A 54689-nucleotide genomic window follows, 5' to 3' on the forward strand; every position below is an offset into this window, starting at 1 on the left:
CCCCACCACAACACACAACAACACACCGCCGCTTGACAACCAAAACCCAGGGATGTCTTCACGGACATCGAGCGCCGGAGAGGCCCGCAGCAGGCCTGGTCACCTCGACCTCACCAACTGTCCGAAAAGTGCCTTCTTGGCACCAAGATCATCGCCGCTTACGGTTCCGGAAGCACCACCGCCAACCCCGCCGGGAGTCACCCGTGAACCACTTCGTCATCACCGGCGCCCGCGTCTTCGACAGCGAGAACTCGCTCGGCATCGTCGACGTCGAAGTCGCCGACGGCCGGATCGCGAGCGTCGGCGGCGACCGCCCCGCCGGAGCCGACCTGATCGACGGCACCGGCGCCACCCTGCTGCCCGGTCTCCTCGACGCGCACACGCACACCGACGCCGAGTCGCTCCGCCAGTCGCTGACCTTCGGAGTCACCACCGAATTCGACATGCTCTCCATGCCTGACCAGATGATTCCGCTGCGCCGCCGGACCGCCGCGGCGAATGACCTCGCCGACGTACGCTCCCCCTCCTTCGGGCTCACCCCCGCCGACGGGCACCCGCATCAGCTCCGGAAGGGCGAGGGCGACCCGCCGTGGCCGACCGCCACCCGCCCGGAGGACATCCCTGCCTTCGTCGAGGCCAGAATCGCCGAGGGTGCCGACTACCTCAAGGTCCTGGTCGAGGACGGCCAGCTGTTCGCCACGAACCTCCCGCGTCTCGCCCCCGAACTGGTCTCCGCGACCGTCCGGGAAAGCCACGCCCGCGGCAAAATGGTGCTGGCACACGCGATGACCGCCGAGACGGCCGAGCAAGTCGTCGACGCCGGCGTGGACGGGCTCACTCATCTCTTCTTCGATCAGCCGCACCGCACCGAACTGATCGAAAAGATCGCCGCCGCTGGCGTTTTCGTCGTCCCCACCTTGACCGTGATCGCGTCGATCACCGGCAACCCCGCCGGTCGCCGGCTCGCCGAGGACCCGCGCGTCCGTCCCAAACTGACCCCGGAATGGCTCGACAACCTTTCCGGCACGATCGCCACCAGCCCCCGCGCGCACTTCGACTACGCCTTGGAAACCCTGGCCGCACTGCACGAAGCCGGGGTCGACATCCTCGCCGGCACCGACGCCGCACACCTAGGCGCACCCGGAATGGCCCACGGCGCCAGCCTGCACGACGAACTGCGCCTCCTGACGACAGCAGGATTCACTCCGACGGAAGCTCTGCGAGCGGCTACATCCGTTCCCGCACAACGCTTCGGCCTCACCGACCGCGGCCGCATCAAGCCCGGCCTCCGCGCGGACCTCGTCCTCGTCACCGGCGACCCGACGGTCACCATCGGCGACACCCTCTCGGTCCAGCACGTGTGGCGCAACGGAACCTACTGCACGGCGGCGATCAGCGCCTCGAGCCCCGACGCCTGAGTCCGCCAATCCACCACGTTCGGCGCGCCGCCCGCCCACCGCTCGCCGATCCGGTTGAGCGGGTCACGGTCCCGCTGCCACAGCGAATCCGCCTGCTTCCGTGCGAACTCCCGGTACTTCCGCTCGCCGGTCGCCGCCGCGAGATCGCCGAAGTACCGCATGAAGATGCCTTTGAACTGCTTCTGATTATCGTCGCACGAACCGATATCACACGATTCTACCAGAATCCCGTCCGACGTGAGACCGGTCATCGCCGCGTCCGCCAGCCGGCGTGCAGTGTCCAAATAGGACTGATCGCCAGTCGCCCGCCACAACTCGGTGAAGCCGCCGATCGCCAGCCCTTGGTTGTATGTCCACACAGTCTGGCCGTTGTTCGCACATCCCGAGGTGAGACCGTCGTTCACCAGACCGGCAGAGTTGATCAATCCACTTCGTACATACCAATCCCCAGCTGCACGCGCGCGGGCCAGCCATTCCGTGTCACCCTCGATCCGTCCATGCAACGCAGCCGAAAGCCGCAAATACAACCCACTGGTGACCGCGTTCTTGTACGTCCTCTCGCGATCCCACCACACTCCCCCGCCGCAGGTGCCAGGATCCCAGAACCCGTGGACGTATTCGGCGATTTTCGTGGCCTCGGCGAGATACCGCGCGTCGTGCGTACGGTCGTATGCCGCGATCCACGCGAGCCCCCACCACGCACTGTCGTCGATCGCCCGGCTGATGAAGTCGCCGTCGATCGGATCCGAACTGCGCTCCCCAGCGGGAAACGCGACCCGGTTGACGTCGAACACCCGCGCCAGCACCGGATCCAGGCCGACCACCCCGGAATCCGCCAGCGCCGTCACTGCCACCGCCGAATTCCACCAACTCGACGGCCACCAGGCGCGGTAAACATCCTGCGACCACAGCAACGCGTCGGCCGCCGCAGCGATCCGCGAGTGCTGCGGACGCGCCCACGCCGTGCAAGCTCCCTCTTGGTGCGCCGCCTCCCGACCGCACGCCCGAACGGCCCCGCCATTCATCCGTCCGCGCGGATCCCTGGCAGCGAACGTCGCAGTCTGTGCCGCATCCGCACCGGCGGGGACCCTCGTACGGCCAAGCGACGACCCGTCCGGCCAGGTCGCCCCCGCGTCCCAGGACCGATCCAACCAGACCTCGTCCCCCGCGCCGCCGGAATCGATGCTGCCCCAGGCCATCCCCCGGTCGTCGAAGTGGAGCCGGACCGCCCGGCCGAAGATCGTCGCGAACGGCACCGGCTGACTGTCGCCGGGCCCCGGCACGTCACCGTCGCAAGCCGCATCGCACACGATCGGGTAGATCCAGGCGGTGCACGCGACAGCCTGCGCGTCGCCGCAAGCACGAAGCAGACCACGACGGTGGCCGACCGGGTCGGTGCGGTTGTACATGAGCGTGCGGGTGCCGGTCCAGGTGCCCGGGATGCTCGCTTTGCCGAGCAGTCCTTCCCAGGCGCCGCCGCCGTCCCAGGACCGGTCGAGCCACACGGAGTCGCCGGTGCGGCCGTTGTCGATGCTGGCCCAGGCCATCCCGTCCTGGCCGGAGACGTGCAGCCGCAGCACCCGGCCGTTGATCTCCTTGTCCGGCAAGGGAAAACTCTCCTGCGCGGCCCGCGAAGGATCAAGCCTGTCACACGAAAGCGCGCACACCCGCGGGGTCGCTCGCGGGACGGTCAAGGAGGCGAAAACAAGCAGCAGCACGAGCACGGTCCGCATGGACGCGTCCCCTCACCGGGTGGTTGTGGTGTCCAGAATAAGAACCCGCGCGGGACCCGGTGAAGCCCCGCGCGCGGTTCTGTCCCGTTCCGGACAGGCGGGTTAACCCGATCAGCCGCCGCTGCCCTGCCGCCGCCCGACCGAGCGGCCGATGAAGTAGCCGAGGATGAGCCCGACGATGAGGCCGATCGCGATGAAGAAAATGATCGTGGCGGCGGCGATCTTGCCGACCGTGCCGAGGAACCCCTTGGCCTCGAGATCGGCCGCGAGGGCCACGGACTGGGTCAATGCGTAGTGGGTCATGCTTCCCAGGATGGCACCGGCTGCGGGCGGGCGCGCGGACGACGCACGGGCGGGCCGGATGTCGTGCGCGGCTGTGCCGGTTCTGGCCGACCCCTGCGGACCGGCGCAGGCACCGGGAGGCCGCGCCGGGTCTGATGGCGATCGCCACGGACCTCGCAGATCAGGCCCCGGGGAGGTCGTGCGCGGCAACGCCGGTTCTAACCGGCATCGCCACGCACAAGCCCCAGCACTCCGCAGGCGACTCACGGCAGGCGCTGGCCTTCAGGCGTGGCAGTCGTGAGTGGCTATCCCGCTTCTAACCGCGATAGCCACTCACGACCCCCTCAGTCCCTGACCGGCTTGAGTACGAAGCCCTCGTCGTCGTCAGCCGGAGGCCGTCGGCGCGGGGCGGGCGGCTGGGCTCGGTCCGGCGTTCGCGGGGTGTCCTGTTTCGGGGCGGCGGGAGGTTCCGTCTCGGGGACGTCGCCCAGCTCCAGTGCGTCTTCGACTGCCGCCGCCACCGCTGGGACGCATCCCGCGCGGACGGCCCGCAGACCCTGGTGCAGCGCCTGCGTGCCAGCCTCGGTGCTGAGTCGCGAGATCTCCGCGGCCAGGGCGTCCGGGCCGAGTTCGAGGGCGGACTCGCCGATGTCCAGGTGAACGAGCATGCCGTGCACGTCCACCGTGACGGACAGTCCCTCGCCTCGGGCGGTCGCGCGGATTCCGGCCAAGCCCTCGGACAGGCCCAGTTGCTCCGGGATCTCCTCGGCGATCTCGATCAGCTCGTCGATCCCTCGCTCATCGCCAGGGCCGTCGCCCTCAATCTCGGGTTCGTCGCTCCCGGGCCGCCCGGCTGAATCCTCGACCGGTTCCTGCTCGCCACCGGAAACGGCAGAGCGGTTCTGGGCTACCGGTCCGGCAGCAGACCCGGCCGAACCCCCGGCCGCGTCCACGCCGCCGGACTGACCAGCCGCATCCGGCCCGCCCGCACCGCCAACCCAGCCACCATCCGTGCGGCGACCGGCAGCCTGAGCAGGCCCATCCGGCCCGCCCGCACCGCCAACCCAGCCACCATCCGTGCGGCGACCAGCGGCCTGACCGGGCCCAGCGTCCCCCCGGTGCACCTCCTCCATCACACCCTCCAGGTGTCCGGCGTGGTGTCCTCCGCGCGGTCCGCCAGGTCCTCCTCGCGGCCGAGGCCGAGGCTGCTCAGATCACCGTCGCTGAGCCCGTCCAGTCCGCCCAGCTCGGCCTCCAGCGCGCGGCGGGCGCGTTCGTTGGCCTCGGCGGCGGCCTCGCGTACTGCGCGCAGGATCGTGTCGGCCAGCCGGGGGCCGCCGCCGCGGAGGGATTCCGCGGTGAGTTCTAGAGTGCGCAGGGCGCCGCCGGGGGCGACCTCCACGGTTACCCCGGCAAGGCGTGCGGTGCCGGTGGTGGTCACTTCGGGTGCACTCCGCCGTAGAACTTGTGCAGGTCGCGCGGCAGCGTGTAGGTGAGGCGCTCGACCTGGTCGTTCGCGTTGCCCTCGATCGTGGTGATCTTGTTGCCCTCGACCTTTTCGATGATCCCGATGTGGTGGCTGTGCCCCCACGACGGACCGTCGCCGAAGAGGATGGTGTCGCCGGGGCGGGCGTTGTGCGCGAGTGCGCCGCGGTCGTAGGCCAGGTGGTGGCGCTGGCCCCACTTGTAGACGTCGCCGGTGAAGCCGTACTTCGGGATGTCCACCCCGGCCGAACGCCACATCGACGTCGCGAAGTACGCGCACCACGGCTGTCCGGTCGGGCCCCATTTGTTCCGGTTGTTCGGGCCCTCGTGGTAGCCGAGGTTGTGCCGTGCGTGGTCGAGGATCTTGCCGACCTTCTTGCTGTGGCTCGGATGCGTCGACCCGTGGTGCTGCTGGTGTTTCTTGTGCGCCTCGTGCTTTTTGTGCTGCTCGTGCTTGCGGTGGTCCCCTGCACGGCGCGTTCCGCCGGGGTCGGCGACGCCGTCGTGGTTCAGGTCCTTCTGCAGCGCGCGCAGTTTGCGTGCCGCCTCTTCCATTTCCGCGCGGGCGTTCTTCAGGTGCCCGCCGGATTCCTTGAGGTACTTGCCCGCCAGGTCGGCCACGTCGCCGATCGCCATCAGCAGTGCCGCCGGGCTTCCGTTGCGCGCCAGGACATAGCCGGCGTCGATGATCTTGCGTGCCTTCGCGACGAACTCGTCGATCAGCTTGCCGGTGGCCTGGTGCCGCCCGGCGAGCGCGTCGGTGACCTCGCTGACCACCTTCGCCCCGTGCGTGCTCGCCTGCGCGGTGACCTTGAGGTCGCGGCCGAACTTGCCGGTGTCGTGCTCGAACGCCGGGTTCGCCTTGCTGTGCCAGGTGTTCAGCAGCGCGTGCGCGGCTTTGCGCTGCACGTCGTACTGTTCGGTGATCTCGCGCGCGGCCTGCTGCAGCGCGTGCTGCGCGGCCTGCGAATCCGCGGCCTTGCCACGCAGCTTGCCGTGGTGCGTTTTCATCTCGTCCGCGAACAGTGTCGCGACCCCTGCGGTGTCCATCGTGGAATCCCCCTCAGCCCAGAATGCCCTTGATGTCGTGGTCGCTGATCGTCGCGCGGGCGTCCGCATCGGCTCCCGCGTACGCCTGCCGGGCCCGGAAGACCGAGGCGCTCAGCGTGCGCGCGTGCGCCCCGGTGGCCCGCACCTGCGATTCCAGCGAACGGCTGAAATCCCCCAGCGCGTCGGAAAACCCGGTTTCCTGGCCGACCTTCCCGAAGCTGTCCTTGGCGATCCCGGTGACCCGGTGCACCGTCTTCCGGCCGACCGACACCAGTTCGTTCGCGATGTGCTCGGTCTTGCGCTCGTAGGCGAGGAACTGTTCGAGGTCGGCTTTGAACCCGCCGTCCTTGCCCTTGCCGTGGTGCGGTTTCGCGGGTTTGTGCGGATGGTGCCCGCCCTTGCCGTGGTGGCGGGTGACGTCCTCGGCGGCCTTGCGCGCGGCGGCGAGATGGCTCTTGTACGCGCCGTTGGTGTAGGTCGACCACGGCTGGAAACTCTTGCCGTGCCCGGAAATCGCCCAGGCCGCCTTGGCGTTCTCGTCCGCGTTGAACAGTTCGTCGTTGGAGCGCAGGTGGAACTCGTGGCGGCGGGCCGGGCCCATCGAGCCGAGCATGTTGACCTGCCACAGCCCGTACGAGTTGTCCGGCGGGGTCCCGTTGTGCGCACGGGTGTTCCCGCCCGACTCCGCGAGGGCCACCGCGACCGCCGTGGTCAGCGCGTGGCCGCGGAACCCGGCCCGGTACGCGTGCTGGGCGATCTCCTCGGCCGACAACTTGCTCATGTCCTGTCCCCTCCAGCTCGGCGCTCCGCTGCTGCCCTAGGTGAGACGGAAGCCCTCGTCTTCTGGTTCCCTAGTCCCCCGAACGGACGACACTCCGCGGGCGAGTTCGTGCATCCGGTCGGCGAGCCACGCGTGATCCGCGGGCGCGACGGTGACCCACTGCGTGCCCGCGCTCTCCCGCACGACCGCGCCGTACCGGCCGGCTTCCGTGTCGTACCAAGCGACTACCGGCGAACGGCCGCCAGGGCCGTTGACCGCGAACTGTCCGTACGCGACCCGCGGGGTGGCGACGAGCGTCGAAATCGCGCGCAGGTCGCGTCCGGAGAGACCGGCCCGGCCGAGCGCCCGCTCGAACGCGGCGTGCCCGTTCTCCGCAAACGCTTGCATCGCCTCGGAAAACGCGCTGCGCGGCAGCCGCACCGGGTCGCCGGGCCCGGGGTCGGCGGCGCCCACGACACCGGCGGCGAGCTGCGGGATGTCGTCCGGGTAGCAGGGCCGCAGCGCGAGTTCGCCCGCGTCGAGCACGGCCAGCACGCCCAGTTTCCGCCCGGCCGCGGCCAGCGCGCGCAGCGGCGGATCCCGGAACACCAGCAGGTCGACCGAAAACTCCGGTTCGGCCAGCACCTCGAACACCTCGCGCAGGCGGGGATGCGGTTCGTCCTCGTCGTCGAGCAGCCCGGCCTCGGCGAGGCTTTCCGCGACCTTGGCGCCGAGCGCGTCGCGTTCGTCCATCGTCTGGCCGTGCGAGGGCACGTCCAGCGGATACGGCACGGGTCCGGTGCCGAAATCCGACCACAGCAGATCGAATTCCAGGTGCGAGAGCGCGAGCCCGTCGATCCCGGGAAGATGTCTGGCCATCAGCCCTCACTCGCCCAGCACGGGCGGGTACGCGTCGGGCAGGTCCTCGAGGAAGTCGAAAGAACTGCCCTTGGTGTAACGGTTCTGGTGGTCCTCCGCGCCTTCGCCGCCGCGCTGGCCCGCCATCGGCGGGAAGAATCCGCCGCCGGACATCGGCCCGCCGCCGCGCGCGGCCGCCGCCGCGCCAGCTGCCCCGGCCGCACCGCCAGCCGAACCGCCGCCCATCAGCCCGCCTGGCAACGCGCTTCCGCTGCCGCCGCCCGAACCGGACCCGAGCGCACCGCCCGCACCGCTGCCGAGCGAACCCGGCATTCCGGCCATTCCGCCCGAAGGGCCGCCCATTCCGGGCAGCTGCCCCGAGGCACCCGGGGCAGACGAGGCCGTGGTGACCGACGACTCGGCACCGCCAGAGCCCTCAGCCGAAGAGCCGCCCGAGCCGCGTGACCGGCCGTGCGGATCGACGTTCGTGGCCGCCGGCGCGTCGGTGAAGTGCGGCAGCTTGTCGTGCACGCCCTTGCTGGAGGTCTCATAGTCCTCCATCACGCGGACCGCCTCGGCCTTGGCCGCCGACGCCTTGCGCTTGGCGGGCAAATGGTCGTCGAGCAACTGGTCGACCATCACCGCGCCGCTGGGACCGCTGGCCGCGTTGAGGTCGTAGCCGTCGCGGAACTGGTTTTCCGCCGCGTAGAACACCGGTTCCGGCATCTTGTGCTTCGCCGTCTCGACCGCGCTCGTGTAGTGGTCGAGCTTGTCCCCGACGGCCTGCATCGTCTCGCTCGCGCCGGCTCCCCAGGAAGTCAGCTTCGAGGCCGACTGCGCCGCAGTCCCGGCCGCGCCGCCGCGCCAGGACAGCAGCAGCTTCTGCACGGTCTTGTGCACTGCGGCGGTCGACGAGTCGACGTCGTAAGCGAGCTTGCCCCACTGGTGCGCCGACGCGCCCATTTCGACGGGGTCCGCGGTCATGATCATGTCGTACAGCGTGGTGTGCGCCCAGGCGTTCCAGTTGATCTTGCCGAACGACGCGTCCTTCATATTCGCGCGCTGGGCCAGCTTGGTGCGCCGCAGGATCCGGCGCTGCGCGGCGGTGGGCTTGTGGTCCTCGCTCCACAGCCGGTGCTTGCGGTGCTTCTCGTACGGCAGTTTCTCGTAGCCGTGCGTGCGGCTCATGCCGTTCCCCCGTCCTCGGCCCGGCGGTGCAGTGCGTCCAGCGATTCCTTGGCGTCGCTTTCCTGCTGGACGTGCCCCGCGCTCGCCCGCCGGATCGCCTCGCGCAAGGCGGACAGCTCGTCGAGGTACTGCTGCAGGATCGCCTGCGCGCCGCCGTCGGCGGACCCGCGCACGCCGAACGCCTTCCGCAGGTGCGCGGCGACCGGGCTGGTGCCGTCCTTGAGCGGATGCGCGAGCTGTTTGGCCTGTTCGAGGCAGGCGGTCAACTCCTGCTGGCGTTTCTCCAGCTCCGCGTCGGCCGCCGCGATCTCGGCCGGGTCCAGCTCGATGACGCCGGTGTCGGCGACGATCTCGGCGTTGCCCGCGCCGGACGGTCCCGGCACGGAATCCGACGTTTCCGGCCGCCCCGACCGATGCGTCTCTTTTGCCTGTTTCTTGTGCAGCGCACGGACGTCTGACCAGTCCGAAACCCGGTGCGAACTCACCCCAGTCCACCTCCCGCCAGGCGTCCTCATCGGACGCGCGCACCAGTATGTCAGCCGTCCCGGCCCAGGGCATCCGGTCCGGCGAAGTCGGCGATGGGACGGTCCCGGCGCGGCCGCGGTTCCGGGAGTCACCCGGACGGCGGCGGGTGCGCGGCCCGGACGAGCAACTCGGCCACCGCGCGGGTCGCCGCCTCGACGTCCTCTCCGAGGTCCGCGGGCAGCGCGCGCTGCAGCCACAGCGTCGCGAACCCGTGCACGAGCGACCACGCCGCCGCGCCGGCCACCACCGGGTCGACGCTGCCGTCCCGGAAGCCGGCGATCGCCCAGTCCAGCGCCTGGTCGCTGCGCCGTTGCGCGGCCCGCAGGTCCGGGTCCTCCGGCCGGAGCAGTTCGGGCCGGAACATCACCTCGAAGTGCGCCCGGCGCTCGACGGCGAATGACACGTACGCGACCCCGGCCTCCAGCAGGTCCGCCGACGGCGGCAGTTCCTCGAGCGCGTCCGCGAGCAGGTCGAATCCCTGCGCGGCCACCGCGGTGAGCAGGCCGGTCCGGTCGCCGAAATGGTGTGCGGGCGCGGCGTGCGAGACGCCGACCCGGCGGGCCAGATCGCGCAGGTTGACCGCGGGCGGACCGGATTCGCGGAGCACCTCGACCGCCGCGGCCAGTACCGCCCGCCGGAGGTCGCCATGGTGGTAACGCCGGGCCATGGCATCGAGTATGCCCACTTGTCAGTGCCTAGATTCCGGCCTTGGATTCCGGCCGCGCCCGGCCGCCGGGCCGGTTCACACGGTCGCCACCCCGCTGACCGGCGAGCCCACCGCCCCCGGCAGGCGGAGCGGGGGCGCGGTCAGCAGGAACCGGGTCCGCCCGTGCTCCCGCAACCACTGGTTGAGGTCGTTCAGGTACCACAGCTCGCCGAGCGGAATCCCTTGCTTGAAAAGGCAATGCGCGTGGAGCGGGAGCACGTTGCCCGATGCCTGCCCCGGGTCGAGGCTGAACGATTCGACCGCGTGGTTGTCAGCGGCAATCGCGGAAACGCCGCTGTCGGTTATCCACTGAAGCAGGCGGTCGTCACGGGAATCGAGCACGGCGCAGCTCGTGGCCATGAGCTCCTGGGTCAGGTTCTCCCCGGCCTCGAGCATGATCTTCGTCAGACCGGTGTGCAGGCAGAGAATGTCGCCGGGCTCGACCGTGACGTCTTGCTGCTCCATGATCTCGACCAACTGCTCGTAGCCCACCTCGACCCGGTCATGGCCGACCGCGCGGGCCAGGTCGACCATCACGCCACGGCCTTGCACCGACGTCTGCGCGATGGTCTCGATGCCGAGGGCGTCAGCGTGGGGCGGAACCGAACCCGACGGATCGCCGAGGATGTCGACATCGGCCCGGAAGCCGTTGTAGTAACAGACGACGGGCTCGCCCGTGCCGTCGAGATCGAACAGGGAACCGCTGTGGGCGAAGGAATCCCACTGCGTCGAGTACTGCAGGTAGAGCACCGCGTAGTCGTCGCAGACGACGTCCGGGAAACCGGGCAGGACCTGCTGGTTGTGCCCGAGGGGAGTGCTGGAAAGCTGCGGCGGCTTCCGGGGCCCGGCGGCGTATTCGCCTTTCGGGAAATCCAGCGGAATGCTCAGCGGGAAAGCGATTCCTTCGCGGACTTCCGCGACGGCGGCGAGGCGGCGTTCGGCCGTGATCAGGTTGAGCCTGCCGATCTGGTCGTCGTCGCCGAAGTCGCCCCAATTCGAGCCTTCGGGTCGCCGCGTCCAGCGTTTCATGGGGTTCCTCCGGAATCGGTCTGGTGATCACCAGCCTGCAAGGTCCGGTATCGGTTGTAAAGAAGGCACCGATTGGATATATAGGTACCCGATGGATACCTGCCCGCCCCTCCCCGCCTTCCGCGCGGACTGCCCGTCCCGCGTCGTGGTCGACGTTCTCGCCAACAAGTGGGTGCTCTACGTACTGGCGCTCCTGCAGAAGTCCGGCAACCCCTTGCGCTTCAACGAATTGCGGCACTTGGTCGACGGAGTGACCCAGAAGTCGCTGACCAAGACGTTGCGCACGCTCGAGCGCAACGGCCTCGTCGACCGCCGCGTCTACGCGGCCGTTCCGCCGCGCGTCGAATACCGGCTCACCGATCTCGGGCGCGAGGCCGCGCCCCTGCTCGCCGCGATCGACTCCTGGGCGGCACAGAACACCCCGGCGATAGTCGAGGCGCGCGCATCCTTCGACACCGCTTCCGGCCGCGCCTGAGCTTGGGTAAGAGGCGGTGACCGTCACCGATCCGGGCGCGAAGCCGCGCTGAAATCCTGGGCGATCCCAGCCGCGAAGGGCACGGTGCCTGCTAGCTCGCCGGCTTCGCGGACGCCTGCGGTGCGCGCTGGCGGGTGAACATCGCTGCCCCCTTGTCCGAGACGAATTGTCGGCAGCCCGCGTCACCGGCCTTGAGCCGCCCTTGGGCCGCTCAGCGGACGAACTCGAAGATCTGCTTCTGGATCCCGTTCGAGTAGCTCTCGCTCTCGACCAGCTTCAGCGGCTGCTTCTCCTTGTCCGTCTCGCTGAACAGCCGCTTGCCCGCGCCGAGGAGGACCGGGAAGACCAGCAGGTGCAGCCGGTCGACCAGGCCCGCGTCGGTGAGGTCGCGGATCAGGGCGGCGCTGCCGTGGACGCTGATCGGGCCGCCTTCGGTCTCCTTCAGCGCGGCGACGTCCTCGAGCGAGCGGAGGATGGTCGTTTCGCCCCAATTGGTGACGAGGTCTTCCTCGCGCAGCGTGGTCGACACGACGTACTTCGGCATCGCGTTGTAGCGCGGGAATTCCTCGGTCATGTCCGGCCACACCGGAGAGAACGCCTGGTAGCTGACCCGGCCGAGCAGCAGCGCGGTCGCTTCCTCCTGCTCCGCCCCCTTCAGCGCGTAGGCGGCCGGGTCGAACTCGATGTCCTTGAACGTCCAGCCGGCATTCCGGTAGCCGTCCTCGCCGCCGGGGGCTTCGACGACGCCGTCGAGGGACACGAACGCGGTGGCGATGAGGGTGCGCATGGGATCAGCTCCTGGTTCGGGTTGGTGCCTGTTCACCTACGCGTCGAACGGCCGCCTGCCGATCAGACACGCCCCGAAGGTGACGCCGATCACACTGAAGTGTGCCAAGCGTCGTACCCGTAAATCGCGTCCGCCGCAGCCGAACTCGTCCCGCTCTGTTTGAGCCAGCTGTTGTTCCGCGAAGCCAGCTGCACCTCGCGCGTCCGGTCCAGCCGGGCCGCCTGGTAGGCCTTCAGCGCGACCTCCGTATTGGGATACGCCGCCAGCGCCCGTGCCAGCACCACGCTGTCCTCGATGGCCATTCCCGCGCCCTGTGCCATGAACGGCATCATCGGGTGGCACGCGTCGCCCAGCAGGGTTACCGGGCCGGACGTCCAGGTCGGCAGCGGATCGCGGACGTAAAGCGCCGACTTCAGCACCGAATCGCACGCCGCCAGCAGTGCGCGGGCTTCGGGGTGGAAGCCGTGGTATGCCTCGCGCAGTTCGGCCACGTCGCCCGGCGTCGTCCAGGATTCGTGCCGCCACTGGCTTTGCCGGGTCGTGGCGAAGACGAACACGTCCGCGCCGCGGTTGAGCGGGAACGTCACCAGCTGCGTGTCCGGATCCGGGCCCCACCACTTGGTGAAGCAGTCCAGGTTCGGGACGTCCACCGCGCCCGCGGGCAGCACCGCGCGGTACGCGACGACGCCGGTGAACTCCGGGTGTTCCGCGCCGAACAAAGCGGTGCGGACGGCGGAGTGGATGCCGTCGGCGCCGATCACCACCTCCGCGGAAGCGGTAGTATCACCGAAGTCCAGCGTGATACGATCCGATGTGGACAGTCCGGTCAGCTTGTGTCCCAAGTGGACTACGCCGTCGGGAAGCGCGCGTTCCAACGCGGACAGCAGGTCCGCGCGGTGCATCGTGAGCTGCGGCGATCCGTAGCGGCGTTCGGCCTCGTCGCCCATCGGCAGCCGCGACGTCTCCTCGCCGGTGTTCCAGGTGCGGCTGATCCGGTACTTCGGCCGTGCCGCGGTTTCGCGCAGTTCGTCCCCGATGCCGAGGCCGTCGAGGGCGCGGACGGCGTTGGGCGTGAGGTTGATGTCCGCGCCGACGCGGCCGAATCCGCCCGCCTGTTCGTGCACGACCGGCGAGAATCCGGCCTTCCGCAGGGCGACCGCGGCGGCCAGTCCGCCGATCCCGCCGCCGACGATTCCGATTTCCGGCACAGCGAAAGCTCCTTCAGACAGTTTCTTCAGACACTGAGGTCGAGCAGATCGTGGCCCACGACGACCGGGCCGGAGTAGTGCGGGCGGACCCGCCGGAGCCAGCCCTCGTCGTCAAGGCGGGCTGGGTCGGCCGGGCCGAGGTGCGACAGCGCGACCCGCCGGGCTCCGGCCGCCGCGGCGACCCGGCCGACGTCCGCGGGCGACGTGTGCGAGGCGGTGAGGAAGTCCAGCAGTTGCGGCGAATAGCCGATGCTGCGGTAAAAATCGGGCTCCATCGCTTCGTGCACCAGCAGGTCCGCGCCTGCGGCCAGCTCGCCGACGGCGTCGCTGCGGGCGGTGTCGCCGGAGAACGCGACCACGCCGTGCTCGGTCTCGAACCGGTAGCCCAACGCCAGCCGCAGCGGCGGATGCGGGACCGCCCGGGCCGTCACGCGCACCCGATCGTCTTCGTGCACAACGGTTTCCCCGGTCACCGTGACGTCGGCAGCGCGGATCAGGCTGGCCAGCGGCGGCCGGTCGCTGGTCCGCTGCCGCACCGCGACGTCCTGCCCGAACGCGGCGAGACTGCCCGCCACCAGACCCTCCGTGCCCGCGGCGGGCGGGCCGGGGTCTGTCGGGTCCGGGCCGGGGCCGTAGACCCGCACCGGGTCGACGACGCCCTGGTTGGCCGGTCCCCAGCCGAGCAGGAAGAGCGTGAACAGCTCGGCGACGTGGTCGGAATGCAGGTGCGTCACGAACACCGCGGCCAGATCGCGCAGCGACAGCCCTGCGGAGACGTACTTGCCGAGCGTCCCGTAGCCCGCGTCGACCAGGTAGACGCGCCCGCCGACCACCACCGCGTTCGCGCAGCCCTGCCTGCCCGGCGCCGGGTACGGCCCGGCCGCCGTGCCAAGCAGGACCACGCGCAGCGCGTCCGTCACGGCGAAACCTCTTCGAGCGTGCGGCCCTTGGTCTCCTCCGCGAAGAACCCGGCGACCAGCGCGCCGACCAGGCAGATCCCGCCGAGCACCAGGAACACCGACGCGAGCCCGCTGCCGCCGGCGTACAGCGCGCCGACCAGGATCGGGCCGAGGATCAGGCCGAACCGGTTCATCACGCCGCCGAGGCTGACGCCCAGCGCACGGCTGCGCGTCGGGTACAGCTCCGGCGTGTACAGGTACAGGCAGACGTTCACCGCGAAGTTGAACATCGCCGCGAGCGACGACCACACCAGCAGCTGCACCGGAGTCCCGGCGCCGAGCGCGCCCAGCACGATCAGCATCGCGGTGGTCCCGCCCAGGCCCGCGGCCAGCACGACCCGGCGGCCCAGTTTGTCCACCACCAGCGCGGCGATCAGGCAGCCGACGAGACCGGCCACCGAGGTGGCGGTGCTGTACCAGAGCGCCTGGCCGATCGAGAGGTGGAACGAGCCCTTGTACAGCGTCGGCAGCCACGAGGTGATGCCGTAGTTGGCGAGATAGCCGACGAACCAGATCGTCCACACCATCAAGGTGCGCCGCCGGTAGCGACCGGCGAACAGGTCGCGGAACGAACTCCGCTTCGCGGGCACGGCTGCCGGCGCCGCGGTGGCCTCGGCAGGCGGAGGCAGCGGGTGGCCGACGGACGCCTCGACGCGGCGTTCGATCAGCGCCATTGTCTGTTCGGCCTTCTCGGTGTGCCCGTGCGCGGCGAGCCAGCGCGGCGATTCCGGGATCCGCAGCTGCAGCAGCACCGCGGCGAGGCCGGGGATCGCGGCCAGCGCGAACAGCGGACGCCAGCCCCAGTGCGGGATGACCCAGGCCGCGACCAGCGCGCCGACCGCGAGCCCGGCCGGGAAGACGATCTCGTACATCAGCACGAAGCGGCCGCGGCGGCGGGCCCGGCTGATCTCCGCGATGTACGCGGCGGCGGTCGGCACTTCGCCGCCGATCGCGAGCCCTTGCACGAACCGGAGAATCAGGAAGGGCAGCAGTGCGGTGCACAGCGTCATCGCCAGGCTGCACAACGCCGTGACGGCGACGCACAGCGTGATCACCTTGACGCGGCCGATCCGGTCGGCCGCCCAGCCGGACGCCAGGGCGCCGAGCAGCATGCCGATCGAGCCGACGGTCAGCGTCGCGGTGCCCGACGCGGTCGTCAGGTGCCATTCGCGGCTGATGACCGGCAGCGTGTAGGCAATCAGCAGCTGGTCGAACGCCTCGAAGAACGTGACGATGCCGATGATCAGGCGAATCGACACCTGCCATCGCGACATCGGGAGCCGTTCCAGCCGGGCGGCGATGTCCCGCTGGGTCACCTCGGGGGTGGCGGCGATACTCATGGGCCCTCCTCGGAGCCGGAGCGTGCAGTCGATCGTAGGTTGTTTCAAGCGCAATGCCGCGAACTCTCGGCTAGCTGTCCGTGAGGGGAACCCTGATTGCCTCTGCGTCCCTCAGGGTTCCCTTCACGGACCTGTAGGCAGGAGTTCAGGCGGGCAGCCCGGCGTCCAGGAACCGGACCAGGTCGTCCGCGGCGGACGGTCCGGCGGGCAGCACGAGCCGATCGGGCGCATGCGGGTCGAATCCGGGCGTACCGGGCCAGGGTGGCGGCTCGGGCCCGATGGCGGCGGCGAGGTGCGCGGCGGCCAGTTCCGCGAGGTGCGCGGCGGCGCCGAACCCGGCGACGGCCACGCGGTGGCGCGGCAGTCCCAGGCGGGTGCCGAGGTAGTCGAAAGCGCCGGCGAGGTCGGCTTCGAGGTCGGACAGCTCCAGCGCGGCGAACGCATTGCCGGCTTTGTCCGGGCCGAAGGTGTGGCCGCCGGTCTCGTAGTAGAACAGCGGCGCGACGGTCAGATAACCGCAGCTCGCGAGCGTACGGCAGCAGTTTTCGACGGGTTCGTCGAGCCCGGCCGCGCCGTGCAGCACGAGCACCGCGCCGCGCACCCGGCCGGGCGGATGCCGCACCAGCAGCGGCGCGGACGTCCGCACCACCCGGCGGCGGCGGTTCGCGGGTCCGTGCCCGTGATGGTGGCTTTCGGCAGCTTCGATGATGCCTCCCACGGCTCAGCTCTCCGGGACCGGGACCGGCGGCACGAACGGCCGCGGCGTCGCGGGCAGGGCGGTCACGTCCACCTCGATCACGAACGGCCCTTGCTGGGCCACCGCTTTCGCCAGCGCGTCGGCGAACTGGCCCGGCTTCGACACCAGCGCGTGCGGCAGGTCCAGCGACTGCGCGAGCCGGGCGAAATCCGGCGTGTACAGGTCGACGCCGGCGCGCTGGCCGCGGTGGTGGTCCTGCATGTTGCGCAGCACGCCGTAGCCGCCGTCGTTGAACACGACCAGCGCGAGCCACGGCCGTTCCTGCGCCAGCGTGCACAGCTCGCCGAGGTGCACCGCGAGGCCGCCGTCGCCGACCATCACCAGGGTCGGCGCGTCCGGCGTCGCGAGCGCGGCTCCGATGCCGGTGGCGAGGCCCTGCCCGATGCCGCCGCCGACCGGGAACACGTTGGTGCGCGGGTCGTGGATGTCCAGCAGGCGGTTGCCCCACTGGCTGGACGGGACGGTCACGTCGCGCGCGATCACCGACTCGGCCGGCAGCCCTTCGCGCAGCGCGGCGCAGATCTCCGCGTACGGGCCGATCGCCTCGTTCAGCTTGTCCCGCACGGCTTTCCGGGTCTCGACGACACGCTCGCGCCAGCCCTGATCGGTCGCGGGTTCCACAGTGGACAGACCGGTGAGCACCGTCGCCGCGTCGCCGCACACCCCGACGGTGGCCGGGTAGACGCGGCCCAGTGCCTCGGCGTCGACGTCGATCTGCAAGTGCCGCTCGGGCAGCGCCAGGTGGTAGTGCTTGGTTTCGTTCGAGCGGAAGTGGGTGCCGATCGAGACGAGCAGGTCGGCGTCGGAGAGCAGCTGGGCCGCCGACTCGTGCGCGGCGAAGTTCCCGACGACCAGCTCGTGGTCCTCGGCCACCGTGCCCCGGCCGGAGTTGCTGGTGAACACCGCCGCGCCGAACCGTTCCGCGAGCGCGCGGACCTCGTCGCGGGCGCCGGTCGCGCCTCCGCCTAGCCAGAACACCGGACGGCGGGCACCCGCGAGCAGTTCGGCGGCTTCCGCGATCGCGTCGGCAGCGGGCGGCGGAACCGGCGTCGGTTCAAGGCTGCCCGGACGGAATGCGTGCCGGGAGTACTGCAGGTCGATCGGCCATTCGACGCTGGCCGGACCGCTCGGCACCGACAGCGCGTGCCGGATCGCCGCGCGCAGGGTGTCCTCGGCGGTCTCCACCGACGTGATCGTGGCCGCGTGCTTGGAGATCGCGGTCAGCATGCCGAGCTGGTCCCGCGTCTCGTGGATGACGCCGCGGCCGCTGCCGAGGAATTCGGAGTCGATCTGGCCGGTCACGTGGAGCACGCGGCTGCCCGCCGTGAGCGCCTCCACCAGCGAACCCGCCGCGTTGCCCGCACCGGTGCCGGTGCTGGTGATCGCGACGCCGAGGCCGCCGCTGGCCCGGGCGTACCCGTCGGCGGCGTTCACCGCGGCCGCCTCGTGCCGCACCGGCACGAAGTGCAGATGCTGCGAAACCGCTTCCACCAGCGGGAGATTGTGCACACTCACCACGCCGAAGGCGGTGTCCACTCCGGCTTCGGACAGCAGGCGGACGAGCAGCTCGCCTCCGTGACCGTGATTCATGGGTCCGTCCCTTCTAGACATAGCGGGCGATGCCGCCGCCGACGTCGATCGTCGCGCCGGTCACGTAGGAGGCACGCGGCGAAAGCAGCGTGACAATGGGGAAAGCGACCTCTTCGGCGGTACCGAGCCTGCCCAGCGGGATCCCGCGGTCGGCGGCCAGCTCCGCCGACCAGTCCACAAAGGACAACTCGCTGCCGGAAGCCTCGTACCGGCGCCGCCACTGCCCGGTGTCGACCAGGCCGAGGCACACCGAGTTGACCCGCACGCCGTCTCCGGCCAGTTCGGTCGCCAACGTGGTGGAGAGATTGAGCAACGCCGCCCGCGCCGCCGACGTGGCCGCCAACCGGGGCTCGGGCTGCCGGGCGAGGATCGCGTTCACGTTCACCACGGCCGGAGCCGAAGCCGCGCGCAGCCACGGCAGCGCGGCCCGGACGACGTGCAGCACCGAGAAGATCTTGAGCTGCAGCTCTTCCCGCCACTGGTCGTCGGTGGTCTCGGCGAGCCGCGCCATCAGCGACCGGCCCGCGTTGTTCACGACCCCGGCCAGCCCGCCCAGCTCGCGGGCGGCACCGGCGACGAACGTTTCCACCTGCTGTTCGTCGAGCACGTCGCACGACGCGGTGTACAGCCGGGCTCCGTCGGCGCGGGGCAGGTCGGCGAGGGCTTTCTCCAGCCGGACGCCGTCGCGCGCGCAGGCGGCGACGTGCGCTCCCTCGGCCAGCAGCGCGGCCGCGGTCGCGAGCCCGACGCCGGAGCTGGCCCCGGTCACGAGCACCGCCCGGCCCTTCAATCCCAAGTCCACGGGTTTTCCCTTCAGCTGCAGACGAATCCGCCGTCGACCACGAGGGTCTGGCCAGTGATGTACGAGGCCGCGTCGGACAGCAGGAACGCCACCGAACCGACGACGTCCTCCGGCTGTTGCGGCCGGGTCAGCGCGCGGTTCATCGCGTACAGGTCGTGCCGCTCCCGCGGAATGCCCGCGGTGGCCTCGACCTCGGTCAGCCCGGGGGCGACCGCGTTGACAGTCACGCCGTCCGGGCCGCCGTCGCGAGCCATCGCGCGGGTCATCGCGATCACCGCGCCCTTGGACGCCACGTACTGGACCAGCCGCGGCGAGCCGTACAGCGCGGCGTCCGACGCGAGGTTCACGATGCGTCCGCCGGTCTGCGCGAGCTGCGGATACAGCGCGCGGGAGACGAGCCAGGGGCCGCGCGCGTTGACGGTCATCAACGTGTCCCATGCTTCGACGTCCAGCTCCGCGAAGTGCTTGCCGCCCACGCCGTCGGCCATCGCCGCGTTGTTCACCAAACCGTGCAACGGCCCGAGCTTCGCGACCGCGTCCGCCAACGCCGCCACGGACGCTGGGTCCGCGACATCCGTGTCGATCCGGTGTGCCGCAACGCCTTCCGCCCGCAGTCGGGCGACGCCGTCCGCCGCCCGGTCCGGAGACCGTTCGGCGACCACGACCCGGCCGCCCTGCCGGCCGATCTCGCGGGCGATCGCCCAGCCGAGGCCCCGGCCCGCGCCGGTGACCACGTACAACCGGTCCTTCATCGCGCCACCACCGCGTCCACTTCGGACAGAAAGTCCAAGACCTCGGCGGAAAACCGGCGCGGGGACTCCTGATTCGCCGCGTGCCCGCCAGGCAGCACTTCCAGCCGTGCACCCGGGATCGACGCGGCGAGCCGTCGTGCCTCGGCGACCCCGGTCACCTGGTCGTGCTCGCCGACGAGCACCAGCGTCGGCACCGAAATCCGCGACAGCCGCGGTCCGTGATCCGTCTCCGCCATCGACTCGGCGGCCGACGTGTACCCGGGCAACCGGATACCCGCCATGATGTCCTCAACCCGTTGTGCCACCGCAGGATCCGCACCCGGCGCGAGCAGCCGAGGCGCACGGCGGCGCGCGAACTCCGCCGCTCCCACCCGGTTCAGCTCGCTGGGACGGGCCCGCATCACCGCGGCGCGCTCGGGATCGATGCCGGAGCCGCGGGTCGAATCGGCCAGCACCAGCGACCGCACGACCTCCGGGTACTCCAGCGCCACGCGGGTCGCGATCACGCCGCCCCACGACACGCCCACGAGGTGCGCGGGCACTGCGTCCAAAGTGGTCAGCAGACGGCCGACCAGCGCCGCGTATCCCGCCATCCCCAACGGCTTTTCCGGATCAGCCGAACCGCCGTAGCCCGGCGCGTCCCAAGCCAGCACGCGGTGTTTCGGTGCCAAGCCCGCAAGCTGTGCGTCGAACGAAGCGCTCGAACCGCCGATGCCGTGCAGCAGCAACACCGGACTGCCGTCACCGGCCGTCCGTATCCGCACACCGTCCACAATGGAAGTCACCGGAACACCGCCCGCGGCGACGCCAGCGCTTCCAGTGCGGAAAGCACCGCGTAAGGCACGACCTGGCTCGACGTCGGCGTCTGCGGCGACGGCCGGTTCCGGATCTCGAACCGGTACTCCCCCGCCGGCCCGGTCGCGGTGATCACGTGCGACGTCAACGGCGCGGCCGGATCAGCGATCACCGCCGCCTCCACAACGTCCCAATCCCGCACCGCCAACGCCACCGACGCAGCCACATTCGCCGACTTCGGGAACGCCGCAGTGATCTCCCGCGCGGGCCCGCGCCGCAGCTCGACCGGCGCGGTCGCCTGCCGCAACTCCTCCGCTTCCGCGGCCGACATCCACGGCTGGACCAGCGAAGACGCCTTCTTCGTCGTCTCGATGACCACCCGCTCGAACGGCCCGAGCAACGCCGCCGAACGCAGCAGGTCAAGCCCGCCGATCGCGCCAGTCGACAAATGGACCGCGCCCGGTCCGGCCGCGAGCAGCTTCTCCAGCAGCCCGTCCGCCGCCAGCGCACCGACCGAAACCACCAGCAGGTCACAGCCCGCCGAAAGCACCTGCGACCCAGCGTCGGCCAGCGCCCGTTGTCCGGCCGCCTCGACCACCAAGTCCGAAGTGGACAGCAGCTCCGGCAGCGCGCACATCGGCAGCCCCGCAGGGGAAAGCGCCGGATCGACGACCCCGGCCAGCTCCGCGCCCGGCACCATCCCGTCGCGCACCGCCTCCGCGACCACGGCCCCGATCGACCCCGCGCCCAGCACTCCTACCTTCACGACTGCCACCACGCCGAGTAGCCCGGGTCCGGCACGCCGCGCATGTGCGAGCGGACGTCCTTCGACGGCGGACCCGCGGTGCCCCACAGGTCGGACAGCTCCGGCGTGCGCCGCCACACCCGGCACAGCCACGCGTCCTCCTCGACCTGCGCGACCTCGGAGGTGTATTCGCACACGAGCCCGGCCGGATCGGCGAAGTAGCCGAAGGTGTTGCTGCCCGGACCGTGGCGGCCGGGGCCCCACAGCGGCGTGACGCCGTTGTGCTTCAGCCGTCCGATGCCGCGCATGAAGTGGTCGATCGAGTTCATCTCGTACGCGATGTGGTTCACCGAGGCGAATTCGGCCTGGTTGAACGCGATCACGTGATGGTCGGCGTTGCAGCGCAGGAACGCCATCTGGTGCTCGGACCAGTCGGAGATCCGCATCCCGAGCACGCGCGTGTAGAACTCGCAGGCCGCGTCGATGTCGACCGTGTTGAGCACGACGTGCGCCAGCTTCCGCGGCACCGCGGCACGGCCGTACGGATCGCCCGGGACGACCGCGTCGACCTCGGCGGACAGCTCCACCAGCCGTCCTTCCGGATCGGCGAAGCGCAGTCCGTACCCGCCGCCGACCTGGTCGAGCTTGCCCGGTTCGGTGACCAGGCCGACGCCGTGCGCGGCCAGCCGGGCGGCCGCGGCGTCGACCTCGCGCGGGGTGCCGAGCGCGAACGCGATCTTGCCCAGCGCGTTCTGGTCGGCCTGTTCGAGCTGGAGCACGTGGTGCTCGTCGCCGGAACCGCGCAGCCACACGGCACCGCGGTCGGCGTCGACCTGCTGCAGCCCCCAGACTTCGCGGTAGAACTCGCCGGAATCGGCGCACTGCGTCGAGCGCAGCGTCACCGCGCGCAGGGCGCGGAGCCGCGCGATGGGTTCGGCGGACATGAGGCCTCCTGAAACGTCAGCGGGTCGGGGCGGGCACCGGTGCGGCGGGCACGGGCACGGGCGCGGCGAGGGCGGCGGCCTGGCGGCGGGCTTCCGAGCGCAGCAGCCGGCGCATCCGGACGAGCGCGATGTCGTGCTGGTACAGGTTTTCCCGGTCCCACGCGTCGAGCGGCATCGCCTCGGCCATCTCGCGGTCCTGTTCCAGGACCGCCCAGTGCCGGGCTTCGAGCCGGTTGCGGTAGAGGATCCGCCAGCTGTCGCGTTCCCAGCCGGAAACCTTGCGGCAGCGCCAGAAAAACGCCGCGTGCTGCGTCTCGTTGATCGCGCACAGCGCGGCGACGATGGTGAACGCGCCGCCCGGCCCGGCGGTGTCCGGGTACGGGATGTCGAGCGTGACCCACTGCGCGCCTGCGTCGGTGAGCTGCACCCAGTCGAAGTTCACGCCGCGCTGGTCGGTCTTCTCGAACACGAACCCGTCGTCGATCGCGCGGATCTGGAAGACGGCCTCGCGCTTGCCGCCGAACATGGTGTGGCTGTTGCGGTGCAGGAACGCGCCGTGCATCGGGTCGAGCAGGTTGTCCAGGGAGTAGCCGTAGGGCGCGTCCCATTCGACGTAGCAGAGGAAGCTGTCCCACTCCCCGCCCGCGATCGGGTCCGGCACCTGAAGCGGCGTCGGCTCCGCGGCCTCGTCCAGGCCGAACCAGGCGAAAACGGCACCGGCGTGTTCCTGCGCGGGGAACGTCCGCAGCGCGCGGCGGCCTTCCAGCGCACATCCTGGGCTTCCCGGCACCGACACGACCACGCCGTCGCCGTCCACCTGCACGCCGTGGTAGTTGCAGGCGACCCGGTCCCCCATGTGCACGCCGAGCGAAAGCCGCGCGCCGCGGTGCGGACAACGGTCTTCTTGAACGTGCACGACACCGGCCGAGTCGCGCCAGAGCAGCAGCTGCTCCCCGGCCCGTTCGATGCGGGTCAGCTCGCCGCGTTTCACGGTGCCGGACGGGCACAGCGGGTACCAGCGGTCGCGCAGGCCCAGCGCCAGCAGCTCGTCAGCGGTTTTCGTCGCCATCACGCCTCCCCCGCCAGCCGCGCGAGTTCGGCGGCGAACGTCTCTTCGGTCCAGTCGGCGCCGTCCGCCGGGCGCAGGCCGCCCGCGTTGAGCGCGGCGACCACGCCGGGCAGGTCGTGCACGCCCCGGCCGTAGACGGCTTCCAGCTCGTCGGCCAGCGCGTTCTCGTAGCTCGTCGGCGGGGCGGTGCGGCTTTGCACCGGCCGCAGCTGCAGCGGCATCGGACGTTCCCTTTCAGTAGTGGTCGTGAGTGGTGATCACGGTTAGAACCGTGATCGCCACTCACGAGGCTCAAGCGGCGGCCGGGGCCAGTGCGGCGCGCCCGGCGGCGGTGAGCACCGCGGGCACCCGCAGCCCCGGTCCGCGCGGTGCGGCCGGTTCGGGGGCGAGCAGCCCGGCCAGCTGGTGGCCGAGCGTCGGGTCGCAGCAGGCGAGCCCGTCGACGTAGAGGTGCGGTTCGCGGCTGCACGTCATCTCCACGTGCCCCGCGGCGGCGGCGCGCAGCACGGCGAGCTGCCGGTGGGTGTGTCCGGCCATGGCCGGCTCCTAGAGGTCGAGAACGAGTTCGGCGGAGCGGCACCGCGACACGCACAGCATCATCGTGCCGGTGCTCGCCTTCTCGTCGTCGTCGAGCACGAAATCACGGTGGTCCGGTTCGCCGGAGAGCACCTTCGTCTCACAGGTCCCGCACACGCCCTCGCGGCACGAGGTCGGCACGGAAACCCCGGCGCGGCCGAGTGCGTCCACAATGGACTCCTCGGCAGCCACCGCGACCCTGGTCCCGGATCCGGCGCACACGACGTCGAATCCGGTTCCCGGCGCGGCGGCCGGAGCTTCGGGGGCCCGGAAGCGTTCGACCCGCAAGGTCGCCGTTTCCGGCAGCGCGGCCTCGACCGCCCGAAGCAACGGCTCGGGACCACAGCAGTGCACGACCGTGCCCGGCGCGAGCCCGGCCAGCCGGGCGGCCAGGTCGGGCGGACCGCCGTGCTCGTCGTCCGCGTGCACCTCCAGCCGGTCCCCGGCGAGCCCGGAAAGCTCGGCCAGGAAAGCCATCCCGCCCCGCGACCGTCCACAGTAGAGCATGGACCACGGCGCGGAGCCCTCGGCGAGTTTCCGGGCCATCGCGAGGATCGGGGTCACGCCGATGCCGCCGGCGATGAGCAGATGCTCCGGAGCGTCGTGCAGTTCGAAGGTGTTGCGCGGGCCCTCGACCGGAAGCACGCTCCCGGCGGTGAGCCGTTCGTGCACCCAGGCACTGCCGCCACGCGAGGACTCCTCCCGCAGCACCGCGACCGTCCAGCTGTGCCGGTCGGCCGGGTCGCCGCAGAGGGAGTACTCGCGCACCAGCCCGTTCGGCAGGTGCAGCGAAAGGTGCGCGCCCGGCTCCCAGCCGGGCAACGGCTTCCCTTCCGGGTCGCGCAGTTCCACCTGCGTCACCCGGTCGGCCAGCCACGTCGTCCGGTGCACCCGCAGCATCGTCGGCATCGCGATCGCTTCTCAGCGGGTGACGCCGTGCATCGGCGAGGTGGGCGGATAGGTCGGCAGCTGCGGCTTCTGCGCACCGATGATGACGCAGAACAGCGCGTCGGTGTCGCCGGCGTTGCGCAGGCTGCGCGGCACCCCGGCGGGCACCCGGATCAGGTCGCGGTAGCCGAGCACGCGGGTGGCGGTCTTGGTGCCGTCCTCGACGTCGTGCACGGTCACCTCCAGCGTGCCTTCGAGGACGAAGAACGCCTCTTCCACGTCGTGGTGGGTGTGCTCCGGGCCGATCGCGCCGACCGGCAGCCGCATGTTGGAGAAGGTGAAGTGCTCCGAGGGCAGCTGGCGCGCGTCGCCGTCGTGGTTGCCGGTCGCGCCGGAGCCGATGTAGCGGATCTGCGCGCGGCGGAACTCGTCGCCCTTGGCCGCGGCCTGGAAACCGAGGGTGTCCCAGTCCTCGTAGCGCGTCTCGCGAGCGGCGATGCACGAGTCGATCAGCGTCTCGAGGTCCTCGTGCTTGCGTTCGGTGGTGGTCATCGCTGGCGACTCCTAATGCCTTAGGTCTAAGAGACTTACCGATAAGGGTTGTACCCCGGGAGCTGTGATCCACACAACCCCCAGCCCCGAAATTCTTTTCCTGGCTCGCGGTCCGTGAAGGACTCCTTGAGGGAATCTGATTCCCCCAAGGAGTCCTTCACGGACCTTGGCCGGAGCGGGCCTTGACGAAATCTTAGGTCTAAGGTTTCCTCGGTCGCACCCCGTCACCCGCGCCGAAAGGACGTCGCCATGCAGCCCTTCCCCGTCCCGCCCGACGAGATCCCGGCCGGCGGGCAGTGGCTGCGCGGCGGCGGACCCGCGTCCGCGTGCGTGGATCCCGCCGACGGCTCGACGGTCACGTCCATCCACGCCGCCGATTCCGCCCAGGTCGACGCCGCCGCCCGCGCCGGTGCCGCGGCCGCCGCGGACCCGGCGTGGCGAGACCTGCTGCCGCACCAGCGCGCCCGCCTGCTCAGCCGCGTCGCCGACGCGATCGAGGACCACGCCGAACAGCTGGCCCTGCTGCAAACCCGCAACACCGGCAAGGCCCTCGGCGAAACCCGCGCGCTGGTCGCGAGCGCGGCCGGCACTTTCCGGTACTACGCGGCCGCACTCGAAACCCTCGAAGGCGAACTCCCGCCCAGCCGCGGCGCGCACCTGACGATGAGCGTGCACGAACCGATCGGCGTCGTCGGCGCGATCACGCCGTGGAACTCCCCGATCGCCAGCGACGCCCAGAAAATCGCCCCCGCGCTGGCCGCCGGCAACGCCGTCCTGCTCAAACCGGCCGAAGCCACTCCCCTGGTCTCCCTGGCGCTGGCCCGCCTCGCGCACGACGCCGGCGTCCCGCCCGCGCTGCTGTCCGTCCTGCCCGGCCCCGGCTCGGTCGTCGGCGACGCGATCGCCCGTCACCCGCTGGTCGGCAAACTCGCCTTCACCGGCGGCACCGCCACCGGACGCGTGCTGGGCCGCATCGCCGCGGACCGGATCATCCCGGTCACCATGGAACTGGGCGGCAAGTCGCCGACGATCGTCTGCGAGGACGCCGACGCCGAGGAGACTGTCGCCGGAATCCTGTATGGAATCTTCTCGTCGACCGGACAGAGCTGCATCGCCGGCTCCCGGATCTTCGTGCCGCGCAAGCACTATGCCGAATGGGCGGCCCGGCTGATCTCGGCGACCAGTGCGTTGCGGCTCGGCCCAGGCACCGATCCCGCCACCCAGGTCGGACCGCTGGCGACCTTCGCCCACCGCGACAAGGTGGCCGCGATGGTCGACCGAGCCCGCGAAGAAGGCGCGCAAGTCCTGTGCGGCGGCCACATCCCGGACGAGGAACGCCTGTCGCGTGGCGCGTACTACCTGCCCACGCTGCTCGACGGCCTCGCCCCGGACGCGAAGACGTGCCAGGAGGAGATCTTCGGCCCGGTCGGCGTTTTGCTCCCCTACGACGACGAAGACGACCTGGTCGCCAAAGCGAACTCGACCGTCTACGGCCTGGCGTGCGGGATCTGGACCGCCGACTACCGCCGCGCGCTCCGCCTGGCCCGCCGCGTCGAGGCGGGCACGGTGTGGATCAACACCTACAAGCAGTTCAGCATCTCGACCCCGTTCAGCGGCACCAAGGAAAGCGGCCTCGGCACGGACAAGGGCCGCACCGCGATCCGCAGTTATCAGCGGCAGAAGAGCCTGTACCTGAACCTGGCCGACGAACCGATCCCCTGGGCCCGGGTCAGTAGGTCTTGACCTTGCTCTCCGGCGCGACGTAGGGCTCGTTGATGGCGTCGTCGAGCCGGGAAAGGAACAACGCGTACAAGGATGCGTTGGAAGTCTGCGAGTAGGCAACCGACGGCCGGGACAAACTGGCCTCGGTACACGCCATGATGCTTGCCGCATTGGCGACCGCCGTGAATACTATGGTTCCGGACACCGCGACGCCGACGAGCGGCCAAACACTCGCCTTACCCGCAGCGGCGGCCGCACCCGCGCCACTCGTGGCCGCCGTAGCTTTCCCCTCGCTGACAGTCGCCAGGTAATCGGACGCTGCCTCGCCCAGGACGATCGGGGCGATGATCACGCGCAGTCCGCCGTTGATATCCACGAGATCCGAAGCGAGCGCGCGGCAACTCTCGCATCCGTCCAAGTGGTTGTCGACCTGGGCACGTTCCCGTTTGGACAATCCGTCGCGCGTCCACGCACCGAGCCGCGTGGCAGTCGTCCGGCAGCCTTTCGCGTGGTCACCCGACAAATGGACCTGCAGATAAGCCTGCCGGAGCCCTTCCCGAGCGCGGTAGGCGAGCGCCGAGACGCCGTTGGGGGTTAGCCCGAGCAGCGGCGCGACCTCGGCCGGACGCTGCTCTTCGATTTCGGTGTGCCAGAGCACGGCCTGCCAGCGTTCCGGCAGCCGCGCGAACGCCTTCGCGACGAGCGTCCGTTCGAGCCCGGCGACCACAGTGTCCGAGAACGGCACGGCCAGCGCCGCCGTATTCTTGCCGATCGGCTCGGACAAGTCTTCCGCGAGGTGAATGCCGCGGTGCTGCCGGGTCACGTCATAGGCGACGCGCCGCAACGTGGTCAGCAGATACGGGCGGAAGGCACAGTCGGGCCCCTGGCCCGCGCACAGGGCGTTGAACACCTTCGCGAACGCCTCGGACACCAGGTCGTCCGCCTCCGCAGCGGACTTGGCGAGCTGGCGGGCCAGGTTGCGGGCTGCCTCGCAATGCCGTTCGTAGAGGGTGCTGTAGGCCGTGATCATTCCCCCGTGCACGGCGGCGATCAACTCGGCGTCACTGTGGTCGGTGGGAACGGACACATGGGCCTCCTGTAGTCGTGATGCCCCGGAGGACTGGCCGGTCCGAGGGTCATGACGCGAACTCAGAGAAATAATTCCGCAAACCCGTGTCACTTCCGGGACCGGCCGCGGTCCCAACAGCCCATGACAGCTTTTCCGACCGGTCCGGCCCTGTTCGGGGACTCGTGATGCCCGCCTACGCCTGGGCCATGCTCGCGACGATCGCGCTGCTCAATCTCGGGCGGCTGGCGGTCTTCTGCCTCGCGCTGCGCGCCCGCCGCGAGTGGAATATTCCCACCGAGGACCTCGAACGGCTCATTCTCGCGTGCTACCAGCGGCGGCCGAGAAAATCCCCTTCTCCCGAGGAGGGAAATTGACGCGCGGTCAACCCTCGGACTCGGCCTGGTCCAGCGACCGCTCCAACCGCCCCAGCAATTTCGCCAGCTGTGCCCGTTCCGTGGCGCTCAGCCCGGCCAGCATGCGGTTTTCGTTGGGAAAATGCTCGTGCACGATCTTGTCCGTAGCCGCGAGCCCGTCCTCGGTGAGGCCGATGAACACGACCCGCCGGTCGTCCTCGTCGCGTTCGCGCCGGACCAGCCCGGCCTGCACGAGCTTGTCGACCCGCTGCGTGATGCCGCCGGTGGTGAGCAGGTTCGTGTCGGCGAGATCCCCCGCCGTGCGCCGGTAGGGCGCGCCGGCCCGCCGGAGCGCGGCGAGGATCCCGAAGTCCGCCACCGTGATCCCGTGCCGGGCGAACACGCGCGCGAGCTGCCGCTGATACCGGTCGAACGAACGATGCAGCCGCCCGAACACCGCCAGCGGTGACGTGTCGACGTCCGGCGTCTCCGCGCGCCACTGCGCGAGCATCTCGTCGACCTCGTCCGGCTCGGTCCGCTTCGGCATCCGGCACCCCCCTGGATAGCTTCGCCCTAAGAATAGCACCGCTAAGGTTTCCTGAAAGGACTACGGTGCTCCGCATGGCAGTCAAGCGGATGGACAACGTCCTCATCGTCGTCGAGGATCTCGAAGCGGTCATCGCCTTCTTCGTCGAGCTGGGCCTGGAACTGGAGGGCAGCGGCCCGCTCGACTGGCAGGGCGCGGAACGGGTGGTCGGCCTGACCGGCGTCCGGCAGGACGTCGCCATGCTGCGCGTCCCCGACGGCCCCGGCCGGGTCGAGCTGGCGAAATTCCACCAGCCGAAGGCCACCGCCCCGCAGCCGTGGAACGCCCCGGCGAACACGCTCGGCATCCGCCGGATGATGTTCGCGGTCGACGACCTCGAGGACACCCTCTCCCGCCTGCGCGCCCACGGAGCCGAACTGGTCGGCGAGGTGGTGCGGTACGAGGACATCTACCTGCTGTGCTACGTGCGCGGGCCGGAGAACATCGTCGTCGGGCTCGCCGAGGAACTGGGCTGAATTTACCGAACCCGAACACGGCTCGAACCGCGTCCGCCGGTCGCGGTTTTAGCCTGCGGGCATGCCGCAACGCGCTCGTATGGTGCTGACCTCGCTGCTGGCCTTCGCATTGGCTTCGACGGCCGTCGCGTGCGGGTCCGCCGATGCTCCCGCCAAACCGAACATCGTCCTCGTGCTCACCGACGATCTCTCGATGAACCTGCTGCCCTATCTGCCGCACGTTCAGGAAATGGCCAGAAACGGCACGTCCTTCGCCAACTACACCGTCACCGATTCCCTGTGCTGCCCGTCGCGGTCTTCGCTGTTCACCGGCATGATCCCGCACAACACCGGGGTATTCACCAACGGCGGCGAAGACGGCGGCTACGAAGTGTTCCACGGCCGCGGCGACGACAAGTCGACCTACGCGACCTCGTTGCAGCAGGCCGGATACCGCACCGCGATGATGGGCAAGTACCTCAACGGATACGACCCGAAGTCCGACGAAATCCCGCCCGGCTGGAACGAATGGGACGTCGCCGGCAACGGCTACCGCGAATTCAACTACGACCTCAACGAGAACGGCACAGTCAAGCACTACGGCAAGAAACCGGAGGACTACCTCGTCGACGTGATGGCGGACAAAGCCGCTCAGTTCGTCACCGACTCGGCGGCCCAGCACACCCCGTTCGCGATGGAACTCGCCACCTTCGCCCCGCACGGCCCCTACACCCCCGCGCCCCGCGACGCCGACGCGTTCCCCGGGCTCACTGCCCCGCGCAGCCCCGCCTTCGACACCCTGCCGTCCTCGCCGCCGTCGTGGCTCGCCTCCCGCACCCCGTTGACAGACAAGGAAAAGCAGACCATCGACCGGGACTTCCGCAAGCGAGCACAGGCCGTGCAATCGGTCGACAAGATGATCGGCACCGTCCAAGCGGCGCTGGACAAGGCCGGTGTCCGCGAGAACACGCACATCGTCTTCACCTCGGACAACGGCTACCACATGGGCGAGTACCGGCTCACGCCCGGCAAGCAGACGGCCTTCGACACCGACGTGCACGTCCCGCTGGTGGTCACCGGCCCCGGCGTCAAAGCCGGCGCGACCGTGAACCAGCCCGCGACGAACATCGACCTGCGGCCGACCTTCGAGGCGCTGGCCGGAGCCTCGACGCCCGCGCAAGTGGACGGCGAAAGCCTGGTGCCGCTGCTGAACGGCACCGCACCCCCGGCGTGGCGCACGGTCGGCCTGGTCGAGCACCACGGCCCCGACTTCGACAAGACCGACCCAGACAAACCGGCGAAGAACAGCGGCAACCCGACCACCTACGAGGCGATCCGGAGCACCAGCTACACCTACGTCGAATACGCCAACGGCGCCAAGGAGTACTACGACCGGACCACGGACCCGCAGGAACTTCACAACACTGCCGCCCAGCTGCCGCCGGACAAGGCACAACAGCTGCACGACACGCTGCGGGCGATGGCCGCCTGCCACGGCGCGGCGGCCTGCCGACACTGACACCTGCGGGCCCCCGCGTCCTCGAGACCGCTCACTCCAGCAGTGTGAACCCCGACTCGTAACGCGTCTTCCCGAGCGCCGCCAACACAATCTGAAGAAACCCCATCGCCTCAAGCTCCCGTGCCCGGGTGAGCGGCCCGACGTCGACCGCGCGCATTCCCGCTGCCTCGATAAACTCCGCGACGGCCATTTTCGCCTCCGCGTAGTCGCCGGCGAACAGGACGGTCGTGCGCGTCGTCCCGTTCGTGCCGCTGACGAGCGTGTCTCCCAGATTGACGTTGAACGCCTTGACGACGGCCGTGCCCGCCGGCAGCAGCTTCATCAATTCGGCCGCGGTGGACGAATCGGCGGGCGACTTCAGCTGATCGTAGGTGGAGAAATCGATGGGATTGCTGATGTCGATGACGATCTTTTCGCGGAGCTGGTCCCGATAATGCTCGACGATGCCCGGGTACGCCCCGTAGGGAACGGCGAGCACGACCAGGTCTCCGGTGAGCTTGTCGCCCAGCACGCCGTAGTCGAGACCGGGACGCGCCGCGGACATGCTTTCCGCGCTGCGCTTGATGACCTGGATTCCGGCCCCGGCCCGGGTCGCGACTTCCGCGATCGCCCCGCTCATCTTGCCGCTGCCGATGATGCTGATCGACGTCATACTGCCGGAACCCCCTGGAATCGATTGAGCGCCTGTTCGGCCACTTTTTGTGCGTCGTAGTCGAATACCGCACTTCGCCGGAAGTCGCGCCCCACCCGCAGATCGGCGTCGCGCTTCTTGAGGTCCGCGAATTCGTACTGTGCGTCGAACATGGCACCGGCCCGGCGAGAGCCGTTCTGCAGGATCGCTGTGCGTTGCATGCGGACTGAGGTGTAACGCCGGAACGCCTCGGGAATGTCGGCGACAGTGTCGGCCGCTGCGAGGAAAGTGGCCAGCGCCATGCTGTCCTCGATCGCCTGGTTCACCCCCTGGCCCTGGTGCGGCAGCATCGTGTGCGCTGCGTCGCCGAGCAGGGTGATCGGGCCCCGGGACCAGTTTGTGAGGGGTTCGTGATCGAAGAGGCCCCACCAGAAGGTGTGCTCGATGCGCCCGATGAAGTCCTGGAGTTTCGGGTCCCAGTCCGCGCCCGCGAACTCGGCGGCGAGTTCGCTGACCTCCGCCGGGCCCGACCAGACCCCGTTGAGCGGCCGGTCGCTCGGGATGCCGGCGACGAAGTTGAACAGCTTCCGCTGCTGCAGCGGATAGCACATGAAGTGCCTCCGGTTGCCCATCCACACCTGGCTGATCATCCGCCAATCGCCGGGAAGGCGGGACGCGTCGACCACTCCGCGATAGACGAGGTACCCGGAGTAGACCGGTTCGGGGAACTGGCCGACGGCTCCCCGCACCACCGAATGGATGCCGTCCGCTCCGATCACCGCGTCGAACACGTCGTCCGCGCCGTTCTCGAACTCGACCCGAACGCCTGAGCCCAGGGTCTCCACCGAAGCCAGCCGGTGGCCGAGCCGGATCGTCTCCGGATCGACCTCCTGCGCCAAGGCGTCGATCAGGTCCGGCCGGTACATCCCGATGTTCTGGTACTGCTTGGCCGAGTCCTCCCACGCCGCGTCGGTCACCAGGCCGCCCATGGCGTTCTGGTAGACGCCGTGCCCGTCGGGGACCGCTCCGACGCGCCTGATCCGATCGAGCACGCCGAGTCGCTCCAGCACGCGCGCGGCGTTCGGCGCCACCGTGACCCCCGCGCCCACTTCGCCCAGCTTGCTCGCCTGCTCGAACACGGTGGCCTGGACTCCGGCGATCTTCCGCAGCGCGATCGCGGCCGTCAGCCCGCCCATCCCCCCGCCGGCGATCGCGATTCGCGTGTCCTGACTTACCACGGATTCTCCTTGCCTGCCTTCGCTTCTCCTTGACTGGCCGGCACGAAGGCGATGCGCCGTGGTGCGGCGGGAAGCGGTTCCTCTCATCATGCGAGGCCATCCTCTGCGTGTAAATCATGGTAATGTGAGGATATACTTCGGTTTAACCGAAGAAGTGGGAAGGGGCAGCCATTTCCGAGGTGAGCCTGCGGCAACTCGAGCTGTTCGCGGCACTGCCGAACTTCCCCACGCTCAGCGCGGCCGCGGCGCACCTGCACATCTCGGAATCCGCGCTGTCGCAGGCCGTTTCGAGCCTGGAGAGCGCGGTGGGCGAACAGCTGTGCGTGCGCCGCAAGGCCAGAGGGCTCACGCTCACTCCGACCGGGCAGGATTTCGCCAGGCGGGCCCGTCAGATCGTGGCCGACACACAGGAACTCGTCCTGAACGCCGGGCGCGCGCAGGAGCTGCGGGGTCCGGTGCGGCTCGGCTGTTACGCGAGCTTCGCGCCGAACGTGGTACCGGAGCTTCTGGAGGGCTTCCCCAAGCGGCATCCGGGCGTGAGCATCGGGATCACGATAGGCACCAACGAGGAACTGCTCTCCGCGCTCGAAGCGGGACGTCTCGACGTGGCCCTGGTGTACGACGTGTCGCTGCCGGCCGGATGCCGCCGCCGCCGGATCTACGCGACCGAGCTTGAGGTGCACCTGCCTCCCGAACATCCGCTCGCGGCGGCCGAAACCGTGGACCTGGCGGAGCTCGCCGACGAACCGTACATCCAGTACGACGCGACACCGGGCGTCCGCAACGTGATGGACGCGTTCACCGCGCGCAGCCTGGAGCCCACGATCGAAGCCAAGGTCTCGCAGATCGGCCTCGTCGAGGCCCTGGTGGGCCGCGGGCTCGGGTACGGGCTGCTCATGTCCCGGCCGCATGCGCTCCCGGTGAGCATCGAGGGACGACCGGTCGTCATCCGGCCGCTGGACCCTCCGGTCACGGTGTCGCACGTGGTGGGGATCTGGCCCGCGGACATGAAGCTCACTCCGCGCGCCTCCGCCCTTCTCGACTTCGCGGCGGAGCGGCTCGGCGAGGAGATTCCGGCCGCATCCGCACCGGAGCGTTAGGAATTCCTCGGCGCCCCGAGCGCACCGGCCCACGGAGGTGCAGCTGTGCCGTCCCCCATGGGCCCGGGCGAAGCCGAGCAACGCTACCCCGCGTCCCCCGCCGCGAAGACGTGCCGCATTTCGCCGATGCCGTCGATGCTGGTGCGGACGACATCACCGGCGGCAAGGTACCGAGGCGGGGTGCGCCCCATGCCCACCCCGGCCGGGGTTCCGGTGAAGAGGAGATCGCCGGGGTGCAGCGTGCACACCGCCGAGATCCGCTCGATCAGCGCACCGACGGGGAGGATCATCTGGCCGGTGTGCCCGTCCTGGACGAGTTCGTCGTTGATCCAGCACCTCAGCCTGATCGGCGCCGCGAGGTCGATCTCGTCCGGAGTCACCAGCACGGGTCCGGTGGGACCGAAACCGGGGTAGCTCTTGCCGAGCGAGAACTGCGGCGGCGTGCCGCTCATCTGCACGTCGCGGTCGCTGAAGTCCTGTCCCGCGGTAAGCCCCGCGACGTAGGCCCAGGCATCCTTTTCGGCGACGTCGCGCGCTTCCCGCGCGATCACGACGACCAGTTCGACCTCCCAGTCGACGGACGGCCCGCTGAGCGTGATCCGGCCGTGCGGGCCGGTCAGCGCATCGGCGAACTTCGTGAACACCGAGGGCACGCCGCCGGCGCGCAAGCCCGTCTCCGCCGCGTGCTCGGCGTAGTTGAGACCGACCGCGAAGACCTGCCGCGGCCTGGGCACGGGCGCACGCAGGTCCTCGGCCCGGTAAGGCACGGCGGCGTCGGTGCGTGCGGTGACGGCCCACTCCAGGAATTCCGGCCAGCGGGCGAAGAGGTCCCCCGGTTCCGGTCCGAAGGCCCCGTCACTCGCCTTCGCGATGTCGATCGCGAGGTTCCCGCGCACCAGGTGCGCCCGCCCGCCGAGATTGCCGATCCGCATTGTGGTTCCTCCAAACCGGTCAGGCGTCCGGCACCAGGATCGCGCGCCCCCTGATCCGGTTCAGCGCCAGATCGTCGAACGCCTCGGCGGCCGCGTCGAGGGGGTAGCGGCGGGTATGCAGGGTCACCTTCCCGCTTTCCGCGAGCACCATGAGCTCGACCAGGTCGCGATAGGTGCCGACCATGTTGCCGACGACGTTCTTCTCTCCCGCGACGGCGGCCACGGTGGGGATCCGCAGCTCGCCGCCGTACCCGACGAGGTACAGGGAACCGCCGGCCGCGGTCATCTCCCAGGCGTCGTTCTCCGCGCCCTGCTCGGCGACGAAGTCGAACACGACCTCGGCACCACGCCCGCCCGTGCGGTCCAGAACCGCGCTCACCTGGTCGCCGCCGGCCTGCACGGTCACGTCCGCGCCGAGGCTGGCGGCGAGTGCGAGCGCGGCCTGATCCCGGTCCACCACAACGATCTTCGCGGCGGTCAGCGCGGCGAGCACCTGGATTCCGATGTGGCCCAGTCCTCCCGCCCCCTGCACGACAGCCGTGCTGCCGGGCGGCAGCAGCGGAACCGCTTTGCGCACCGCGTGGTAGGCGGTCAGGCCCGCGTCCGCCAGCGCGGCGACGTCGGCGGGGTCGGTGGCCGGACCGAGCTTCACGCACGCACGCGCGGTCGTGCGCAGGTACTCGGCCATGCCGCCGTCGTGGTCGGACACCCCGGGGAACACGGCCGCCGCGCAGGCCATGTCCCGGCCCTCCCGGCAGGCCGGGCAGAGTCCGCAGGAGGGCTGCGGGTGCAGGATCACCGCGTCGCCGACCTCGAGGCCGGAGACCCCGGCGCCGACCTCGTGCACCCAGCCCGCGTTTTCGTGCCCCAGCGTGTAGGGCAGCCGCGGGCCCATCGCGTCCGCCCACTGTCCCTCGATGATGTGCAAGTCGGTCCGGCATACGCCAGCGCCGCCGATCCGCACGATCACGTCCAGCGGCCCGGTCAGGACCGGCTCGGGAACCTCTTCGACCACAGGGGGCTTGTGGTAGTCGTGCAAACGCACGGCCTTCATGCTCTTCCTCCTCGGAGACAGACGGATCAGGTCAGCGCGGCGGGTGTGTCGGCCTTCGCGGCCGTCCGCGCTCTCATGGGCGCGGTGATCACGAAAACGGCGACGGCGGCCGCCGCCAAGGGCACGACGAGAAGCCCGAACAGCGAGCGGGGCGACCAGGAATGGTCGAGCAGCAGCCCGGCGAGCATCGGTGCGGTCAAGGCCCCGACCCGGCCGAAGGCCATCGCCCAGCCGACCCCGGTGGCTCGGACCGGCGCGGCGTAGAGACCGGGCGCGACGGCGTTGAGCCCGTTGCCGGCGGCGTTGATGAACATCCCGACCGCGACCGCGGCGAGCAACGCGGCGGCGGGCGAACCGAGGAACAGGCTCATCGCCAGGTACGCCGTTCCCGCCGCGAGGAAGCACCCGACGGTCAGCACCCGCAGCCGCGCCTTGAGGGCGAGCAAGCCGAACAGCAGAGTGCCCGCGATCCCGCCGAGGTTGAGCAGGAGCCCGGCGTTCATGCCCTCCTGTGCCGAGGAACCGCTTTGCTGCAGCAGGAGCGGGGTCCAGCTCGCGGCGAAGTAGAAGCCCGCCATCATCACGAAGTAGGAGATCCACAGCAGGACGGTGCGCGCCTTGTCCCTGGTCAGCAACGTCGTCACCCGCACCCGGTCTTCGCCGGGCTCGGGGCCGGGCAGGGTGTCGACGGCGGGCAGCCGCATCCTGGTCAGGAGCCGGTTGACCTTGCTCAGCGCGCTTCGGGGCCGGCGGCTGATCAGGTAGTCCAGTGATTCCGGCATCGCGGCGGCGACCGCGAACACCATCGCCAGGGTGAGCACGGCGCCCGCGAAAAACGTTGCGCGCCAGCCGTATTCGGCGACCACGAGCTTGGCGACCGCGCCGCCGAGCACCCCGCCGAGCGGCAGCCCCATCCCGTACAGCGCGATCATCGTGCCGCGCAGCCGCCGCGGCGTGTATTCCGAGATGACCACGGGCAGGCTGGCCACCATGCCGCCGATGCCGAGCCCGGTGAGGAACCGGCATCCCGCGAGCACCGCGAAACCGGTGCTGAGCGCGGCCAGTGCCATGCCGGCGGTGCACAAGGCCAGGCAGGCCAGCGTGAGCGGTCTCCGGCCGATGCGGTCGGCCAGCGGGGCGAGCACGGCCGAGCCGAGCGCCATCCCCACCAGGCCGCTGCTGAGCAGCACTCCCACCCGGGAATCGGTGAGCGCCCACTCCTGCGCCACGCCGGGAGCCGCGAAAGACATCACCAGTACGTCGAAACCGTCGACGAGATTGATCACGAGACAGATCGCGACGACCCTGATCTGGAACCGGCTCATTCCGGACCGGTCGATGGAATCCCGCACGGACATGCGCTCACCTCTCCAGCCGGCACGCGGTCGCGTCGATCTCGACCAGAAGGTCTTCGCGCACCAGTCCCTGGACGATCAGCAGCGTGTTCGGCGGGTACTGCCGCCGCGGATAGTGCCGGGCGAAGTACTCCTCGCGGGCCGCGTAGAAGTCGCCGACATGGGCACGCGAGGTCAGATAGCTCACGAACCGCACGACGTCGCGGAGGGCGGCGCCCTGCGACTCGAGAATCGTGCGCACGTTCTCGTAGGCGCGCAGCGTCTGCGTCCGCACATCCGGCCCGGCCACGGAATTGTCCTCGACGATTCCGCACTGGCCGGCGACGAAGATCAGCCCGCCCGCGCTGGACACGTGGGAGTACGCGCTGAACGGCACCCCGACTCCGGGCGGGTTCTCATAGCTCGGCGCAATGGTCATGGTTCTCCTTCGAGGTCGGTCAGACGGCGGCGTGCGCGAGGGAACCGCCGGCGAGAATCCGGCCGAGCGCGGCGGACAGTTCGGCCCCGTCCCCCGCGTGGCGGGCCCGCCACGCGACGTGCCCGTCCGGGCGGACGAGCACCGCGCCCTCCCGGCCCATCGACAGCGGTCCGAGCAGGTGCGGCAACCGCTTGACCCGCAACGGAACGACGGCCGACGCCGCCAGGTCCTGGCCCGCCCGGTCCCATTCCTCCGCGTCCGGTCCGCAGACCAGCACGAACGTCGTGTCGAACCAGTCGATGCTCGACTCCGTCTTCTCGACGTCGAGCCAGAAGTGCGGGAACCTCGCGCCGGGCCGGTCGGTCGGCCAGTAGTGCTGCGAGTCGTACGGCGGGATCGGCGAGCCGTCGTCGACGACGGCGCCGCGGGTGTAGACGTATCCCAGCGTGTGGCCGTCGCTGTGCAGCTGCTTGTTCATCTCGATCAGCAGGTCGCGCCAGCGCTGCGGTTCCTCCTCGCGGCGCCGGAAGGCCTCGTCCATCTCGTCCAGACGCGTCTGGTTGCGCACGGCGAAGTCGGTGTTGGACTGCGCGACCGGGCGGCGCTCGTCCTCGTAGGTGTCGAGCAGGACGTCCCCGGCCCGTCCGGACAGCACGGTCGCGAGTTTCCAGGCGAGGTTGTGCACGTCCTGGACGCCGGAGTTCAGCCCGTTGCCGCCCGCGGTCGGGAACCGGTGGGCGGCGTCCCCGGCGAGGAACACCCGTCCCGCGCGGAACCGCTGCGCGACCTGGGCGCTCATCCGCCAGTTCATGACGTTGATGCGCTCCACCTTCAGGTCAGGCATCTCCCACTGCTCCCGCACTTCCTCGACGAGGCGCTCCTCGGAAAGCGGCTCCTCGCCTTCCCGCAGCTTCTGCACCGCCAGCCACCGGTCGCCGTCCGGGCCGGTGGCCAGGACGTTCACGTCCGGACGGCTCCGGTCGCGCGGCCGGACCAGGAACCCGATCGCGCTGCGCACGTGCGGCAAGTGCCCGAGGTCGGCGCGGTAGTAGTGGTTCGCCATCAGCGCCAGGGTTTCCGGACCGTCCATCGGGATCCCGACGGCCTCGCGGACCCGGCTGTTCGCGCCGTCGCACCCGACGACGTACCGCGCCCGGACCTCGAACTCCTCGCCGCCGGGCACCCGCCGCACCCGCGCCGTCACGCCGTCGGCGTCCTGGGCGAGCGACACCAGTTCGGCGGACCGCCGCACCTGGGCCCGCGGCCGGGCGGACAGCGCGTCGTCCAGCGCCTCCTCCACCGCGTCCTGGGGCACGATCGACCGCGGCGAGGGAGTGTGCAGGCTCGGGCACGGGTCGGTGTAGGCCACCAAGGGGCCGTTCAGGCTTTCGCACCAGCAGGCCACGTCCGCCTCCGGAGGGAGGCCCGCCCGACGCACCCGGTCCTCGATCCCCCACTGCCGGAACAGTTCCATCGTCCGCGGGTGACAGCCCCTGGCTTTCGGGTGCGTGGTCGTGGCCTGCCGCCGCTCGACGAGCAGGCTTTCCACCCCGAACCGGTCCAGCAGCAGCGCGAGGCTCATGCCGACCGGTCCTCCCCCCGCCACGAGAACAGGTACGTCGATCATCGGGATCTTCCTTTCCGAAGGGACTCAGTCGACGTAGGACACCCGGGGCTTGCACCGGTCGTCCTCGAGTTCGGGCAACGTCACGACGCGCTCCTGCTCGAACGCGTCGGTACGGGCGGTGACGAACGCGGCGTCCTCGGCGAGACTGCGGTTGTAGGACACATGCGGGCAGAACGGCGGGATGTACAGGAAATCGCCGACGCCCACGACCAGGTCGTGCTCGAGTTCCTTGCCCCAGAAGAAATGCACGCTGCCGCGGATTCCGTACAGCGCCGACTCGTGCTCGACGTGGTAGTGGACGTTCGACTTCTCGCCGGGCCGCAGCGAGGTCACCAGCAGCGACAGGTGCTTCGAGGGCGTGGTCACGCCGTTCACCCCGAAGAGCGCGTTGACGTCCTGCTTGGCTCGCTGCTCGCGCTCCGGGTGCACGAGGGTGACGTCGCCGTCCCATTCGACCGTGAATTCCATGTGCCGCATTTCCTCCTCGGATCGGCGGCGGACGATCAGCGGGTCCGCCGGTGAAGCTGGGGAAACGGTGCGCCGCGAACGCCGCCCCGGTCGAGACGGGTGTGCAGAATTTGCACAGCGGATGGCGAGTTTCCCCGCTCTCCCGGGCATAATCGGCCGACGGCGCCGTCACGGCTCAGCGCGGCGACGCCGGCGGCGAGGAGGCGTGATGCGGTCGACGGAGACGCAGCGGGCTTGGGAACGGTTCCAGTCCGGAGCACCGGCCTCGATCCGCCGGGAGATCGTCGCGTCGTGGCGCCGTTCCCGCAGCAGCGGGGTCGACCCGGACCGGCTGGACCTGGCGCACAGCGAGATCGACCCGCGGTCCCCGTTCGTCCGCGTCGCCGCGCCGGTGCTGCTCGGCATGGCCGACCTGCTGGCAGGCAGCTCCACCTCGCTCGCCCTCGCCGATCCCGACGGCATCCTGACCTGGCGCTGGGAATCCGAGCGGACGCTCACGAGCGACCTGGACCGGATCGAGTTCGAGCCCGGCTCCCAGATCGGCGAGCGGAGCGCGGGCACCAACGGCATCGGGGTGGCCACGACCACGCGCCACCCCTCGGTGGTGATCGGCGCCGAACACTACAAGCAGCCGTGGCACCCGTGGGCCTGCGTCGCCGCGCCGGTGGTCCACCCGATCACCCGGCGCGTCGCGGGCATGGTGAACGTCGCCTGCCCCGCCGGCGACGCCAACCATCTGCTGCTGGTCGCCGTCCGGGCGCTGGTCGACGGGGTCACCGCGGCGCTGCACGAGGCCGCGACCGTCCGGCAACGGCGAATGCTGGACGCGCACCTGTCGATGCGGTCGGCGGCGGCCGGGCCGGTCGTCACCCTCGACCGCCAGACGATGATCGTCGAGGACGACGCCGCCGAACTGGGCCTGGACCGGCCGGGCCTGTGGGCCGCGGTGACCGAGGCAGGCCCGTCGGCGAGCGAGATCGCCCTCGCCGACGGCCTGCGCGCACGCCTGTACCCGGTCGTCCCCGGACGGCTCGAAGACGGCGTCGTCCTCGTGCTCACGCGCGGGACACCCCTCGGCGGAGAACCGTTCGAGCCCGGCCTCGCCGGACGCCTCGGCCCGCTGGAACAGGCCGAAGTACGGGTCATCACCGACACCCTCGCCGAGTGCGGCGGCAACAAATCCGAGGCGGCGGCCCGGCTCGGCATCTCCCGGGGCACGCTGTATCAGCGACTCCGCCGCTATCGTTTGAAGTGAGCCCGATCAGTGCGCCGCCCCGCTACTCCGCCGGGCGAGTCCCGCCGCGAGCGACCAGCACCGGGCACAGCGCGTACGAGATCAGCGCCTGGCTCGTGGATCCCAGCGCCAGTCCGCTGAACCCGCCCCGGCCCCGGCTCCCGACGACCAGCAACTGCGCCCGATCAGCGAGATCGAGCAGCACCTCGGCCGGACGCCCCGCCCGCACGACCCGCTCGACCACGACATCCGGGTACTTCTCCTGCCAGCCAGCCAACCGCTGGGCCAGCAACTCGTGCTCGTGCTCCTCGACCGCCGCGCGGTCCATCCCCCGCCGGCCTTCTTCGAAAAGCTCGGCCAGGAACGTTTCACTCCAGCTGTGCACCGCCACCAACGGCGCGTTCCGCCAGGTCGCCTCTTCGAACGCGGCCGCGATCGCCGCCTCGCCCTTGGGAGTGGCATCGACGCCGAGCACGACCGGCCCCTCGACCGGAGCCTCGTCCTCACCGACATGCGGCCGGATCACCGCAACCGGACACGGCGCATGCGCGGCCAGCGCGACCGACACCGACCCGAGCAACACGCGACCCGCCGTACTCCGCCCCGGACTGCCCAGCACGATCACGCTCGCGCCAGCCGCCTCGGCCAGCAAGGCCTCCGCCGGCCCCTCCGCCCGCACCGCAGTCGCCACCTCGACACCCGGCGCAGCCTCGGCTGCCGCGTCGCCCGCCTCGGCCAGCACCCGCGCACCGCGCGCACCCGCAGCTTCCTGCATCTGCTCAAACGACAGCTCGGCCGCGGGAAAAGACACCGGCAGCTCAGGCAACGCATGAACCAAGCGAAGACCCCGACGACGCTCCCGCGCGACCCGCGCCGCCCAGCGCACCGCTGTCAGAGCGGCCGCGGAACCGTCAACACCGACCACCACTGCTGACTCCGACCCCGCCATCCGAACCCCTGCTTTCCCTGTGCCGACAGTCCGTACCAGGAAGCTACCGGCCGAAAACCGTTCCAGCGCGTCGTCGCACCCCGACCGGGGTACCCGGCAGCCAGTCGCCGGCGACCGTCCGCACGGAGACGGACAAGCGCGGGCGGGAGCGCGGAACGCATCATCCGGCCACCGCACTGAGCGAGCGCTTACAATCGACGGACGACGGGCGGGCTCACCGGCCGGCGCGGGACTAGAGGAGGATCGCCGGATGACCACGCTTTCGGCCGACCTGTGGCCCGACGTGCAGCCCGAGACCGCGCGCCGGCTGATGCTCGCCGGAGTGGAGTCGTTCGCCGAACGCGGCTACCACGCCACCACCACTCGCGACATCGCCGGAGCCGCCGGGATGAGCCCGGCCGCGTTGTACGTCCACTTCCCCTCGAAAGCCGCCCTGCTCTTCGCGATCAGCCGCAACGGCCACGAGCAAACCCTGTCCCTCGTCGAAGACGTCATCAGCCGCGTAACCGGCCCGGTCGAGCGAATGCGGCTGCTCGTCGAGGATTTCGTCGCCTGGCACGCACGGCGGCACACCGTCGCACGAGTCGTGCAGTACGAGCTGAACGCGTTGCCGGAGAAGGAATATCAGGTCGTCGCGCAGCTTCGGCGGCAGATCGAACAGCGCGTGCGCGAGGTGATCGCCGAAGGGGTCGAGTCCGGCGTGTTCACCGTCAGCGACGTCGGGATCGCCGCCCGCGCCGTGCTGTCGCTGGGGGTCGACGTCGCCCGGTGGTACAGCGAACGGACCCGGCAGACGCCCGCCGAACTCGGCAAGGAGTACGGCGAACTCGTCCTTCGCATGCTCGGAGCGAGCTAGATCGCCAGCACCAGTTTGCCCTTGGCCTGCCGCGACTGGCTCAGTTCGAGCGCGGCCCGCCAGTCGTCCAGCGGGAAAATCCGGGACACCGGAACCGAAAACCGCCCCTCCGCCGCGAGCGACTCGAACTCGCCGAGGACGTCGTAGCGCGGCTGCGCACTTGAACTGACGATCGTCTGCACCCCCGGCACGTCCGAGCTGAGGTCGAGTGTCAGCACGTGCCCGGGCTCCTTGACCGTGCGGACGAGTTCGGCCACCGCGCCGCTGAACGGTGCCGCGTCCAGCACTAGGTCGACCGGTCCCCCGGCCAGCGCGGTCACACGCTCGGCGATTCCGTCCTGGTAGCCGGTGACTTCCGCGCCAGCGGAGCGAAGCGCCGGAGCGTGCGTCTGGCCTGCGGTGACGAGCACGCGCGCCCCGCGCAGGAGCGCGATCTGCGCGGCCGCGAACCCGGTCGTGGTGCCCGCGCCGTGCACGAGAAGGGTGCCGCCATCGACCACCCCGAGTGCGTCCAGCGCCGCATAAGCCGTCCCGGTCGCCATCGGCAACGCGGCAGCGTGGACCGCGTCGAGCCCCTCCGGCCGAGGGAACCAGGTGTCGAGCAAGGCCAACTCGGACGCACCCGCGGTCGGGCCGGTGAAGGGTGCCGGACCGAACACCGGGTCGCCGACCTCGACGTCCGTCACGCCGTCGCCGAGCGCGTCGACCGTGCCGGACACCTCCAGCCCGATCCCGCGCGGCAGGTCGCCGGGGAACAGGCCCTCGCACAACGCCCAGTCCGCCGGATTCAGCCCGCACGCCTGAACCGCGACGCGGATCTGGCCTGGTCCCGGGTCCGGCGCGACCGCGTCCTCGACCCGCAGCACGTCGGCCGCGGAGCCGTTCTCGCGAAAACGAAGGGTGCGCATGTGATGTCTCCTCGCCGGTGATGACAGAAGCTGTCGTCACCGACGCTACCAGAGTGATGACAGCATCTGCTGTCGCTATAGTGGGGCCCATGGCGCGATGGGAGGGCAACACCCGCAACCGGCTCGAACAGGCCGCGCTGGCCTTGTTCGAGGAGCAGGGCTACGACCGGACCACGGTCGCGCAGATCGCCCAGCGCGCGAATCTCACCGAGCGGTCGTTCTACCGGTGGTTCGCCGACAAACGGGAAGTACTGTTCGGCGGCAGCCAGGAATTGGAGGCCGAGTTCGTCACCGCGATTGACTCCGTTCCGTCCGGCACCGCCGCTTTGCCGACGCTGCTGGCCGCATTCGCCACCGCCCCGCGCGTATTCCGCCCGCGCGAATTCCTGCTGCGCCGAGCAGCCGTGATCGCGGCCAATCCCCCGCTGCGCGAACGCGAACTGATCAAGCTCGTCACGATTTCGGAAGCGCTCACCAAGGCACTGCAGGAGCGCGGCATCGACGCCGAAACCGCGCGCCTGGCAACGGATCTCGGCTTGTCCGTGCTACGGCTGGCCACCGAACGCTGGATGGCCGAGGACCACCGAGACGGTACCGGTTTCCCCGAAGCGCTGTCAGCTGCCGCCGCGGATTTGCTCGCCGTCGCCACCGGCTGAAACAGCCCGCGCGAACCGGCCCGCGATCTGCCCGAGGCGTTCCAGCAATTCCGCCGGCGCGTCCTCCACTACGAAGTCGAATTCCCACTGCGCGAGGTAAAACGGAATGTAGTCGAACGTTTTCGCCCCGGTCCGCAGCCGGCACGTGTGGTCGTCGATCGGCTCCACCACCGCTGTCGTCGGCGAAACCCGCGCGGCCAGCACCTCCGCCGAGGCCGCCACCCGCAGCGTCACGACGTGCGGATACGGCGCGGTCGCGATCCGGCTCGACACGTACGCGGCGAGGTCCTCGGCCGGCGGTTCCCTTGGGGTGAAACGGAAACTGGTCGTCGGGACGCCGTTGATCCGGTCCAGCCGGAAGGTGCGCCAGTCGCCGCGGCCGAGGTCCCACGCCACGAGATACCAGCGCCAGCCGGTGTGCACGAGCCGCAGCGGTTCCACGTCGCGCTCGGCCACGTCGCCCGCCTGCGTGCCGTAAACGAACCGCAGCCGTTCGCTGTCCCGGCAAGCCGCGGCCACCACGGTCAGCAGTTCCGCGTCGATCGTCGGCCCGCGGCCGGGCATCCGGACCAGCGCCGAATCCATCGCCCGCACCCGGTGCCGCAGCCGCGCGGGCAGCACCTGTTCGAGCTTCGCCAGCGCCCGCACGGACGTCTCCTCGATGCCCGAAACCGTGCCGTTCGCCGCCGTGCGCAGGCCGACCGCCACCGCGACCGCCTCGTCGTCGTCCAGCAGCAGCGGCGGCAGCGCGGCGCCCGACCCGAGCCGGTACCCGCCCGCGACGCCGGGAGTCGCGTGCACCGGATACCCGAGCTGCCGCAGCCGTTCGACATCGCGGCGGATCGTCCGGACGTCGACCCCCAGCCGGCCCGCGAGGTCCGGACCAGGCCAGTCGCGCCGTGCCTGCAGGAGGGAGAGCAGGCGCAGCAGGCGTTCTGAGGTTCCGTACATGCCGGTCACTCTGCCACGCTTCGCGGACAGCATCGGTCCTCGATCGCTCAGGACTTGCCGTCTTCCGCCGCGACCGGAGAAAGTGACGCATGCTCGACGACCTGCTCGCTGTCGCCCGCGAAGAGGCGGAAGCCGGAAAAGCCGAGGGCGGCGTGCCGATCGGTGCGGCCCTGTTCGACCGGGACGGGAAGCTGCTCGGCCGCGGCCACAACCGCCGCGTCCAGGACGGCGACCCGTCCCTGCACGCCGAAACCGCCGCCTTCCGCGCCGCCGGCCGCCGCCCGCACTACCGCGACACGATCATGGTCACCACGCTGTCGCCGTGCTGGTACTGCAGCGGGCTGGTCCGGCAGTTCGGCATCCCGCACGTGGTGATCGGCGAATCCCGCACCTTCACCGGCGGCCACGGCTGGCTGGCCGAACACGGCGTCCGCGTCGACCTCCTGGACGACCCGGCGTGCGTCGCGCTGATGACGGAGTTCATCGCGCGCGAACCGGCGCTGTGGTTCGAGGACATCGGCGAGCCGGCGTGACTCAGGCCAGCGGCGAAAACTCCGTCGGCAGCGCGATGATCGAGTCGGCGCCGATGATTTCTTCCGGCGCGCCCGGCGGCGGCCACATCCCGCGCGCGTAAAGGTCGCCGCGGATCGCGAGCCGTTCGTCCAGGCTGGCGAACGGCCAGATCTGGATGATCCGGTCCGGGCCGTCGAGCGCGTACATCACCACGGTCAGCGGGTCGATCCGATGCCGGGCAGGCAGCGCCTTGCGCCAGCCATCGATCGTGGCGGGCAGCCCGCCGGGCCGGAGGCGGTAGTCGCGGATCTCGTACACCGAACCGTACTTCCCCGGCCGCACCGGCGGAACGAACGGAAACGGCGCGAAACTCTGCAGCGACAGGCCGGTCAGGGGTGCACCGCCGAACGGCTCGCGGCTGTGGCGCGCCCGCAGCCGCTCCTCGTCCAGCTCTTGCTGGTTCTCGAAGCCGCGCAGCACAACCAGCCGGCCGAGCGGGCCGTTCTCGGTCTGCCAGCAGCCGAGCAGTTGCCCGTGCCCCTCGACCCAGGGCACCACGCCTTCGGCGGCTTTCGGCCCGTCGAGCAGCTGGAAGGACAGAATCGCCAGCTCGTAGCGGACGGCCTGCTGCTCCGGGGCGACGTCGGCACCGCTGATCTCGACCGGTTCGGTCATGACGCTCCGCTCCGTGCTCGTACCTGCTTTTCCATCGTGACACAGCAGTCCGGCAGCGCTCGCCGGGCGGCTTTGCCCGGACACGGACTGCCCGCCCGGCCATCCAACGCTTCCCGATCTCCTCGGCGTCCCGATCACCGGCACCCGGACCCCAATGCCAGGGACTTAAGGCGGCGTTGCGGGTGTCGTCCGTGAGGGACTCCCTGAGGGAATCTGATTCCCTCAGGGAGTCCCTCACGGACTTGAAGAAACGGGCATTCTGGCATTAGTCGGTCATTTCACTGACGCGTAAGTCCTTTATGGACATACGGCGGGCTGAGCCACCCGGCTTAAGTCCCCGGCATCGCACCCGGGCCCCGGCACCACCCGCCGAACAGCTCCACCCGTGAGACGACTGCCCGTCCGGCCGCACAACGCTTCCCGATCTCCCCGGCGTCCCGATCACCGGCACCCCGGAACACCCCGCCGACCTCGGTGGGTGTTTTTCCCACCCCCGCCCGAGTCTTGACACTTCTCAATGGTCTAGTCCATTGTGACTGCGCACACACTCCCGCCGAGTGCCTGCGGGGCGCCGCCGCCACGTCCGGCTTCGCCAGGTGCTCCGATGACGCGTGCCGCCGGGTGCGCGTTTCCCCCGTTGGAGGACCCATGAAACCCTTGCGCCGCACCACTTCCCGCCGGAAACTCGCCGGACGGCTCGGCGTGCTCGCCCTCGCCGCCGGGGCCGCGCTGACCACCGCGACCGGGACCGCCTCGGCCGCCGCGGACCCCGTTCTCGCCGCGCCGTACCTGTACCAGTGGGGCGGCCAGAGCGACCCGGCCGCCGCGATGGACGCGACCGGCGTCAGCGCGTTCACCCTCGCCTTCATGCTTTCCGGCGGCGGCTGCACCCCGGCCTGGGACGGCAACCGCCCGCTCGACGGCACCGACGCGGCGATGATCCAGAAGATCCGCGCGGCGGGCGGCGACGTGATCCCGTCGTTCGGCGGCTGGCAGGGCAACAAGCTGGGCCCGAACTGCGGGTCGCCGGAGGAGCTGGCCGGCGCGTACCAGAAGGTGATCGACGCCTACGACCTCAAGGCGATCGACCTCGACATCGAGAACACCGACGAGTTCGAGAACGAGGCCGTGCAGGACCGGATCCTGAACGCGGTCAAGATCACCAAGGAGAAGAACCCCGGCGTGCGCGTGGTGATCACCATGGGCACCACGCCGCAGGGCCCGAACAGCTGGGGCAAGCGGCTGGTCAGCCAGGCGAAGGCACTGGGCGCGGACGTCGACGTGTGGTCGCTGATGCCGTTCGACTTCTCCGACGGCGGCGACATGGTCGCGATGACGAAGTCCGCAGTGGACGGCCTCGTCGGCGAACTGAAGTCGACGTTCGGCTGGGACGACGCCACCGCCTACCACCGCGCCGGGCTGTCGTCGATGAACGGCAAGACCGACCGGGCGGGCGAGGTCGTGTCGGTCGCGGACTTCACCGCGATCCGCGACTGGGCCGCCGAGCATCACCTCGGCCGCGTGACGTTCTGGGCGACGAACCGCGACTGCAGCGGCTGCGCCGGGATCGACCAGGACAACTACGCGTTCACGAAGGTCGTGGCCGGGTACAACGGCTGACCTCCGGGCGCGCATCGGCGGCTCGGCCGGATGCTACCGAGAGTGGACTGGACCACCCCGGAGCACTCCGACCGGCGAGGCGCGACGACGGGGACCTTCCCGCCCGGAGGGTCCCCGTTCCGCCGTCCGTCACACACTGTGCGCAGGTACGGCCGAACGGGTGAAAAGATCAGGCAGCGGCGGTGACCGACAGCGCGGCCATGCCGGCCTCGGTCAGCTCGGCGGGCACCCGGCCGGCGGCGGTCGCGCCCGTGCCGGGGCGGACGTAGCCGCCCTTGGCGAGCGCGTGCGCGGTCATCTGGTCGCAGCAAGCGAAACCGTCGACGAACAGGTCAGGCTCGCAGCTGGTGGACATCTCCGCACGGTGCTGCGCGACTGCCTTGAGCATGGCCATCGCGCGATGGGTCAGCTCGACGGTCACCCCTTCTGAACCGGACACCGGAATCGCCTTCTTCCTCGCTGAGCTACTTACTCAACGTTATCGCCCACTGGGCCGAATGTGTTAACAGCCACACTGTAGCGGTTCGGGAATGTGACGATGCCTAGACCTGTTCGGTTCCCGCCAGGCGGGATTCGAGCGTCCGCGCCCACTCGCGCACGATCTGCTCGCGGCGGCGGGTGTCGTCGGTGAGCAGGTTGGCGAGGCCGAGCCCGCGGCCGAGGTCGAGAGTGGCCTGGACCAGTTCACGAACCCCCGGCTGACCTTCGTTGACACCGAGCAGCTCGACCGCGACCCGGTGCGCCTCGCGCCCGACGCGCGCCTCCAGCGGCACGAGCACTCCGCGCAACTGCTCATCGGTCGATGCAACGGCCCACAGCTGCAGCGCGGCGCGGAACATCGGCCCGGTGTAGAGGGTCAGCAGCATCTCCACGACCCACTCGATCCGCGACGCCCCGCCCGGCGACCCGGCCGCACGCGTGCGCAGCTCGTCGAGCTGAGCCTCGCCGAGCAATTCGACGGCCGCCGCGACCAGCGACTCCCGGGTCGGGAAGTGGTGCTGCGCGGCACCCCGCGAGACCCCGGCCCGCTCGGCGATGACCGCGACCGTGACCCCATGCCACCCGCGTTCCCCGATGCAGTCCATCGCGGCTTCGATCAGCCGCCGTCGCGTGGTGCGGCTCCGCTCCTGCTGCGGTTCGCGGAGCATCACGCACCACCTGGCCCAGTCAGCCCGCTCCCGCAAAAGTCCGTGAAGGGAACCCTGGGGGAATCAGATTCCCTCAGGGTTCCCCTCACGGACCGCCCGACGCTCCTCATGACTTCACCACGGCTCAGTACGATTTCGGCAGCCCGAGGCTGTGCTGCCCGACGAAGTTGAGCACCATCTCCCGGCTCACCGGCGCGATCCGGCCCAGCCGCACGGCGGTCACCAGGCTGCCCAGGCCGTACTCGGTCGCCAGCCCGTTCCCGCCGTGGGTCTGCACCGCCTGGTCGACCGCGCGGATCGCCACCTCCGCCGCCGCGTACTTCGCCATGTTCGCCGACTCGCCGGAGGCGAAGTCATCGCCCGCGTCGTACAGCGAGGCCGCTTTCTGGGTCATCAGTTTCGCCAGCTCAAGCTCGATTTTCACCTGCGCGAGCGGATGCGCGAGCCCCTGGTGCGACCCGATCGGCGCGCCCCACACCTGCCGTTCGTTCGCGTAGCCGACCGCCTTGTCCAGCGCGTACCGCGCGGTGCCCAGCGAGAACGACGCGCCCATGATCCGTTCCGGGTTGAGGCCCGCGAACAGCTGCGCGATCGCCGCGTCCTCCTCGCCCACCAGGGCTTCCGCCGGCAGCCGCACGTCGTCCAGGAACAGCGAGAACTGGTTCTCCGGCGCGACGATGTCCATGTCGATCTTCGTGAACTCGAACCCGGGCGTGTCCGTCGGCACCACGAACAGCGCCGGCTTCAAGCGCCCGGTCTTCGCGTCCTCGGTGCGGCCGACGACGAGCACCGCGTCCGCCTCGTCCACGCCTGAGATGAACACCTTGCGGCCCGACAAAATCCAGTCGCCGCCGTCGCGGCGGGCGGTCGTCGTGATCTTGTGCGAGTTGGATCCCGCGTCCGGTTCGGTGATCGCGAAGACGATCTTCTTGCTGCCGTCCGCGATCCCCGGCAGCCACTGCTTTTTCTGGTCCGCCGTGCCGAAGCGCGACAGCACCGTCCCGACGATCGCCGGCGACACCACCATCAGCAGCAGCGGCGAGCCCGCGGCCGCGAATTCTTCCAGCACCGCGGCGAGATCCGCGATCCCCGCGCCCCCGCCGCCGTACTCCTCCGGCAGGTTCACGCCCAGGTAGCCGAGCTGTCCGGCCTCGTTCCACAGCTCGTCGGTTTTCTCGCCCGCACGGGCTTTCTTCGCGTAGTAGTCGTGCCCGTACTTGCCCGCCAGGTCGGCCGCGGCCTTTCGCAGCGCCACCCGCTCCTCGGGCTCGACGAAGTTCATCGCGTTCATTCGGTCTCTCCCACCACAGCCAGCACCGCGCCTACCTCGACCTGTTGCCCGACCTCGACCGGCAGCGCGGCGACCACGCCGTCCGCCGGTGCCGAGATCCGGTGTTCCATCTTCATCGCTTCCAGCCACAGCAACGGATCGCCCGCCCGCACACTGTCCCCTTCGGACACCGCGAGCCGCACGACCGTGCCCGGCATCGGCGCGACCAGCGACCCCGCGGCCAGCGCCGAATCGGGATCGGCGAACCGCGGTTCCGCGGTCAGCGTCACCGCACCCAGCGGTGAATCCACATAGGACACCGACCCGTGCCGCGCGACCGCGAAGGTCCGGCGCACTCCGGAAATGTCCAGGACCACCTCGTCCGGTTCGGCGGAGACGAGGGCGACGTCGTCGTAGCCCTCGGCCCGCAGACCGTCCCGAGTCAGCGAGTAGACGACCTCGTAACGGTTGTCCCCCTTGACAAAAACCTTGCGCTGTCCGGCGGAACGGACGTTGCGCCAGCCGCTCGGCAGCCGTGCCAGCGTGGTGGCGGACGCCCGGTTCTCGGCCGCGTCGGCCAAGGCAGCGGCCAGCGCCGACCAGCGTTCGGTGTCCACTGTGGCCAGTGGCGCGGACAGCGTGTCCAGCCCGTGCCGGTCGAAGAACGCGGTATCCGTTTCCCCGGCGAGGAAAGCCTCGTGCCGCAGGATCCGGACCAGCAGGTCCCGGTTGGTCACCACGCCGTGAATCTTCGCCCCGGCCAAGGCTCCGGCAAGTCGGCGCGCGGCTTCCGCCCGGGTGGGCGCCCAGGTGATGACCTTCGCCAGCATCGGGTCGTAGTGGACGCCGATCACCGAACCGGATTCCACCCCGGAGTCCAGGCGCAGCCCGGCACCGTGGGTGAACTCGCGGTCCACTCCGGACACGTCGAAGGTGTGCAGCGTTCCGCTCTGCGGCTGCCAGCCCGCCGAAGGATCTTCCGCGTACAGCCGGACTTCGATCGAATGTCCTTGGGCAGCAGGCGGTTCGGCAGGCAGCCGAGCGCCCTCGGCCACCGAAAGCTGCAACGCCACCAGGTCCAGCCCGGTGACGTTCTCCGTCACCGGATGCTCGACCTGCAGCCGCGTGTTCATCTCCAGGAAGTAGAACCGGCCGTCCGGACCGGCCAGGAATTCGACCGTTCCCGCGCCCACGTAGTCGATCGCCTGCGCGGCCTTGCGTGCCGCTTCGAACAGTTCCGCCCGCATGGCATCGTCCACAAAGGGCGATGGCGCCTCTTCGACCACCTTCTGGTGCCTGCGCTGGATGGAGCACTCCCGCTCCCCCACCGCCCAGACCGTGCCGTGCGCGTCGGCGAGCACCTGGACCTCGATGTGCCGTCCGGTTTCGAGGTACCGCTCACAGAACACCGTCGGGTCGCCGAACGCCGATCCGGCTTCGGCGCGCGCGCTTTCCACGGCCTCAGCCAGCTCGTCGAGAGCGCGGACCACGCGCATGCCGCGCCCGCCACCTCCGGCAGAAGCCTTGACCAGCAACGGAAGATCGGCCTCGGTCACCGACGACGGGTCCAATTCGGACAGTACCGGCACCCCGGCGGCGGCCATCAGCCGTTTCGACTCCACTTTGGAGCCCATGGTCTCGATCGCCGCCGGCGGCGGGCCGATCCAGGTCAGCCCGGCGTCGAGCACCGCGCGGGCGAAACCGGCGTTCTCGGACAGGAAACCGTATCCGGGATGGATCGCGTCGGCCCCGGCGTCCGCCGCGGCTTTGACGATCAGCTCGCCGCGCAGATACGTCTCGCCCGGCGCGTTGCCCGGCAGCCGGACGGCGACGTCAGCCTCCCGCGCGTGCGGCGCGGCGGCGTCCGCGTCGGAGAACACCGCCACCGTGCCGATTCCGGCGTCCCGGCAGCTGCGGAACACCCGGCGGGCGATTTCGCCCCGGTTGGCGACCAGCAGATTCTGGATCATGGCCCTCACATCCGGAAGACGCCGAAGCCACCCTCGGCGCCCTTCACTGGTCCGTTGTGGATCGCCGACAGGCTCAGCCCGAGCACCGTGCGGGTGTCGCGCGGGTCGATGATGCCGTCGTCGTAAAGCATGCCGGAGAGGAACATCGGCATCGATTCCGCCTCGATCTGGTTCTCCACCATCGTGCGCATCGCGGCGTCGTTTTCCTCGCTGTACTCCTGGCCCCGGCTCGCGGCCGCGGCACGGGCCACAATGGACAGCACGCCGGCCAGCTGCGCGGGTCCCATCACCGCCGACTTCGCGCTCGGCCAGGCGAACAGGAACCGCGGATCGTAGGCCCGGCCGCACATCCCGTAGTGCCCGGCCCCGTAGGACGCTCCCATGAGGACGGACAGATGCGGCACCTTGGAGTTCGACACCGCGTTGATCATCAGCGCGCCGTGCTTGATGATGCCGCTCTGCTCGTATTCCTTGCCGACCATGTAGCCGGTCGTGTTGTGCAGGAACACCAGCGGCGTGTCGATCTGGTTGGCCAGCTGGATGAACTGCGCGGCCTTCTGCGATTCCTCGCCGAACAGCACGCCCTGTGCGTTGGCCAGGACTCCCACCGGATACCCGTGGATGCTCGCCCATCCGGTGACCAGGCTCGGCCCGTACAGCGGTTTGAACTCGTCGAAGTCCGAACCGTCCACGACGCGCGCGATCACCTCGCGCGGGTCGAACGGGATCTTCAGGTCCGTCGGCACGATGCCCAGCAGGTCTTCGGCGTCGAACACCGGCTCGGCGTAGTCCGGTTTGGCCGCCGGGCCCTGTTTGGTCCAGTTGAGCCGCTTGATGATGCTGCGGCCGAGGCGGATCGCGTCCTCCTCGTCGACCGCGAGGTAGTCGGCGAGCCCGGACGTGCGCGCGTGCATTTCCGCGCCGCCGAGCGATTCGTCGTCGGATTCCTCGCCGGTCGCCATTTTGACCAGCGGCGGCCCGCCGAGGAACACCTTCGCGCGTTCCTTCACCATCACCACGTAGTCGGACATGCCCGGCAGGTATGCGCCGCCCGCGGTCGAGTTGCCGAACACCAGCGCGACGGTCGGCACCTTCGCCGCCGAGGACCTCGTCAGATCACGGAAGATCCGGCCGCCGGGGATGAAGATTTCCTTCTGCGTCGGCAGATCCGCGCCGCCGGATTCGACGAGGTTGATCACCGGCAGCCGGTTCTGCGCCGCGATGTCCGCCGCCCGGAACGATTTCTTCGTCGTCCACGGGTTGCTCGCGCCGCCCTTGACCGTCGGATCGCTGGCCGAGATCAGGCATTCGACGCCTTCCACCACGCCGATCCCGGTGATCACGCTCGCGCCGACCCGGTAGTCCGAGCCCCACGCGGCCAGCGGCGACAGCTCCAGGAACGGCGAATCCGCGTCCAGCAGCAGTTCGATCCGTTCGCGCGCCAGCAGTTTGCCGCGCTTGCGGTGGCGTTCGACATACTTCTCGCCGCCGCCGGCGACCGCCTTGGCCTGCTCGGTGTCGATCTCCGCGAGTTTCTCCAGCATCGCCTCGCGGTTCGCGGCGAACTCGTCGGCGCGAGTGTCCACGGTGGACCTGATAGTGGTCATGCGGTGTATCCCAATCGCTTCGCGGCCAGTCCGGTCAGGATTTCGGTGGTGCCGCCGCCGATGCCGAGAATGCGGACGTCGCGGTAGTGCCGCTCCACTTCGGACTCGCGCATGTAGCCGAGCCCGCCGTGCAGCTGTACCGCCTCGTTCACGACCCATTCGGCGGTCTGCACCGCGGTGTTCTTCGCGAAACACGCCTCGGCGATCACTTCCTCGCCGGAGACGTGCCGGAGCGCGACCTGCCGGGCATACGTCCGGGCCACGTCGACCTTGCAAGCCATCTCGGTGAGCTTGTGCTGCACGAGCTGCCGCGAGATCAGCGGACGCCCGAACGTCTCGCGCATCCGGCACCAGCCCAGCGTAAGGTCCAGTGCTCGTTGCGCGTGCGCATACGCTTGCACCGCCAGCGAAAGCCGCTCGGTCACGAACTGCGTGGCCACCTGAGCGAATCCGCTGTTCTCCGCACCGACCAAGTTCTCCGCCGGCACGCGAACGTCCACATAAGACAGCTCTGCGGTATCGGAAGCCGCCC

59 protein-coding genes (1 of these 59 running past the window's edge) are annotated in these 54689 nt (G+C 70.2%); 12 read left to right on the forward strand and 47 right to left on the reverse strand.

Going from position 1 to position 54689, the window contains the following annotated elements; all coding sequences use genetic code 11:
• Window positions 1-203 precede the first annotated feature (203 nt).
• The gene (locus tag ACFSVL_RS30265) at window positions 204-1418 is read left to right on the forward strand and encodes an amidohydrolase family protein (RefSeq protein ID WP_378308972.1); all 1215 of its coding nucleotides are present in this window, start codon (window positions 204-206) and stop codon (window positions 1416-1418) included.
• On the opposite strand, the gene ACFSVL_RS30270 is transcribed toward ACFSVL_RS30265, so the two are convergent.
• The 11 genes from ACFSVL_RS30270 to ACFSVL_RS30320 form a co-directional block, all read right to left on the reverse strand.
• Window positions 1376-3151, reverse strand: coding sequence for a glycoside hydrolase family 76 protein (locus ACFSVL_RS30270; RefSeq protein ID WP_378308973.1), 1776 nt, complete (start codon window positions 3149-3151; stop codon window positions 1376-1378). The genes ACFSVL_RS30265 and ACFSVL_RS30270 overlap by 43 nt on opposite strands.
• 111 nt (window positions 3152-3262) lie before the next feature.
• Window positions 3263-3454, reverse strand: a complete 192-nt coding sequence (locus ACFSVL_RS30275) for a hypothetical protein (RefSeq protein ID WP_378308974.1) — start codon at window positions 3452-3454, stop codon at window positions 3263-3265.
• A 323-nt stretch (window positions 3455-3777) separates the two neighbouring features.
• Window positions 3778-4386, reverse strand: coding sequence for a hypothetical protein (locus ACFSVL_RS30280; protein ID WP_378308975.1), 609 nt, complete (start codon window positions 4384-4386; stop codon window positions 3778-3780).
• A gap of 179 nt (window positions 4387-4565) precedes the next feature.
• Complete coding sequence (locus tag ACFSVL_RS30285; protein WP_378308976.1) at window positions 4566-4874, reverse strand: YbaB/EbfC family nucleoid-associated protein; 309 nt, start codon at window positions 4872-4874, stop codon at window positions 4566-4568.
• Window positions 4871-5968, reverse strand: a complete 1098-nt coding sequence (locus ACFSVL_RS30290) for a CHAP domain-containing protein (protein WP_378308977.1) — start codon at window positions 5966-5968, stop codon at window positions 4871-4873. The genes ACFSVL_RS30285 and ACFSVL_RS30290 overlap by 4 nt, the downstream gene beginning before the upstream one ends.
• Window positions 5969-5981: 13 nt before the next feature.
• Complete coding sequence (locus tag ACFSVL_RS30295; protein WP_378308978.1) at window positions 5982-6749, reverse strand: transglycosylase SLT domain-containing protein; 768 nt, start codon at window positions 6747-6749, stop codon at window positions 5982-5984.
• A gap of 36 nt (window positions 6750-6785) precedes the next feature.
• A complete protein-coding gene (locus ACFSVL_RS30300; protein WP_378308979.1) occupies window positions 6786-7607 on the reverse strand; it encodes an ESX secretion-associated protein EspG in 822 nt (273 codons plus the stop codon).
• 6 nt (window positions 7608-7613) lie between these two features.
• The gene (locus ACFSVL_RS30305) at window positions 7614-8774 is read right to left on the reverse strand and encodes a WXG100 family type VII secretion target (RefSeq protein WP_378308980.1); all 1161 of its coding nucleotides are present in this window, start codon (window positions 8772-8774) and stop codon (window positions 7614-7616) included.
• Complete coding sequence (locus tag ACFSVL_RS30310) at window positions 8771-9259, reverse strand: hypothetical protein (protein ID WP_378308981.1); 489 nt, start codon at window positions 9257-9259, stop codon at window positions 8771-8773. The genes ACFSVL_RS30305 and ACFSVL_RS30310 overlap by 4 nt, the downstream gene beginning before the upstream one ends.
• A gap of 128 nt (window positions 9260-9387) precedes the next feature.
• The gene (locus tag ACFSVL_RS30315) at window positions 9388-9966 is read right to left on the reverse strand and encodes a TetR/AcrR family transcriptional regulator (RefSeq protein ID WP_378308982.1); all 579 of its coding nucleotides are present in this window, start codon (window positions 9964-9966) and stop codon (window positions 9388-9390) included.
• 75 nt (window positions 9967-10041) lie between these two features.
• On the reverse strand, window positions 10042-11034 hold the full coding sequence (locus ACFSVL_RS30320; RefSeq protein ID WP_378308983.1) for a cyclase family protein: 993 nt from the start codon (window positions 11032-11034) through the stop codon (window positions 10042-10044).
• A 91-nt stretch (window positions 11035-11125) separates the two neighbouring features.
• On the opposite strand from ACFSVL_RS30320, the gene ACFSVL_RS30325 reads away from it, so the two are divergent.
• Window positions 11126-11509 carry a winged helix-turn-helix transcriptional regulator gene (locus tag ACFSVL_RS30325; protein WP_378308984.1) on the forward strand — a complete coding sequence of 128 codons (384 nt, stop codon included), beginning with the start codon at window positions 11126-11128 and terminating at the stop codon, window positions 11507-11509.
• 211 nt (window positions 11510-11720) lie between these two features.
• Here the strand turns inward: ACFSVL_RS30325 and ACFSVL_RS30330 are convergent, their stop codons facing one another.
• The 16 genes from ACFSVL_RS30330 to ACFSVL_RS30405 all read right to left on the reverse strand — a co-directional run bounded on the left by ACFSVL_RS30330 (window position 11721) and on the right by ACFSVL_RS30405 (window position 25273).
• Window positions 11721-12296 carry a dihydrofolate reductase family protein gene (locus tag ACFSVL_RS30330; protein ID WP_378308985.1) on the reverse strand — a complete coding sequence of 192 codons (576 nt, stop codon included), beginning with the start codon at window positions 12294-12296 and terminating at the stop codon, window positions 11721-11723.
• 89 nt (window positions 12297-12385) lie between these two features.
• A complete protein-coding gene (locus ACFSVL_RS30335; RefSeq protein ID WP_378308986.1) occupies window positions 12386-13504 on the reverse strand; it encodes an FAD-dependent monooxygenase in 1119 nt (372 codons plus the stop codon).
• A gap of 26 nt (window positions 13505-13530) precedes the next feature.
• Window positions 13531-14424, reverse strand: a complete 894-nt coding sequence (locus ACFSVL_RS30340) for an MBL fold metallo-hydrolase (RefSeq protein WP_378308987.1) — start codon at window positions 14422-14424, stop codon at window positions 13531-13533.
• The gene (locus ACFSVL_RS30345; protein ID WP_378308988.1) at window positions 14421-15803 is read right to left on the reverse strand and encodes an MFS transporter; all 1383 of its coding nucleotides are present in this window, start codon (window positions 15801-15803) and stop codon (window positions 14421-14423) included. Before ACFSVL_RS30345 ends, ACFSVL_RS30340 begins: the two co-directional genes overlap by 4 nt.
• Window positions 15804-15948: 145 nt before the next feature.
• Window positions 15949-16521 (reverse strand): dienelactone hydrolase family protein, encoded by a 573-nt coding sequence (locus ACFSVL_RS30350; protein ID WP_378308989.1) that lies wholly within the window; start codon window positions 16519-16521, stop codon window positions 15949-15951.
• Between the two features lie 3 nt (window positions 16522-16524).
• Window positions 16525-18150 carry a thiamine pyrophosphate-binding protein gene (locus tag ACFSVL_RS30355; protein WP_378308990.1) on the reverse strand — a complete coding sequence of 542 codons (1626 nt, stop codon included), beginning with the start codon at window positions 18148-18150 and terminating at the stop codon, window positions 16525-16527.
• Between the two features lie 13 nt (window positions 18151-18163).
• On the reverse strand, window positions 18164-18952 hold the full coding sequence (locus ACFSVL_RS30360; protein WP_378308991.1) for an SDR family oxidoreductase: 789 nt from the start codon (window positions 18950-18952) through the stop codon (window positions 18164-18166).
• A gap of 11 nt (window positions 18953-18963) precedes the next feature.
• Window positions 18964-19704 carry an SDR family oxidoreductase gene (locus ACFSVL_RS30365; protein WP_378308992.1) on the reverse strand — a complete coding sequence of 247 codons (741 nt, stop codon included), beginning with the start codon at window positions 19702-19704 and terminating at the stop codon, window positions 18964-18966.
• Complete coding sequence (locus ACFSVL_RS30370) at window positions 19701-20489, reverse strand: alpha/beta fold hydrolase (protein WP_378308993.1); 789 nt, start codon at window positions 20487-20489, stop codon at window positions 19701-19703. The genes ACFSVL_RS30365 and ACFSVL_RS30370 overlap by 4 nt, the downstream gene beginning before the upstream one ends.
• On the reverse strand, window positions 20486-21265 hold the full coding sequence (locus ACFSVL_RS30375) for an aspartate dehydrogenase domain-containing protein (RefSeq protein WP_378308994.1): 780 nt from the start codon (window positions 21263-21265) through the stop codon (window positions 20486-20488). Before ACFSVL_RS30375 ends, ACFSVL_RS30370 begins: the two co-directional genes overlap by 4 nt.
• Entirely contained in the window at window positions 21262-22188 is a 927-nt protein-coding gene (locus ACFSVL_RS30380) for a VOC family protein (protein ID WP_378308995.1), read from the reverse strand. The genes ACFSVL_RS30375 and ACFSVL_RS30380 overlap by 4 nt, the downstream gene beginning before the upstream one ends.
• Window positions 22189-22204: 16 nt before the next feature.
• Window positions 22205-23257, reverse strand: a complete 1053-nt coding sequence (locus ACFSVL_RS30385) for a Rieske 2Fe-2S domain-containing protein (protein WP_378308996.1) — start codon at window positions 23255-23257, stop codon at window positions 22205-22207.
• Window positions 23257-23478 (reverse strand): recombinase-like helix-turn-helix domain-containing protein, encoded by a 222-nt coding sequence (locus ACFSVL_RS30390; RefSeq protein ID WP_378308997.1) that lies wholly within the window; start codon window positions 23476-23478, stop codon window positions 23257-23259. Before ACFSVL_RS30390 ends, ACFSVL_RS30385 begins: the two co-directional genes overlap by 1 nt.
• Window positions 23479-23548: 70 nt before the next feature.
• The gene (locus ACFSVL_RS30395; protein ID WP_378308998.1) at window positions 23549-23794 is read right to left on the reverse strand and encodes a hypothetical protein; all 246 of its coding nucleotides are present in this window, start codon (window positions 23792-23794) and stop codon (window positions 23549-23551) included.
• 9 nt (window positions 23795-23803) lie between these two features.
• Window positions 23804-24742: a PDR/VanB family oxidoreductase gene (locus ACFSVL_RS30400; RefSeq protein ID WP_378308999.1), complete on the reverse strand. Its 939-nt coding sequence runs from the start codon at window positions 24740-24742 to the stop codon at window positions 23804-23806.
• Between the two features lie 12 nt (window positions 24743-24754).
• On the reverse strand, window positions 24755-25273 hold the full coding sequence (locus ACFSVL_RS30405) for a cupin domain-containing protein (protein WP_378309000.1): 519 nt from the start codon (window positions 25271-25273) through the stop codon (window positions 24755-24757).
• Window positions 25274-25522: 249 nt separating this feature from the next.
• Here ACFSVL_RS30405 and ACFSVL_RS30410 point away from each other — a divergent pair, with 249 nt between their 5' ends.
• Window positions 25523-27016: an aldehyde dehydrogenase family protein gene (locus tag ACFSVL_RS30410; RefSeq protein WP_378309001.1), complete on the forward strand. Its 1494-nt coding sequence runs from the start codon at window positions 25523-25525 to the stop codon at window positions 27014-27016.
• Here ACFSVL_RS30410 and ACFSVL_RS30415 read toward each other — a convergent pair.
• The gene (locus ACFSVL_RS30415) at window positions 27003-28082 is read right to left on the reverse strand and encodes a sigma-70 family RNA polymerase sigma factor (RefSeq protein WP_378309002.1); all 1080 of its coding nucleotides are present in this window, start codon (window positions 28080-28082) and stop codon (window positions 27003-27005) included. The two genes, ACFSVL_RS30410 and ACFSVL_RS30415, sit on opposite strands and share 14 nt — an antisense overlap.
• Before the next feature lie 167 nt (window positions 28083-28249).
• On the opposite strand from ACFSVL_RS30415, the gene ACFSVL_RS30420 reads away from it, so the two are divergent.
• Window positions 28250-28438: a hypothetical protein gene (locus ACFSVL_RS30420; RefSeq protein WP_378309003.1), complete on the forward strand. Its 189-nt coding sequence runs from the start codon at window positions 28250-28252 to the stop codon at window positions 28436-28438.
• A 7-nt stretch (window positions 28439-28445) separates the two neighbouring features.
• Here the strand turns inward: ACFSVL_RS30420 and ACFSVL_RS30425 are convergent, their stop codons facing one another.
• Window positions 28446-28964 carry a MarR family winged helix-turn-helix transcriptional regulator gene (locus ACFSVL_RS30425; protein ID WP_378309004.1) on the reverse strand — a complete coding sequence of 173 codons (519 nt, stop codon included), beginning with the start codon at window positions 28962-28964 and terminating at the stop codon, window positions 28446-28448.
• A 74-nt stretch (window positions 28965-29038) separates the two neighbouring features.
• Between ACFSVL_RS30425 and ACFSVL_RS30430 the strand changes: the two genes are divergently transcribed.
• Together ACFSVL_RS30430 and ACFSVL_RS30435 are read left to right on the forward strand one after the other, a co-directional pair.
• On the forward strand, window positions 29039-29479 hold the full coding sequence (locus tag ACFSVL_RS30430) for a VOC family protein (protein ID WP_378309005.1): 441 nt from the start codon (window positions 29039-29041) through the stop codon (window positions 29477-29479).
• Window positions 29480-29540: 61 nt separating this feature from the next.
• Window positions 29541-30977, forward strand: a complete 1437-nt coding sequence (locus ACFSVL_RS30435; RefSeq protein WP_378309006.1) for a sulfatase family protein — start codon at window positions 29541-29543, stop codon at window positions 30975-30977.
• Between the two features lie 31 nt (window positions 30978-31008).
• Here the strand turns inward: ACFSVL_RS30435 and ACFSVL_RS30440 are convergent, their stop codons facing one another.
• Complete coding sequence (locus ACFSVL_RS30440; protein WP_378309007.1) at window positions 31009-31629, reverse strand: NADPH-dependent F420 reductase; 621 nt, start codon at window positions 31627-31629, stop codon at window positions 31009-31011.
• Window positions 31626-32846, reverse strand: coding sequence for an FAD-dependent monooxygenase (locus ACFSVL_RS30445; RefSeq protein ID WP_378309008.1), 1221 nt, complete (start codon window positions 32844-32846; stop codon window positions 31626-31628). The genes ACFSVL_RS30440 and ACFSVL_RS30445 overlap by 4 nt, the downstream gene beginning before the upstream one ends.
• Window positions 32847-33025: 179 nt before the next feature.
• Here ACFSVL_RS30445 and ACFSVL_RS30450 point away from each other — a divergent pair, with 179 nt between their 5' ends.
• Window positions 33026-33946, forward strand: coding sequence for a LysR family transcriptional regulator (locus tag ACFSVL_RS30450; RefSeq protein ID WP_378309009.1), 921 nt, complete (start codon window positions 33026-33028; stop codon window positions 33944-33946).
• 83 nt (window positions 33947-34029) lie between these two features.
• On the opposite strand, the gene ACFSVL_RS30455 is transcribed toward ACFSVL_RS30450, so the two are convergent.
• The 6 genes from ACFSVL_RS30455 to ACFSVL_RS30480 are packed head-to-tail and all read right to left on the reverse strand — an operon-like array spanning window position 34030 to window position 39800.
• Entirely contained in the window at window positions 34030-34878 is an 849-nt protein-coding gene (locus tag ACFSVL_RS30455; protein ID WP_378309010.1) for a fumarylacetoacetate hydrolase family protein, read from the reverse strand.
• A 19-nt stretch (window positions 34879-34897) separates the two neighbouring features.
• Window positions 34898-35932: an NAD(P)-dependent alcohol dehydrogenase gene (locus tag ACFSVL_RS30460; protein WP_378309011.1), complete on the reverse strand. Its 1035-nt coding sequence runs from the start codon at window positions 35930-35932 to the stop codon at window positions 34898-34900.
• 26 nt (window positions 35933-35958) lie between these two features.
• Window positions 35959-37290, reverse strand: coding sequence for an MFS transporter (locus tag ACFSVL_RS30465; protein WP_378309012.1), 1332 nt, complete (start codon window positions 37288-37290; stop codon window positions 35959-35961).
• Between the two features lie 4 nt (window positions 37291-37294).
• Window positions 37295-37705 (reverse strand): RidA family protein, encoded by a 411-nt coding sequence (locus ACFSVL_RS30470; protein WP_378309013.1) that lies wholly within the window; start codon window positions 37703-37705, stop codon window positions 37295-37297.
• Window positions 37706-37724: 19 nt separating this feature from the next.
• Complete coding sequence (locus ACFSVL_RS30475) at window positions 37725-39332, reverse strand: FAD-dependent monooxygenase (RefSeq protein WP_378309014.1); 1608 nt, start codon at window positions 39330-39332, stop codon at window positions 37725-37727.
• Window positions 39333-39356: 24 nt separating this feature from the next.
• On the reverse strand, window positions 39357-39800 hold the full coding sequence (locus ACFSVL_RS30480; RefSeq protein ID WP_009079338.1) for a cupin domain-containing protein: 444 nt from the start codon (window positions 39798-39800) through the stop codon (window positions 39357-39359).
• A gap of 208 nt (window positions 39801-40008) precedes the next feature.
• Between ACFSVL_RS30480 and ACFSVL_RS30485 the strand changes: the two genes are divergently transcribed.
• Complete coding sequence (locus ACFSVL_RS30485; RefSeq protein WP_378309015.1) at window positions 40009-41055, forward strand: helix-turn-helix domain-containing protein; 1047 nt, start codon at window positions 40009-40011, stop codon at window positions 41053-41055.
• Window positions 41056-41077: 22 nt separating this feature from the next.
• On the opposite strand, the gene ACFSVL_RS30490 is transcribed toward ACFSVL_RS30485, so the two are convergent.
• Window positions 41078-41983, reverse strand: a complete 906-nt coding sequence (locus ACFSVL_RS30490; protein WP_378309016.1) for a universal stress protein — start codon at window positions 41981-41983, stop codon at window positions 41078-41080.
• Window positions 41984-42233: 250 nt separating this feature from the next.
• On the opposite strand from ACFSVL_RS30490, the gene ACFSVL_RS30495 reads away from it, so the two are divergent.
• On the forward strand, window positions 42234-42839 hold the full coding sequence (locus ACFSVL_RS30495) for a TetR/AcrR family transcriptional regulator (protein ID WP_378309017.1): 606 nt from the start codon (window positions 42234-42236) through the stop codon (window positions 42837-42839).
• On the opposite strand, the gene ACFSVL_RS30500 is transcribed toward ACFSVL_RS30495, so the two are convergent.
• Window positions 42836-43747, reverse strand: coding sequence for an NADP-dependent oxidoreductase (locus ACFSVL_RS30500; protein ID WP_378309018.1), 912 nt, complete (start codon window positions 43745-43747; stop codon window positions 42836-42838). The genes ACFSVL_RS30495 and ACFSVL_RS30500 overlap by 4 nt on opposite strands.
• A gap of 89 nt (window positions 43748-43836) precedes the next feature.
• On the opposite strand from ACFSVL_RS30500, the gene ACFSVL_RS30505 reads away from it, so the two are divergent.
• Window positions 43837-44403: a TetR/AcrR family transcriptional regulator gene (locus tag ACFSVL_RS30505; protein WP_378309019.1), complete on the forward strand. Its 567-nt coding sequence runs from the start codon at window positions 43837-43839 to the stop codon at window positions 44401-44403.
• On the opposite strand, the gene ACFSVL_RS30510 is transcribed toward ACFSVL_RS30505, so the two are convergent.
• Complete coding sequence (locus tag ACFSVL_RS30510; RefSeq protein ID WP_378309020.1) at window positions 44362-45354, reverse strand: helix-turn-helix transcriptional regulator; 993 nt, start codon at window positions 45352-45354, stop codon at window positions 44362-44364. The genes ACFSVL_RS30505 and ACFSVL_RS30510 overlap by 42 nt on opposite strands.
• 89 nt (window positions 45355-45443) lie before the next feature.
• Here ACFSVL_RS30510 and ACFSVL_RS30515 point away from each other — a divergent pair, with 89 nt between their 5' ends.
• Window positions 45444-45887, forward strand: a complete 444-nt coding sequence (locus tag ACFSVL_RS30515; protein ID WP_378309021.1) for a nucleoside deaminase — start codon at window positions 45444-45446, stop codon at window positions 45885-45887.
• Window position 45888: 1 nt separating this feature from the next.
• Here the strand turns inward: ACFSVL_RS30515 and ACFSVL_RS30520 are convergent, their stop codons facing one another.
• Window positions 45889-46542: an NIPSNAP family protein gene (locus ACFSVL_RS30520; protein WP_378309022.1), complete on the reverse strand. Its 654-nt coding sequence runs from the start codon at window positions 46540-46542 to the stop codon at window positions 45889-45891.
• 648 nt (window positions 46543-47190) lie between these two features.
• Here ACFSVL_RS30520 and ACFSVL_RS30525 point away from each other — a divergent pair.
• A complete protein-coding gene (locus tag ACFSVL_RS30525) occupies window positions 47191-48162 on the forward strand; it encodes a chitinase (RefSeq protein WP_378309023.1) in 972 nt (323 codons plus the stop codon).
• Between the two features lie 169 nt (window positions 48163-48331).
• On the opposite strand, the gene ACFSVL_RS30530 is transcribed toward ACFSVL_RS30525, so the two are convergent.
• The 6 genes from ACFSVL_RS30530 to ACFSVL_RS30555 form a co-directional block, all read right to left on the reverse strand.
• Window positions 48332-48601, reverse strand: a complete 270-nt coding sequence (locus tag ACFSVL_RS30530) for a hypothetical protein (RefSeq protein ID WP_378309024.1) — start codon at window positions 48599-48601, stop codon at window positions 48332-48334.
• Window positions 48602-48704: 103 nt separating this feature from the next.
• A complete protein-coding gene (locus ACFSVL_RS30535) occupies window positions 48705-49310 on the reverse strand; it encodes a TetR/AcrR family transcriptional regulator (protein ID WP_378309025.1) in 606 nt (201 codons plus the stop codon).
• Between the two features lie 124 nt (window positions 49311-49434).
• Complete coding sequence (locus tag ACFSVL_RS30540) at window positions 49435-50601, reverse strand: acyl-CoA dehydrogenase family protein (protein WP_378309026.1); 1167 nt, start codon at window positions 50599-50601, stop codon at window positions 49435-49437.
• Window positions 50598-52550 (reverse strand): acetyl/propionyl/methylcrotonyl-CoA carboxylase subunit alpha, encoded by a 1953-nt coding sequence (locus tag ACFSVL_RS30545; protein WP_378309027.1) that lies wholly within the window; start codon window positions 52548-52550, stop codon window positions 50598-50600. Before ACFSVL_RS30545 ends, ACFSVL_RS30540 begins: the two co-directional genes overlap by 4 nt.
• A gap of 5 nt (window positions 52551-52555) precedes the next feature.
• Window positions 52556-54157 (reverse strand): acyl-CoA carboxylase subunit beta, encoded by a 1602-nt coding sequence (locus ACFSVL_RS30550; RefSeq protein ID WP_378309028.1) that lies wholly within the window; start codon window positions 54155-54157, stop codon window positions 52556-52558.
• Window positions 54154-54689, reverse strand: the 3' end of a protein-coding gene (locus ACFSVL_RS30555) for an acyl-CoA dehydrogenase family protein (protein WP_378309029.1). Its footprint extends 616 nt past the window's final position; the window shows 536 of its 1152 coding nt (coding positions 617-1152); its start codon lies off the right edge, out of view; the stop codon is at window positions 54154-54156. Before ACFSVL_RS30555 ends, ACFSVL_RS30550 begins: the two co-directional genes overlap by 4 nt.

Origin of the sequence: Amycolatopsis silviterrae (genome assembly GCF_042684085.1) — a bacterium.
Lineage (GTDB): Bacteria > Actinomycetota > Actinomycetes > Mycobacteriales > Pseudonocardiaceae > Amycolatopsis > Amycolatopsis silviterrae.

Bases quoted from the DNA above. Each gene is read 5' to 3' on its own strand.
- ACFSVL_RS30330 (WP_378308985.1), bottom strand. From the start codon at position 12,296: ATGCGCACCCTCATCGCCACCGCGTTCGTGTCCCTCGACGGCGTCGTC.
- ACFSVL_RS30315 (WP_378308982.1), bottom strand. From the start codon at position 9,966: ATGGCCCGGCGTTACCACCATGGCGACCTCCGGCGGGCGGTACTGGCC.
- ACFSVL_RS30355 (WP_378308990.1), bottom strand. From the start codon at position 18,150: ATGAATCACGGTCACGGAGGCGAGCTGCTCGTCCGCCTGCTGTCCGAA.
- ACFSVL_RS30295 (WP_378308978.1), bottom strand. From the start codon at position 6,749: ATGAGCAAGTTGTCGGCCGAGGAGATCGCCCAGCACGCGTACCGGGCC.
- ACFSVL_RS30380 (WP_378308995.1), bottom strand. From the start codon at position 22,188: ATGTCCGCCGAACCCATCGCGCGGCTCCGCGCCCTGCGCGCGGTGACG.
- ACFSVL_RS30290 (WP_378308977.1), bottom strand. From the start codon at position 5,968: ATGGACACCGCAGGGGTCGCGACACTGTTCGCGGACGAGATGAAAACG.
- ACFSVL_RS30410 (WP_378309001.1), top strand. From the start codon at position 25,523: ATGCAGCCCTTCCCCGTCCCGCCCGACGAGATCCCGGCCGGCGGGCAG.
- ACFSVL_RS30475 (WP_378309014.1), bottom strand. From the start codon at position 39,332: ATGATCGACGTACCTGTTCTCGTGGCGGGGGGAGGACCGGTCGGCATG.
- ACFSVL_RS30300 (WP_378308979.1), bottom strand. From the start codon at position 7,607: ATGGCCAGACATCTTCCCGGGATCGACGGGCTCGCGCTCTCGCACCTG.
- ACFSVL_RS30545 (WP_378309027.1), bottom strand. From the start codon at position 52,550: ATGATCCAGAATCTGCTGGTCGCCAACCGGGGCGAAATCGCCCGCCGG.
- ACFSVL_RS30470 (WP_378309013.1), bottom strand. From the start codon at position 37,705: ATGACCATTGCGCCGAGCTATGAGAACCCGCCCGGAGTCGGGGTGCCG.
- ACFSVL_RS30485 (WP_378309015.1), top strand. From the start codon at position 40,009: ATGCGGTCGACGGAGACGCAGCGGGCTTGGGAACGGTTCCAGTCCGGA.
- ACFSVL_RS30320 (WP_378308983.1), bottom strand. From the start codon at position 11,034: ATGAAACGCTGGACGCGGCGACCCGAAGGCTCGAATTGGGGCGACTTC.
- ACFSVL_RS30495 (WP_378309017.1), top strand. From the start codon at position 42,234: ATGACCACGCTTTCGGCCGACCTGTGGCCCGACGTGCAGCCCGAGACC.
- ACFSVL_RS30550 (WP_378309028.1), bottom strand. From the start codon at position 54,157: ATGACCACTATCAGGTCCACCGTGGACACTCGCGCCGACGAGTTCGCC.
- ACFSVL_RS30540 (WP_378309026.1), bottom strand. From the start codon at position 50,601: ATGAACGCGATGAACTTCGTCGAGCCCGAGGAGCGGGTGGCGCTGCGA.
- ACFSVL_RS30425 (WP_378309004.1), bottom strand. From the start codon at position 28,964: ATGCCGAAGCGGACCGAGCCGGACGAGGTCGACGAGATGCTCGCGCAG.
- ACFSVL_RS30325 (WP_378308984.1), top strand. From the start codon at position 11,126: ATGGATACCTGCCCGCCCCTCCCCGCCTTCCGCGCGGACTGCCCGTCC.
- ACFSVL_RS30520 (WP_378309022.1), bottom strand. From the start codon at position 46,542: ATGACCGAACCGGTCGAGATCAGCGGTGCCGACGTCGCCCCGGAGCAG.
- ACFSVL_RS30435 (WP_378309006.1), top strand. From the start codon at position 29,541: ATGCCGCAACGCGCTCGTATGGTGCTGACCTCGCTGCTGGCCTTCGCA.
- ACFSVL_RS30430 (WP_378309005.1), top strand. From the start codon at position 29,039: ATGGCAGTCAAGCGGATGGACAACGTCCTCATCGTCGTCGAGGATCTC.
- ACFSVL_RS30305 (WP_378308980.1), bottom strand. From the start codon at position 8,774: ATGAGCCGCACGCACGGCTACGAGAAACTGCCGTACGAGAAGCACCGC.
- ACFSVL_RS30505 (WP_378309019.1), top strand. From the start codon at position 43,837: ATGGCGCGATGGGAGGGCAACACCCGCAACCGGCTCGAACAGGCCGCG.
- ACFSVL_RS30365 (WP_378308992.1), bottom strand. From the start codon at position 19,704: ATGAAGGACCGGTTGTACGTGGTCACCGGCGCGGGCCGGGGCCTCGGC.
- ACFSVL_RS30535 (WP_378309025.1), bottom strand. From the start codon at position 49,310: ATGCTCCGCGAACCGCAGCAGGAGCGGAGCCGCACCACGCGACGGCGG.
- ACFSVL_RS30440 (WP_378309007.1), bottom strand. From the start codon at position 31,629: ATGACGTCGATCAGCATCATCGGCAGCGGCAAGATGAGCGGGGCGATC.
- ACFSVL_RS30385 (WP_378308996.1), bottom strand. From the start codon at position 23,257: ATGGCGACGAAAACCGCTGACGAGCTGCTGGCGCTGGGCCTGCGCGAC.
- ACFSVL_RS30390 (WP_378308997.1), bottom strand. From the start codon at position 23,478: ATGCCGCTGCAGCTGCGGCCGGTGCAAAGCCGCACCGCCCCGCCGACG.
- ACFSVL_RS30465 (WP_378309012.1), bottom strand. From the start codon at position 37,290: ATGTCCGTGCGGGATTCCATCGACCGGTCCGGAATGAGCCGGTTCCAG.
- ACFSVL_RS30480 (WP_009079338.1), bottom strand. From the start codon at position 39,800: ATGGAATTCACGGTCGAATGGGACGGCGACGTCACCCTCGTGCACCCG.
- ACFSVL_RS30400 (WP_378308999.1), bottom strand. From the start codon at position 24,742: ATGCCGACGATGCTGCGGGTGCACCGGACGACGTGGCTGGCCGACCGG.
- ACFSVL_RS30510 (WP_378309020.1), bottom strand. From the start codon at position 45,354: ATGTACGGAACCTCAGAACGCCTGCTGCGCCTGCTCTCCCTCCTGCAG.
- ACFSVL_RS30460 (WP_378309011.1), bottom strand. From the start codon at position 35,932: ATGAAGGCCGTGCGTTTGCACGACTACCACAAGCCCCCTGTGGTCGAA.
- ACFSVL_RS30490 (WP_378309016.1), bottom strand. From the start codon at position 41,983: ATGGCGGGGTCGGAGTCAGCAGTGGTGGTCGGTGTTGACGGTTCCGCG.
- ACFSVL_RS30500 (WP_378309018.1), bottom strand. From the start codon at position 43,747: ATGCGCACCCTTCGTTTTCGCGAGAACGGCTCCGCGGCCGACGTGCTG.
- ACFSVL_RS30405 (WP_378309000.1), bottom strand. From the start codon at position 25,273: ATGACCACCACCGAACGCAAGCACGAGGACCTCGAGACGCTGATCGAC.
- ACFSVL_RS30395 (WP_378308998.1), bottom strand. From the start codon at position 23,794: ATGGCCGGACACACCCACCGGCAGCTCGCCGTGCTGCGCGCCGCCGCC.
- ACFSVL_RS30420 (WP_378309003.1), top strand. From the start codon at position 28,250: ATGCCCGCCTACGCCTGGGCCATGCTCGCGACGATCGCGCTGCTCAAT.
- ACFSVL_RS30455 (WP_378309010.1), bottom strand. From the start codon at position 34,878: ATGCGGATCGGCAATCTCGGCGGGCGGGCGCACCTGGTGCGCGGGAAC.
- ACFSVL_RS30275 (WP_378308974.1), bottom strand. From the start codon at position 3,454: ATGACCCACTACGCATTGACCCAGTCCGTGGCCCTCGCGGCCGATCTC.
- ACFSVL_RS30345 (WP_378308988.1), bottom strand. From the start codon at position 15,803: ATGAGTATCGCCGCCACCCCCGAGGTGACCCAGCGGGACATCGCCGCC.
- ACFSVL_RS30525 (WP_378309023.1), top strand. From the start codon at position 47,191: ATGAAACCCTTGCGCCGCACCACTTCCCGCCGGAAACTCGCCGGACGG.
- ACFSVL_RS30515 (WP_378309021.1), top strand. From the start codon at position 45,444: ATGCTCGACGACCTGCTCGCTGTCGCCCGCGAAGAGGCGGAAGCCGGA.
- ACFSVL_RS30270 (WP_378308973.1), bottom strand. From the start codon at position 3,151: ATGCGGACCGTGCTCGTGCTGCTGCTTGTTTTCGCCTCCTTGACCGTC.